The organism is Dokdonia sp. Asnod1-B02, assembly GCF_045063955.1.
Taxonomy (GTDB): domain Bacteria; phylum Bacteroidota; class Bacteroidia; order Flavobacteriales; family Flavobacteriaceae; genus Dokdonia.
In genome coordinates, this window is record NZ_JBEFNW010000002.1 from 3,223,986 (window position 1) to 3,281,656 (window position 57,671).

The 57,671-nt window shown below is 37.8% G+C and carries 42 protein-coding genes and 2 tRNA genes (2 of these 44 cut by a window edge); 17 read left to right on the forward strand and 27 right to left on the reverse strand.

Translation table 11 applies throughout. The annotated features are described in order from the left end of the window. The 8 genes from ACJJVU_RS14455 to porU form a co-directional block, all read right to left on the reverse strand. Nucleotides 1-546 carry the 5' portion of a SprT-like domain-containing protein gene (locus ACJJVU_RS14455; protein ID WP_405226839.1) on the reverse strand. Its footprint begins 51 nt before the window's first position, so 546 of the gene's 597 nt are visible here — the first part of the coding sequence; its start codon is at nt 544-546; its stop codon lies off the left edge, out of view. 35 nt (nt 547-581) lie between these two features. Further along, nucleotides 582-1,262, reverse strand: a complete 681-nt coding sequence (locus ACJJVU_RS14460; protein ID WP_405226842.1) for an SDR family NAD(P)-dependent oxidoreductase — start codon at nt 1,260-1,262, stop codon at nt 582-584. After that, nucleotides 1,262-2,257, reverse strand: a complete 996-nt coding sequence (locus ACJJVU_RS14465) for a M28 family peptidase (RefSeq protein ID WP_405226845.1) — start codon at nt 2,255-2,257, stop codon at nt 1,262-1,264. The genes ACJJVU_RS14460 and ACJJVU_RS14465 overlap by 1 nt, the downstream gene beginning before the upstream one ends. A 62-nt stretch (nt 2,258-2,319) precedes the next feature. Next, the gene (locus ACJJVU_RS14470) at nt 2,320-4,008 is read right to left on the reverse strand and encodes a pyruvate dehydrogenase complex dihydrolipoamide acetyltransferase (protein WP_405226847.1); all 1,689 of its coding nucleotides are present in this window, start codon (nt 4,006-4,008) and stop codon (nt 2,320-2,322) included. Between the two features lie 3 nt (nt 4,009-4,011). Beyond that, nucleotides 4,012-5,010 (reverse strand): pyruvate dehydrogenase (acetyl-transferring) E1 component subunit alpha, encoded by a 999-nt coding sequence (gene pdhA / locus ACJJVU_RS14475; RefSeq protein WP_405226850.1) that lies wholly within the window; start codon nt 5,008-5,010, stop codon nt 4,012-4,014. A 207-nt stretch (nt 5,011-5,217) separates the two neighbouring features. Next, a complete protein-coding gene (locus ACJJVU_RS14480; protein ID WP_405226853.1) occupies nt 5,218-5,700 on the reverse strand; it encodes a cytidine deaminase in 483 nt (160 codons plus the stop codon). A 31-nt stretch (nt 5,701-5,731) separates the two neighbouring features. Continuing rightward, entirely contained in the window at nt 5,732-6,925 is a 1,194-nt protein-coding gene (porV, locus tag ACJJVU_RS14485; protein ID WP_405226856.1) for a type IX secretion system outer membrane channel protein PorV, read from the reverse strand. 45 nt (nt 6,926-6,970) lie between these two features. After that, nucleotides 6,971-10,780: a type IX secretion system sortase PorU gene (gene porU, locus ACJJVU_RS14490; RefSeq protein ID WP_405226859.1), complete on the reverse strand. Its 3,810-nt coding sequence runs from the start codon at nt 10,778-10,780 to the stop codon at nt 6,971-6,973. A 213-nt stretch (nt 10,781-10,993) separates the two neighbouring features. On the opposite strand from porU, the gene gldJ reads away from it, so the two are divergent. Both gldJ and murF read left to right on the forward strand, forming a co-directional pair. Beyond that, nucleotides 10,994-12,655 (forward strand): gliding motility lipoprotein GldJ, encoded by a 1,662-nt coding sequence (gene gldJ, locus ACJJVU_RS14495; protein ID WP_298326904.1) that lies wholly within the window; start codon nt 10,994-10,996, stop codon nt 12,653-12,655. Between the two features lie 71 nt (nt 12,656-12,726). Further along, nucleotides 12,727-13,998: a UDP-N-acetylmuramoyl-tripeptide--D-alanyl-D-alanine ligase gene (gene murF, locus ACJJVU_RS14500; protein WP_405226862.1), complete on the forward strand. Its 1,272-nt coding sequence runs from the start codon at nt 12,727-12,729 to the stop codon at nt 13,996-13,998. 3 nt (nt 13,999-14,001) lie between these two features. Here the strand turns inward: murF and ACJJVU_RS14505 are convergent, their stop codons facing one another. Both ACJJVU_RS14505 and galK read right to left on the reverse strand, forming a co-directional pair. Next, on the reverse strand, nt 14,002-15,042 hold the full coding sequence (locus tag ACJJVU_RS14505) for a UDP-glucose--hexose-1-phosphate uridylyltransferase (protein WP_405226865.1): 1,041 nt from the start codon (nt 15,040-15,042) through the stop codon (nt 14,002-14,004). Beyond that, nucleotides 15,039-16,292 (reverse strand): galactokinase, encoded by a 1,254-nt coding sequence (gene galK, locus ACJJVU_RS14510; protein WP_405226868.1) that lies wholly within the window; start codon nt 16,290-16,292, stop codon nt 15,039-15,041. The genes ACJJVU_RS14505 and galK overlap by 4 nt, the downstream gene beginning before the upstream one ends. Nucleotides 16,293-16,357: 65 nt before the next feature. On the opposite strand from galK, the gene ACJJVU_RS14515 reads away from it, so the two are divergent. From ACJJVU_RS14515 to galE, 8 genes are all read left to right on the forward strand, one after another. Then, nucleotides 16,358-17,374 carry a GntR family transcriptional regulator gene (locus tag ACJJVU_RS14515; protein ID WP_405226870.1) on the forward strand — a complete coding sequence of 339 codons (1,017 nt, stop codon included), beginning with the start codon at nt 16,358-16,360 and terminating at the stop codon, nt 17,372-17,374. 190 nt (nt 17,375-17,564) lie between these two features. Then, entirely contained in the window at nt 17,565-20,633 is a 3,069-nt protein-coding gene (locus tag ACJJVU_RS14520) for a SusC/RagA family TonB-linked outer membrane protein (protein WP_405226873.1), read from the forward strand. A gap of 18 nt (nt 20,634-20,651) precedes the next feature. Next, nucleotides 20,652-22,241, forward strand: coding sequence for a RagB/SusD family nutrient uptake outer membrane protein (locus ACJJVU_RS14525; protein WP_405226876.1), 1,590 nt, complete (start codon nt 20,652-20,654; stop codon nt 22,239-22,241). Nucleotides 22,242-22,338: 97 nt separating this feature from the next. Continuing rightward, nucleotides 22,339-25,620 (forward strand): VCBS repeat-containing protein, encoded by a 3,282-nt coding sequence (locus ACJJVU_RS14530; RefSeq protein WP_405226878.1) that lies wholly within the window; start codon nt 22,339-22,341, stop codon nt 25,618-25,620. 14 nt (nt 25,621-25,634) lie between these two features. Further along, nucleotides 25,635-27,410, forward strand: coding sequence for a glycoside hydrolase family 36 protein (locus ACJJVU_RS14535; protein ID WP_405226880.1), 1,776 nt, complete (start codon nt 25,635-25,637; stop codon nt 27,408-27,410). 38 nt (nt 27,411-27,448) lie between these two features. Then, nucleotides 27,449-30,628 carry a glycerol kinase GlpK gene (glpK, locus tag ACJJVU_RS14540; protein WP_405226883.1) on the forward strand — a complete coding sequence of 1,060 codons (3,180 nt, stop codon included), beginning with the start codon at nt 27,449-27,451 and terminating at the stop codon, nt 30,626-30,628. A gap of 132 nt (nt 30,629-30,760) precedes the next feature. Further along, entirely contained in the window at nt 30,761-32,404 is a 1,644-nt protein-coding gene (locus tag ACJJVU_RS14545) for a solute:sodium symporter family transporter (RefSeq protein WP_405226886.1), read from the forward strand. A 113-nt stretch (nt 32,405-32,517) separates the two neighbouring features. Then, a complete protein-coding gene (gene galE, locus ACJJVU_RS14550) occupies nt 32,518-33,534 on the forward strand; it encodes a UDP-glucose 4-epimerase GalE (RefSeq protein ID WP_405226889.1) in 1,017 nt (338 codons plus the stop codon). Between the two features lie 114 nt (nt 33,535-33,648). Here galE and ACJJVU_RS14555 read toward each other — a convergent pair whose 3' ends face one another. After that, a complete protein-coding gene (locus ACJJVU_RS14555) occupies nt 33,649-34,335 on the reverse strand; it encodes a hypothetical protein (RefSeq protein ID WP_405226892.1) in 687 nt (228 codons plus the stop codon). Between the two features lie 521 nt (nt 34,336-34,856). On the opposite strand from ACJJVU_RS14555, the gene ACJJVU_RS14560 reads away from it, so the two are divergent. Next, the gene (locus ACJJVU_RS14560; protein ID WP_298326920.1) at nt 34,857-35,396 is read left to right on the forward strand and encodes a carboxymuconolactone decarboxylase family protein; all 540 of its coding nucleotides are present in this window, start codon (nt 34,857-34,859) and stop codon (nt 35,394-35,396) included. Nucleotides 35,397-35,443: 47 nt separating this feature from the next. Here the strand turns inward: ACJJVU_RS14560 and ACJJVU_RS14565 are convergent, their stop codons facing one another. Further along, a complete protein-coding gene (locus tag ACJJVU_RS14565; protein WP_405226895.1) occupies nt 35,444-36,283 on the reverse strand; it encodes a helix-turn-helix domain-containing protein in 840 nt (279 codons plus the stop codon). Between the two features lie 139 nt (nt 36,284-36,422). Here ACJJVU_RS14565 and ACJJVU_RS14570 point away from each other — a divergent pair, with 139 nt between their 5' ends. From ACJJVU_RS14570 to ACJJVU_RS14590, 5 genes are all read left to right on the forward strand, one after another. After that, nucleotides 36,423-36,848, forward strand: a complete 426-nt coding sequence (locus ACJJVU_RS14570; protein ID WP_405226898.1) for a hypothetical protein — start codon at nt 36,423-36,425, stop codon at nt 36,846-36,848. A gap of 131 nt (nt 36,849-36,979) precedes the next feature. Continuing rightward, entirely contained in the window at nt 36,980-37,648 is a 669-nt protein-coding gene (locus tag ACJJVU_RS14575; RefSeq protein WP_298326927.1) for a TetR/AcrR family transcriptional regulator, read from the forward strand. Nucleotides 37,649-37,701: 53 nt separating this feature from the next. Continuing rightward, on the forward strand, nt 37,702-39,363 hold the full coding sequence (locus ACJJVU_RS14580) for a peptidase domain-containing ABC transporter (protein WP_298326929.1): 1,662 nt from the start codon (nt 37,702-37,704) through the stop codon (nt 39,361-39,363). 3 nt (nt 39,364-39,366) lie between these two features. Then, a complete protein-coding gene (locus tag ACJJVU_RS14585; protein WP_405226902.1) occupies nt 39,367-40,722 on the forward strand; it encodes an HlyD family secretion protein in 1,356 nt (451 codons plus the stop codon). After that, nucleotides 40,719-42,122 (forward strand): TolC family protein, encoded by a 1,404-nt coding sequence (locus ACJJVU_RS14590; protein ID WP_405226904.1) that lies wholly within the window; start codon nt 40,719-40,721, stop codon nt 42,120-42,122. The genes ACJJVU_RS14585 and ACJJVU_RS14590 overlap by 4 nt, the downstream gene beginning before the upstream one ends. Before the next feature lie 98 nt (nt 42,123-42,220). Here ACJJVU_RS14590 and ACJJVU_RS14595 read toward each other — a convergent pair whose 3' ends face one another. From ACJJVU_RS14595 to ACJJVU_RS14655, 13 genes are all read right to left on the reverse strand, one after another. After that, complete coding sequence (locus ACJJVU_RS14595; RefSeq protein WP_405226907.1) at nt 42,221-45,901, reverse strand: M1 family aminopeptidase; 3,681 nt, start codon at nt 45,899-45,901, stop codon at nt 42,221-42,223. Between the two features lies 1 nt (nt 45,902). Then, a complete protein-coding gene (locus ACJJVU_RS14600) occupies nt 45,903-46,793 on the reverse strand; it encodes an ABC transporter ATP-binding protein (protein WP_405226910.1) in 891 nt (296 codons plus the stop codon). 130 nt (nt 46,794-46,923) lie between these two features. After that, nucleotides 46,924-47,037 carry a GIY-YIG nuclease family protein gene (locus tag ACJJVU_RS14605; protein WP_405226913.1) on the reverse strand — a complete coding sequence of 38 codons (114 nt, stop codon included), beginning with the start codon at nt 47,035-47,037 and terminating at the stop codon, nt 46,924-46,926. A gap of 115 nt (nt 47,038-47,152) precedes the next feature. Continuing rightward, nucleotides 47,153-47,398 carry a GIY-YIG nuclease family protein gene (locus tag ACJJVU_RS14610; protein WP_298326943.1) on the reverse strand — a complete coding sequence of 82 codons (246 nt, stop codon included), beginning with the start codon at nt 47,396-47,398 and terminating at the stop codon, nt 47,153-47,155. 37 nt (nt 47,399-47,435) lie between these two features. Further along, a tRNA-Val gene (locus ACJJVU_RS14615) sits at nt 47,436-47,510 on the reverse strand. Between the two features lie 37 nt (nt 47,511-47,547). Continuing rightward, nucleotides 47,548-47,622: transfer RNA gene (locus ACJJVU_RS14620), tRNA-Val, on the reverse strand. Nucleotides 47,623-47,731: 109 nt separating this feature from the next. Beyond that, nucleotides 47,732-48,949 carry a bifunctional folylpolyglutamate synthase/dihydrofolate synthase gene (locus tag ACJJVU_RS14625; protein WP_405227530.1) on the reverse strand — a complete coding sequence of 406 codons (1,218 nt, stop codon included), beginning with the start codon at nt 48,947-48,949 and terminating at the stop codon, nt 47,732-47,734. Between the two features lie 104 nt (nt 48,950-49,053). Beyond that, a complete protein-coding gene (locus tag ACJJVU_RS14630; protein WP_405226916.1) occupies nt 49,054-49,887 on the reverse strand; it encodes an energy transducer TonB in 834 nt (277 codons plus the stop codon). Nucleotides 49,888-49,952: 65 nt separating this feature from the next. Further along, on the reverse strand, nt 49,953-50,345 hold the full coding sequence (locus ACJJVU_RS14635) for a biopolymer transporter ExbD (protein ID WP_035334503.1): 393 nt from the start codon (nt 50,343-50,345) through the stop codon (nt 49,953-49,955). Nucleotide 50,346: 1 nt separating this feature from the next. Beyond that, complete coding sequence (locus ACJJVU_RS14640; RefSeq protein WP_035334504.1) at nt 50,347-51,051, reverse strand: MotA/TolQ/ExbB proton channel family protein; 705 nt, start codon at nt 51,049-51,051, stop codon at nt 50,347-50,349. A 59-nt stretch (nt 51,052-51,110) separates the two neighbouring features. After that, a complete protein-coding gene (gene nhaD / locus ACJJVU_RS14645; RefSeq protein ID WP_298329814.1) occupies nt 51,111-52,514 on the reverse strand; it encodes a sodium:proton antiporter NhaD in 1,404 nt (467 codons plus the stop codon). A 24-nt stretch (nt 52,515-52,538) separates the two neighbouring features. Continuing rightward, complete coding sequence (locus ACJJVU_RS14650; protein ID WP_298329817.1) at nt 52,539-53,771, reverse strand: Glu/Leu/Phe/Val dehydrogenase dimerization domain-containing protein; 1,233 nt, start codon at nt 53,769-53,771, stop codon at nt 52,539-52,541. 64 nt (nt 53,772-53,835) lie between these two features. Beyond that, nucleotides 53,836-54,918 (reverse strand): anhydro-N-acetylmuramic acid kinase, encoded by a 1,083-nt coding sequence (locus tag ACJJVU_RS14655; RefSeq protein ID WP_405226922.1) that lies wholly within the window; start codon nt 54,916-54,918, stop codon nt 53,836-53,838. Between the two features lie 82 nt (nt 54,919-55,000). On the opposite strand from ACJJVU_RS14655, the gene ACJJVU_RS14660 reads away from it, so the two are divergent. After that, nucleotides 55,001-56,143: an acyl-CoA dehydrogenase gene (locus ACJJVU_RS14660; RefSeq protein ID WP_013750093.1), complete on the forward strand. Its 1,143-nt coding sequence runs from the start codon at nt 55,001-55,003 to the stop codon at nt 56,141-56,143. Between the two features lie 71 nt (nt 56,144-56,214). On the opposite strand, the gene ACJJVU_RS14665 is transcribed toward ACJJVU_RS14660, so the two are convergent. Both ACJJVU_RS14665 and ACJJVU_RS14670 read right to left on the reverse strand, forming a co-directional pair. After that, entirely contained in the window at nt 56,215-57,024 is an 810-nt protein-coding gene (locus ACJJVU_RS14665; RefSeq protein WP_405226926.1) for a DNA/RNA non-specific endonuclease, read from the reverse strand. A gap of 7 nt (nt 57,025-57,031) precedes the next feature. Then, nucleotides 57,032-57,671: the 3' portion of an ABC transporter permease gene (locus ACJJVU_RS14670; protein WP_405226929.1), read on the reverse strand. 461 nt of this gene lie beyond the right edge of the window; the window shows 640 of its 1,101 coding nt (coding positions 462-1,101); its start codon lies off the right edge, out of view; it ends in the stop codon at nt 57,032-57,034.

A 57,671-nucleotide genomic window follows, 5' to 3' on the forward strand; every position in this document is an offset into this window, starting at 1 on the left:
TGTACTTACCTCTGTGCATTCATAACGTTTTACACGTTTTTTACCCTTTTTAAATATCTTCCCATTATAAATCTGAAATGTAGATCCCATGGGTAATTCAAATATATAATTTTTATCACTAGGTGGATCATAGTTCTTTAGCGCTACAGAAAGATGAGCATCTGTATCACTACTCGCTTTAGGATTTTTAAAATGCCTTGCTAGATAAGGTAATAAATCTGCTGGAAAGATTTCTGGCCTTATAAAGGGTAACATCAAATATTGAAAAGTATGTTTCCATTCTTTACCATGAGGTTTTATCGCTCTACCATACTTTTTAAAAGCAACTAAGTGCGCTATCTCATGCACTAAAGTGACTAAAAACCTGTATTGATTGAGACTTACGTTTATGGTGATTTGGTGCTGTCCATCTGCCAGTATTCTATAATCTCCGTGCCTTGTTACCCGCTCATTTACAATCTTGAGATAAACGGCATGTTCCTTTATTAATGCAAAAACTGGAGCAGCCGCTCTTTCTGGGATATATTTCTTGAGGACTTCTACCACGTCAACTATAAATCGTTTTTAAAATTACTTGCTACTTACGGCGTGCTAGCAGAAACTTGCAATACTTTCCCGTTGTAAAATTGATTTCCTGTTAACGCAAAATTAAATAGATAATCTGCCATTTGTATTGCCGTCAACGGCGCTTCATACCCAGGGAATGCTTCTTCTAGCATTTCTGTTTGTACAGCTCCTAAAGCAAGTACATTAAATGCTACTCCCTGTTCTTTATATTCTTCAGCTAGTAATTCACTCCATGTAATTACGGCTCCCTTACTTGAGCTATAAGCTGCAAGACCTGGAAACTTCATACTTCCTTGTATTCCGCCCATACTAGAGACCGTTACTACATGTGCACCAGAGGTCATGTATGGAAGTACCGTTCGTGTTAACTCGGCAACGCCAAAGACGTTTACTTTGTACACCATTTCAAAATCTGCAACGGTAGTCTCAGCAAACGGCTTATTAAGTAAAGCACCGGCATTATTTATGAGTACATCGACTCCTTCCCAGTCACTTTCTATAAAATCTACTACTTTTTGAAAGTGTGAAGCATCTGTTATATCAAATGGAAATGCAGTAAGATTCTGTAAATTTAAATCTGCACAAGAAGTATGCTTTCGCGAAAGCGCAAGTACTTGATGCCCTTCTTTTGCAAACTTCTTTGCAAGCTCAAAACCTATCCCTCTACTCGTGCCTGTAATTATGATTCTTTTCATTAGTTCATTTTAATCTCTTTGTTAGGGCTATTTGCCATTCCAGTGATTCCTGGGATTAGCTTTTTAATAACTCCTTCCATAAAATCAATATCCATTTTATCTGCCTCATCACCTACGCCATGGTAGTGATCATAGTTTGTAAAGTCAAAAGAGGAAATGGTATGCGCAGGAATATTAAAATCTAAGAAAAAAGGGTAGTTATCACTACGTTTGAAAAGATTAAATTCTTTTGCTTTAGGAAGAAATCCAATAACCTTCTCACCAGCATATTCATTAAACTTTTCTGCAAAGTTAGATTTCTCATATCCTGAAGCATATAACGAGTGATCTTTACCTACCATAGGCACTCCTACCATCTCAATACTTATCATCGCATAAAGATCAATACCAGCAGCCTTAAGTCTACTAGACAAATCTTTTGACCCTAAAAGTCCTTTTTCTTCGGCAGAGTATAGTGTAAATATAATAGTACGTTTATTAGTCTTTGCTTTAGTAAAATGATCTGTAAGTGCAAGTACTGTAGTTGTTCCAGCAGCATTGTCATTTGCTCCATTTGCGATGGTATCATCACCATCAGCTTTTGCGGTGCCAATATGATCATAATGTGCACCTATGATAATAACCTCATCTTTGAGCTTAGGATCATTTCCCTCAATCACACCTACAATGTTAAATGCCTCCACACCATTAACATCAAATGGGTCACGGTAATTTTCAAAATATGGCTTGATTCCAGCATCTTTAAAGCGTGCTTCTATAAACTGAGCAGCCATCTCAATTCCTTTACTTCCCGTATCACGACCTTGAAGCTCATCTGAAGCTAGAAACTCCATCGTACTCTTTACAGACTTCATTTCTTTGATGTCTGGCATCACCATCGTTACTTGGCTCGCTGGTGCAGTACTCACATTTTCACCCTTTACACCTACTAAAGGAGCGGGTGACCCACAGCCCACTAAGACAAGGGCTCCTACTAATACTAAGATATTTTTCATAAAGCTAAAGATAAAAAAACCCACGCAGTTGCGTGGGTTTATCATTCTATATTTATTATTGACTACGCCAGCATTAATACTGGGTTTTCAATGTACGTTTTAAGCGTTTGTAAAAACTGTGCTCCAGTTGCACCATCTACTGTGCGGTGATCACAAGCAAGCGTAAGCTTCATAGTGTGTCCTACAGCAAGCTTTCCATCTTTTACCACAGGCTTCTCTACAATTGCTCCTACCGATAGGATAGCAGAGTTAGGCTGATTGATAATAGATGTGAAATCTGTGATTCCAAACATTCCTAGATTTGAAATTGTAAAGGTAGAACCTTCCATTTCTGGAATAGTAAGTTTTTTATCACGAGCCTTCCCTGCTAATACTTTAACCTCAGCATTAATTTGCTGTAATGACTTTTCATTTGCAAATTCTACTACAGGAACAACAAGACCATCAGGTACTGCAACTGCCACACCAATATGTACATGGTGATTGAGACGCATTTTATCATCAAACCACTGAGAGTTTACTTGAGGATGCTGTTTTAAAGCGATAGAGGTTGCTTTAATAATCATATCATTAAAAGAAACTTTTGTATCTGGTAATACATTAAACTGCTTACGGAAACTCATCATATTCTCCATATTGAACTCAACGTTCAAGTAGTAATGAGGCGCTGTAAACTTAGATTTACCAAGTCCGCGAGCGATTGCTTTACGCATTTGAGAGTTATCAATATCCTCAAAGCTTTCTTCTCCTGTTGCAACAAATTGCTGTACTCCAGCTCCAGAAAATTGACTAGCGCTAGGCGTGAAGTTTTCTACATCACTCTTTACGATACGTCCATTTTCTCCAGATCCTTTTACTTGAGAAAGATTGATTCCTTTCTCGTCTGCAATTTTCTTTGCTAGTGGAGACACAAATATGCGTCCTCCATTAGTATTTGCTGCAGGTTTTGATGATCCAGAAGCAGAGTTTGTATTATTCTCTTTCTTAGGCGCTGCCTTTGGAGCATCTGCCTTTTTATCAGCTTTTGGAGCTTCTTTCTTTTCTTCCTTCTTTGGAGCTTCTTTTTTAGTAGCTCCGCCGCTTTTTACCACACCAGAAACATCTGTTCCTTCTGGACCTATGATTGCTAGAAGTTCATCAACATTTGCTGTCTCACCTTCATTAATACCTATATGTAATAATGTACCAGACTGGAATGATTCAAACTCCATAGTCGCCTTGTCGGTTTCTATTTCAGCAAGGATATCTCCTTCTTCTACTTTATCACCTACAGCCTTTAACCAGGTAGCAACCGTTCCTTCCTCCATCGTATCAGACAGGCGCGGCATGTTAACTACAATTACTCCTTCTGGAATATCTGATTCACTATCGGCAGATTCTTCTTCGTCAGAAGATGCTTCACTAGTTTCATCTTGAGAAGTATTCTCTTCTTTCTCATCAGAAGATGATGCTTCGTCTTCTCCACTTTTCGCGGAAGCGTCACCACCATTTAATAATCCAGAAATATCTTCTCCTTCTTCACCTATGATAGCTAAAAGCACATCAACTTTTGCGGTTTGACCTTCTTCAATCCCGATGTACAATAACACACCTTCGTTAAAAGATTCAAACTCCATGGTTGCCTTATCTGTTTCGATTTCGGCAAGGATATCTCCTTCTTCTATCTTGTCACCTACTTTTTTAAGCCAAGTAGCGACTGTTCCTTCTTCCATCGTGTCGCTTAGACGCGGCATGTTTATTACTTCTGCCATAACTTAAAGTCTATGAGGTATAAATGGGTAATCTTCTTGATCGTACACTATATCGTACATCACGTTTACATCTGGGAATGGACTTTCTTCAGCAAATTTTTCACATTCTGCCACACGAGCTTTCACTCGCTTATCCATCACCTTAATCTCTTCCTCGGTTGCATACTCTTTTTCAAGAAGTATTTCCTTAACCTGAGTAATAGGATCTATTTTTTGATACTCTGCAACCTCATCTTTAGTACGATAGTGCTGAGCGTCCGACATAGAGTGACCTCTATATCTATATGTTTTAAGTTCTAAAAATGTAGGTCCATCACCACGGCGAGCACGCTCTATTGCTTCATCCATAGCTTCTGCTACAGCAACTGGGTTCATAGCATCTACAGGACCACATGGCATTTCATACCCTAGTCCTAGCTTCCAGATATCTTCATGGTTTGCAGAACGACCTACAGATGTTCCCATCGCATACCCGTTATTTTCAACACAAAATACTACTGGAAGTTTCCAGAGCATTGCCATGTTAAACGTTTCATGTAAAGATCCTTGACGAGCTGCACCATCTCCAAAATAACAAAGTGTTACCGCTCCAGTTTTATTATACTTATCCCCAAAAGCCATTCCAGCTCCTAAAGGTATCTGTCCTCCTACAATCCCGTGACCTCCATAAAATCCTTTCTCACGAGAAAAAATATGCATAGAACCTCCTAGACCTTGTGAAGTACCAGTTGCTTTACCAAACAACTCTGCCATCACGCGTTTTGGGTCTACACCCATACCAATAGGTTGCACGTGGTTACGGTATGCCGTAATCATTTTATCCTTAGATAAATCCATTGCATGCAATGAACCGGCAAGGATTGCTTCTTGACCATTATAAAGGTGAAGAAATCCGCGGACTTTCTGCTGTATATATACTTGAGCTAGCTTATCTTCAAACTTGCGCCAGAAGAGCATTTCCTCGTACCAATTAAGGTATGTTTCTTTGGTTATCTTTTTCATTTAAAAGCGTATAAATGCCGCTCATTTTTGAGCGAGTAACAAAAATAACCAATTAAGAAGATATGGTAAAATTGAATGCAAGGAAAAGTTACGCAAACGCTATCGTAAATTTATAGTAGCACTTTTTAGCTTTCGCGAAAGCGTACTTTACACAAAAACAACAGCTTACTTAAGTCAATCACAAAGCCTAGCAACGTCCAACAGAAACTACAAATATTTTGAAGTAAACAATAGTGGAAGTATATTTTCTAAAGATTCACTCTTTAAAACCTCTCCTCGCTCACCCATAAAATAGAGCGAGATAGGTGATTTTTGCTTTATTTCATACTCTGCAATAGCCTGACGACAGATACCGCATGGAGGAATAGGCACCGTGGTTTCCTTATCTTTTGCTCTCGCCGTGATTGCCATTGAGACCATCACAGCGTCTGGATATTGTGAAGATGCATAAAAAATAGCCGTTCTCTCAGCACACAAACCACCAGGATAGCAGGCATTCTCTTGATTATTACCAGTAACTACAACTCCATTATCTAGAAGCAATGCAGCTCCTACTAAAAAGTCTGAATAAGGTGCATATGCCTTTTCTCTTGCTTCAAAGGCAGCATCCATTAATGATGAAATCGCTTCTGGAAGTGCATCTTTTGAAGGGTACACATCTAGAAACGATTCAATTTTTATTTTTTTCATAAGCTTTTTTCGCTTTCGCAAATATCATGTTTTAATACTCGTCGTACTCATCTCCAAAATGAAAGGTAAGTCCAAATCGGAGTGTACTTTCTAGAGGACTAATAACAGAACCAGTTGAGAAAAGATAAGAAAGATCTACATCTATCGCATTAAACTCAAAACCTGCTCCTAATGTTGCAAATTTACGAGCTCCTTTAATATCACTTTCGTTAAAATAACCAGCTCTCAACGCAAAAACATCATTATAAGTATATTCTGTAGCAAGTGACCATGTAACTTCCTTAAGTTCTTCACTAAATCCATCTGGCGCATCACCAAAAGATTGAAAGATTCCCGAGAAGAAGTTTACATCATCATCTTGACCTGCTAAGATCACGACGTCATCATCTTGAGTGATTTCTCCGTCACCATTAGTATCTGCTCGACCACGAATAGGAGGTGTAGGAACAAGTAATTTATTAAATTCAAGACCTACAAAAATCTTATTATAGCTATCTAGTATAAAGTCAAATCCACCACCAAGCTTTAAGTTGGTTGGAATAAAATTTTCTTGCCCAGCATCATCATACTTGATTTTAGGCCCTATGTTTGAAATATTAAAACCTGCTCTCCACCTACCATCAAAATTACCATATACCTGCTCTTCAGACTGATAATATCCTGAGATATCTACTCCAAAAGAACTTGCAGGACTTGCATCTGCAAATTGATCTAACTGTTGTATACGTAAGTTACTTTGTAAGAAACGCCCAGACACCGCCATAGAGAATTGATCATCAAGCTTAAGTGCATACGTTGCATCAATTGCAAATTCGTTAGGCTTTACATCGAGACCTGGATCTTGGGCATCGTTTCGTGTATTAATAGTACCAAGACTAAAATATCTTATACTAGCAGCAAAAGCACTACGTTCATCAATGCGATTTGCATATACTGCTTGAAGTATCCCTATATCATTCACTAAGTTACCTAAGTAAGGCGTATAATTAATACCTACGTTATGTTGATTAGGGAGGAATGCTAGTTTTGCAGGATTCCATTGAACTCCATACGCATCTGGACTAGTAGCAACTCCTTGCTCACCCATACCAGCAGCACGAGCATCTGCAGCTATGACTAAAAATGGCACTGCCGTTGTAATAGTATTAGGTTGATCTTGCGCTTGAACGCTAGTAGCAAACACGCTACAAAAAACTACTCCTAATAGTGTAAAAACTTTATTCATATGTTGAGGCATTTAAAACAAATATAGACTTTTCTATGATTATGATTAGAGGATTACGAGCTTCTCTATTTTCTCCACCCGCTTGTTAGTTAACGTAGATTTAACAGTTATCTTATACACATATACTCCTTTTCCGATAGCTTGACCAAAATCATCAAGACCATCCCATGTAATTGTACGTGACAAGAACCCTTCTGTTACGACCGTCTGATTAATGGTTTTCACCACTTTACCACTTACCGTAAAAATTTGAACCTGCACATCAAGAGGCTCAAAAGGACGATTATGATTGAACCAAAATTCTGTATAGTTAACAAATGGATTAGGATAATTAAGGACATTTTCGAGCTCTAATTCTTCATCTCCCAGTACTACAAACTGCAGCTCTGCCGTAGATGAATTATTATATACATCCCATGCCTTGAATGACAAGGTATGTGGTCCAGGCTCTAAGTTTCTAATCTTACGAGCAGCAGTACCCTTCATAAAATCATCCACCTCTGTCTCATAAAAGTCATTCATTATAATAGGATTCGTCTCGTCACCATCTATTATTGCCACAATATCATGACCTATACCACTAGCGGTATTAATCCCGTTTTCATCTTCTAGTTTTGCAAGTATAATAGGAGAGTCGTTTGTAATACCTCCATTTACAAAGTTTTCATCATTCATAAATAAATTAATCCTAGGGCCTAGGTTATCTTCTGGGGCATTCTCGTTAAGACCTCCTATAATTATAGTTTCATCTACACCTGTCTGATCTTCTAATACTCCTAATCGTTCTGAATAAAAATTAAGCCGACCATTACCTAGTGGTATTGCCGTATCACGAGGCATTCTAAATGTAAATTCAAAATTACCATTCGTTACAGATGCCTGCCCTCTATAAAGAATAGCACCTAGCGTTGTAAAGTCCATAATTGCGAGCTCTCCACCTATAACTACACCATCATTACCCAGCGTCTGTCTATCTATACGTTTATCATATAAAGTAACTGCTAGTGTGCCATTATAATCCGTAAGCATTTGACCTCCCTGTGAGGTAACCCGACCATTTACCTTAACTAGGTCAAGCGCCTTTAACACAGGAAGCTCAGTCCCTACTGGCACATCATTAATTGCAGATAGCTGTATGTCTGGCTTAGGGAAAGCAAGTTTCATGGCAGGATCACCTACAAAGAAAATCACCCTACGTAACGGATCTGATATTCCATTTTTTGAGGCTCTAATATTCTCGGCTACACTTTTCACTTCATTTGTACCAAAGGAAAATAGCTGCTCGACTAGTGAGTTATTAAAATTAACCCCGAGAGTTACTGTGATTTCTCGCGTCGTGGTAACTAGACCTACTGCTCCACCATCGGCATTCCAAAACAATGCTTCTCCTCCCGTAGGACGTTCAGGATTGTCAAACTTCCCAAACTCACACGTAACAGTTACCACAAGCGGCAAACGTGCGCCATTATCTAGGTTATTAATTTCGTTTTGTGTCACTATAGCTTCGGCTGCGAGAAGTTCTTCACCTCCATGACCTAGATATGTCACTACAAGCGAACCTACCTCAACTGCATTTTCAATGGCTTCGTTTACCTGAGGATATCTATCTCCCCCAGCAGATGATTGCTGTTGAAATGCATCACTATGTATCTTTATAACATTTACAAAAGGCTTCTCTACACTTATTTGATCACCAAGATTATCTAAAGTTCCTTGCAACTGAGCAAATTCAAAGACCTCATCTACATCATCTGACACTAACACAAAATTATTTCGCCAGCGACCATAAGACTCACGAGCATCATAATTAATGATTTTATCAACTACCGTAGCGGCAAGACTAGGCGAATCGACAATAATTCTTCCTACAGCTAGATCTAACTTATCTGACGCAATCATTGTTCCTTCAGATGGATCTAATGAACCGTAGAAATCATCACTCATAAAGGAACGCACCAGGCTAAAACTATCAAAAGTTTGATAGGTAGGCATCACATTATTATTCCCTGAAATACGATTTTTATAGTCCACCGAGGTGTCGCCAAAAAGGCATACATATTTTAATCTCCCAGCGTCTGAGGATGCATTATCATAAACATATTTTATAAAGTTTCTAATCGCACCTATATCTGCTTTACCACCTCCAAATTCATTATAAATTTGCTCAAGTGTAACTGTCTTTACATTAAGTCCTCTAAAATTTCTATTATGTTGCGCTAGTCTTTCAGCTTGAGAAAGCAACAAATCACCTGTAATCATCAAGTAATCTACATCTTCAAAATCACCACTATTGTTTTGAAAAATAGTCCCTTTCAAATTTTGATTAGCTAACTGCGTATTTCCGCTTTCGCGAAAAGGTGTCAAGTAATCAGATGGGGTAACAGCTACAAATATTCTTTCTGTACCTAACAAACTTTTGAAAGAGACATTCTGTTCCCCATCTAGCTCCAAAGTTCTTATCGCTGTTTGATCGGTTACATCCCAGATTTGAGTATAACCTTGCATATTACTTAATGAATACGCACCTACTCCTAACTGCATACCTGCATCTGGATTACTAAAGGTAAATTGATTCCCAGTGCCACTTAACTGTGAGTCTACATCGAGACTTATAAAATCAAGGTATCCCACACTAGATGGATTACCGCTATTATTATATACAAGCGTTACAACCATTTCACTACCTGACACAGGCACCTCAATATCAAGAGAACCACCTCTGGCTAGGACAATATCACTTATCGCAAGAATGTTAATAGATCCCACAGAAGTACCATTAATAAGCACATCAAAAGATGTTACACTTTCTGATGTAGCTGCAACTTCTACTCTTAAGGTAGCTGTTTGTCCCGGGACTGCATTTTCAAAATTAAAATCAAAAGACTGTTCATTCTCAAAACTAAAACGCTCACCAAACCAGCGTCTACCTATTTTTACTAAGCTATTTTCATCCTCCTCATGAAATTGATAGTCCTTATATGTATCATATGTGATAACCGCAGCTCCAGATGGCTCTACATACGGACTCACACGCTGCCCATTTACACCAGCAACTGTTACATAGTAATACGATCTGTCCTCGTATGGATTAATATGAGTATCTAATTCTTCATGATATTTTCTTGTACTCTCGCCATAAAAGAGAATCCTATCATCATTATCAAAAGTCCCATCACCACCTCCTAGTACTTGAATAGGAATTTCCCTAAGATCAAAATTCTCGTTATCGCTATTACGCAAAGGCAAAGGAGAACCTCCATAACCATACACTTTTATCTGCTCTGGATTAATTCCATTTACATCGACCCCTAGACTCTGCAAAAAACTTCTATTAATAGCGTGTATTCCAGATTCCTCAACGTAGAATTTATAGTAGTCTCCAGTAGCCAATAATGAATTGCTTATTACAAGAGGCGCTCGTTGTAGTTGTTGCGCTTTCGCGAAAGCGAACATCACATCACCAGAGATAACCTTCATCACCTGACCGTTCTTTGTTATGAAAGGTGAAATTTCTAATACACTATAATATGTGTTACGTGCTTTAGATGTATGGAATTGATAGCTAACCTCTGAGGATAATTGCTTTTTATCAATAGCGTTGAGCCACGACTGAGGAACAGTCTCTAATTTTACATTTACAAATTTTGAAGATTGGGGATCAATTGCACTTCTAGCATCCCACTGCATACTATAAATGTACTCACCTTGTTCACTCACCACAAGATTCATTACTTCTAGCGTACTACCTTTCTGGGTGATTTTTAAAGCACCTTCCCAGTTTATAACCATTTGCTCTGACTGTGCAGATGTGCAAATCCCTATAAATATTAAAAATAGTGAGAGTAACGTTTTCATTAGTAGGATAACGAAAGCCTGTACGGCTTATTATTAACTGATAGTTGTAGTGTAGTTTTTTTTACTTAAGACAATAATAAAGAATAAATAGCGCCGTTACTAATGAGTTAACCATAACCAACGAATTTTTTTTGGGCTCGACATCGTAAATTGCTTGCACTTTAACGAGTTATTACTATCTTGCAATCCCAAATACATTGAACATAATTACCTATGAAACTACACTTTGCATTAAAAATGCTGGCACTTGCCGTGATTTCGATTACAGTCGCAAGTTGTAGCAAATCAAACGATTACAAAGACAGTTCTAGAGGAACTGGCTGGAAAGTCGATGGTAAAAACGGAGGTTTTAAGCTTAAAACAGACTATGAAGAACAGGCCACTGGACCTGGTCTTGTGTTTGTAGAAGGAGGTACTTTTACTATGGGTAAAGTACAAGATGATGTAATGCACGACTGGAATAACTCTCCAAACCAGCAACACGTTCAATCTTTTTACATAGATGAAACTGAGGTTACTAATGGTATGTATCTAGAATACCTAGATTACTTAAAGAAAGTATTCCCTCCAGAAGAAGAAAATTACCGTAACATTTACAAAGGTGCACTACCTGATACGTTAGTATGGAGAAATCGTCTTGGTTTTAATGAAACTATGACAGAAAACTACCTTCGTCACCCAGCATATGCAAACTACCCTGTAGTAGGTGTAAGCTGGATACAAGCTGTAGAATATGCAAACTGGAGATCAAACAGAGTAAATGAACTTATTCTAGAAGAACAAGGTTATACAGCAAGAGGTGCTCGTTTTGATGTAGATGCTGGTTCTACTTTTGATACAGAAACTTATTTAAATGCCCCTACACTTACGTATGGTGGAAGTGATAGTCTTGCAAGAGGTGGTCGTTCTAGTGAGCGTCGTATGAAGCAAAATGATAGTACAAATATTTTTATACAACGTACAGACGGAATACTTCTTCCTAAGTACAGACTCCCTACAGAGGCAGAGTGGGAATATGCAGCTCTTGGTCTTACAGAATTAAGAAGCTACAATGTATACCGTGGTCGTAAGAAATATCCTTGGGATGGTTCTTACACAAGATCTTCAGATCGTCGTACACGTGGAGATCATTTAGCAAATTTTAAACAAGCAGATGGAGATTACGGTGGTATCGCTGGATGGTCTGATGATAATGCAGATATTACTGCAGAAGTAAAGAGCTATGAGCCTAACGACTTTGGCGTTTACGACATGGCTGGAAACGTTTCTGAGTGGGTTGCAGATGTTTATCGTCCTATTGTTGATGATGAGTTTAACGACTTTAACTACTACAGAGGAAACGTATATACAAAGAACGCTATAGGAGAAGATGGTAAAGTAAAAATCGTTACTGTAGATTCTATCGTATATGACACACTAGCAAATGGAAGCATTATCGCTAGAGACTTACCAGGAGAGATCCTTCAAGTACCTGTAGACGAAGATGAGACTTATTTAAGAACACAATTCTCTACAAGTGACAACCGTAACTTTAGAGATGGAGATAGAAGATCTACAAGATATTTTGAATCTTTTAATGAAGATGTAGATAATCCAGATTCTGGAAAAAACATGTACAACGCTCCTCAACATAAAGTAGAGAGAGACAGCGCAGGGAAAATGGACCGTCGTTATGATGAGTCTAACAATAGAACATCTTTAGTAAATGACGAAGTACGTGTTTACAAAGGAGGTTCTTGGAGAGATAGAGCATACTGGTTAGATCCAGCACAAAGAAGATTCCTTCCACAAGGAATGGCGTCAGACGATATTGGTTTCCGTTGCGCTATGTCAAGAGTGGGCTCAAAATCTAAAAAAGGAAAAAGAGCTAGATAACATTCTCTTTTTACAGTATTTTTAAAAGCCCTCTTACGAGGGCTTTTTTCATATTAAAATTTACTATCATTATGACCATTGCAGAGCTACACTTCCATTTTTTAAACAGTAACGGAGTTTGTACTGACACAAGATCTTTACAAAAAAATCAGATTTATATCTCTTTAAAAGGAGATAATTTTAATGGTAATAAGTTTGCAAAACAAGCATTACTAGATGGCGCTAGGCTCGCAGTGATTGATGAAAAAGAATATGAAGATGATTATACGGTGCTGGTAGATGACGCTCTTAAAACATTGCAACAACTAGCAAACTACCACCGCAATTATCTTAACCTACCTATAATAGGTCTTACTGGAAGCAATGGAAAAACCACTACAAAAGAGCTTATAAACGCAGTCCTTTCTGAAAAGTATGTAACTGTAGCTACTAGAGGGAACCTCAACAACCACATTGGAGTACCACTTACCCTCTTATCTATGGATACGACTACAGAGATAGGTATTGTAGAAATGGGTGCAAATCATCAAGGCGAAATTGCAATGCTATGTGAGATTGCCCAACCTAACTTTGGGTATATCACAAACTTTGGAAAGGCACACCTTGAAGGTTTTGGAGGGTTTGAAGGTGTTATAAAAGGAAAAAGTGAACTTTATAATTACCTTAGAGTTAATAAGGAAATGGCCTTTATAAACGACACAGACAAGCTCCAAGCGGAAAAAGCTACTGGCATTACTTTACAAACATTTGGCTCTACAGAAAGTAACTACCCTATCAGCTTAATAGATGGGTCTGAGAATCTCAAACTATCGTTTAAGGAAACCACTATCAATAGCCAACTCATAGGCATCTATAACTATACAAATATTGCTGTTGCCATTGCGATAGGCACTTATTTTGACCTGTCTGTTGATCAGGTTAAGTCAGGAATTGAAAAATACATACCTGCAAATAATCGCTCTCAAATCATAAAGAAAGATTCTTATAGCATAATTCTAGACGCATATAATGCAAACCCTACGAGCATGGCAGCAGCCCTAGAAAATTTAAAGGCTACAAACACTAAGACCATTGCGTTCATAGGTAATATGTTTGAAGTAGGTGTCACCTCAAAAGCAGAACATCAAGCGATGTTAGATTTAGCGCATCACTTTAGTATTGACCAAGTGTATGCAATAGGTCCAGACTTCGGCACTTTGGCACCTCATGTGAACCAAGAGGTTTATGGAGATTATAATGCTTTCGCGAAAGCGTATTCAAACCAAATTCCAACCGGCGCAACCGTACTTATAAAGGGTTCTAGAGGAATGAAAATGGAGCGAATACTAGATTTGCTTACATAGATATTATAACGCTAAAGTGTAGTGAACAGAAGGCTGCTCTTTTATAGTGGAAGCTGCTTTCTCTGCTGAAATATCTCGTTGAGGATTTGCAAACAACTCGTACCCCACCATAAATTTCTTAACCGTAGCAGACCTCAACAATGGAGGATAGAACGACATATGCATGTGCCATTCCGGATGTTCCTCACCGTCTGTAGGAGCTTGGTGAATACCACTAGAGTATGGAAAAGAGGTTTTAAAAATATTATCATATTTAATAGTCAGTACTTTTATTGCTTCTGCATAGGCGGCTACTTCTTCACTTGAAAGCGCAGTAATACTACCCACTACTCGCTTAGGAATTATCATAGTCTCATATGGCCAAATGGCCCAATATGGAACTAGCGCTACAAAATGATCATTCTCAAAAATGATACGCTCATCTTCCATAAGCTCTTGCGTGAGGTAATCTCCTAACAAGGAAGTTCCTTTTTTATCGTAATATTCTTTTTGGTTTTTCGTTTTTCTTGCCACCTCTTCTGGAATAGACTTTTGCGCCCATATTTGCCCATGTGGATGTGGGTTACTACACCCCATAATAGCGCCTTTGTTTTCAAAAATCTGGACGTGATTAATATCTTGTACAGCACCAAGATCACGGTATTCATCTTGCCAGAGCTCTATTACCTTAACGATATCCTTATTTTCCATTAAGGGAAGCGTTAATGAGTGGTTGGGCGAAAAACACACAACACGACAAACACCACTTTCTGGCTCTGCCATCAATAACTTATCTGATACCGCAGTCGTTTCTTCGTTAGGAAATATCGCAGCAAAATCATTTGTAAATGCATAAGGATTAGTATACGCAGGATTTACCTCACCACTCATCCTTTTATTTGTAGGACAAAGGTAACAGCTTGCATCATAGACATCCGTTGGAAATCTCGCAGGTTCTTCTACTTTACCTTGCCAAGGTCGTTTTGTACGGTGTGGTGAAACAAGAATCCAATCTCCCGTTAAAATATTAAATCTCCTGTGCGGAAAATCCATTTCTGTGCTCATAATCTATCTATTAAAGTTCCCTCACTTGCTGTTGTAACAAATGCATTTAGTGTTATTCCGAATCTTTTCTTATAAATGGGGCTCACTTTCTTAATGTAATCACCCACTTTATCTTTGTGAATGAGATTAATAGTACATCCACCAAAACCTCCACCCATCATTCTAGAACCTATAACCTCTGGATAATTCTTAGAAAAATCTACCAAGAAGTCTAACTCATTACAGCTTACCCCATACTTATGACGCAACCCCTCATGTGAGGCATACATCAATTCTCCAAAGCGGACTAAACTTCCTTCCTCAAGAGCTCCCGCTGCATTAAGAACCCTATCATTCTCTTCAATAACATAAGACGCTCTTTCATATAAAACCTGTGAAATATCATCCCGACTCTCGTTTAAAAGAGCTATTGTAACATCTCTCAAAGAATCTACTTCTGGATGGTGATTCCTTACGTGATCCACAACAGTCTCACATTCTTTACGTCGCGTATTATATTCACTATCTGCTAGGCTATGAGTTACATTCGTATTTAAAAGTACAATTTCATAAGGATCAAAACTTGCATTGATATATCGATGCTGTTGTGTTTTACAGTCTAATAAAATTACTTGATCTGCCCTACTCATTATAGAAGCATATTGATCCATAATACCACACTTAGTACCCACAAATAAGTGCTCTGCTTTTTGTGAAAGAAAAACGAGTTCCTCCTTTGTAATACCAAGATCAAATAACTCATTTAATCCAGAAGCTAGACCACATTCTAAAGCTGCAGATGAGGATATCCCTGACCCTTCCGGAAGCTCACTTTCTATTAAACAGTCAAAACCCTCTAATTTATCTGATATTTTTTGAATCTCAAAAACAACTCCAAGTATGTAATTTTCCCAAGAGACCTTACTAGGAAACACTTGGTCTAAATCAAATTCTAAAAAGGCATTATAATTAGTACTCAAAACATTACACACGTTTGGAGAGTTATTTCTTTTAAAAGAAAAGGTGATTTTTTTATCTATAGCAGTTGGCAAAACAAAACCTTGATTGTAATCAGTATGCTCTCCAATAAAATTAATTCGACCAGGAGAATACACTTTCAGTTCAGGCTTAAAATGCTCTATAAAGGTACGGTGACTCTTTTTCATAGATAAGGTGATATTATTAAGGTTACGCTTTCGCGAAAGCAAAACTATGCTACTCTGTGCTACGTCAAATATAAAAATCAAAATCACATAAAACACTACAACCACTAAAAAAAGCTTTTAAAGAAGACAAAGCGTGTTCTTATTTTTACATTTTAGTACATTAGTCGTGTATGAAACCACTCTTTGAAAAAATACAAGACCTCAAGAATATTGTATCTATCTCAAAACACGAACAGATTGTTTTTGGGATTATTAATGCTATTGATGCTGGAATTTTAAAGGTAGATGACAAACTTCCATCCATTAATGAGATGGTTGCAGAGATAGGCTACGCTAGAAAAACTATAGTAAAAGCTTACACAGAGCTTAAAGAACGAGGTCTAGTCGAATCTAAAAATTTAAAAGGGTACTACATAATTAGTGTAGAAACTAATGTTACTCTAAAGGTAGCACTTATCCTTTTTGCCTTTCATAGTTTTCAAGAAGACTTTTATAATACTGTGCGCAAAGAGCTGGGTAAACGCTTTCAGATAGATGTATTTTTTCATCATAATAATCTTGAGCTCTTTAAAACTCTTATGAATAATATATCTCGAAAATATGGAGCATATATTGTTGCACCTATACAGGATCCAGAGGTTCAAACCATGTTAAAAACAATACCTTCAGATAAATTAATAGTGGTAGACAGGCAATTAAAAATGCCAAAAGATTACTCATATGCAACTCAAGAATTTGAACAAATAACATATGAGCATCTTGTTGATCTAGCACCGAGTATTAAAAAATATGATCGCTTTATTCTTTTTTATAAAGCAAATACAGATCTCCCTGCCGGAATACTAAAGGCTTTCCAGAGGTTTACAAATGACTTTAACATCAATGGAGAAGTAGTTACCGATTACAAATCAAAAATTCTAAAAAAGAAAACTGCCTTCTTTACAATAAGCGATTCTAATCTTTGGCAGATTTTAAAAGATGCCAGAAAATTAGAATATAGAATAGGAAGAGACATAGGCATTCTTGCCCATGACGATAATATTGTAAAGGAAATCGCATTCGGAGGAATCACAACAATTTCAACAGATTTTGAGTTAATGGCTAAACGAGCCGCTCTATTTGTAAAAGAAGGAACAGCTATCCAAGAAGTTATCCCTACATACCTGAGAGAACGTAATTCCTTATAAAGACACTTTACAGCCAATTATCAATTCGATAATTATATAGCCACTTAATAACGACATATTCATTTTATATGTAAAATTATTTTCATATTGAGAAAATTATTCTATTTTTGAAAAGTAGCATAGTGTATCATAGTACTATTTATTGCCATTGCTATCAAATCAATATTAATCTAATTTTAAAACTAATCGTATGAATCGAATATTACTTAAACCGCTCTTGCTGTTATTCCTGATTCTAACCAGCGTAGGCATCTGGGCGCAAACTACCGTCTCTGGAACAGTTACTGAGGCATTAGGTCCTTTACCTGGAGTAAACATTCTAGAGAAAGGAACCACTAATGGGACCACTACAGACTTCGATGGAAATTATTCAATTAATGTTGCAGATGACGCGGTTATCGTATTCTCCTACACAGGCTTTGTAAAACAAGAGGTTCCTGTAAATGGAAAATCTTCTATTAATATCAAACTTGAGGCAGATGCTGGAGCACTAGACGAAGTTGTCATTGTAGGTTTTGGCTCTCAATCTAAAAGAGATATAACAGGTGCGATATCACAAATTAAAACAAAAGACATCGCTCAGGTAGTAACCGCAAATCCTACAGCTGCCTTACAAGGAAAGCTTGCTGGGGTACAAGTAGAAACAGCTGGTGGTGCGCCTGGAAGCCCTGCAAACGTTTTTGTGCGTGGTGTTAGTTCGCTCACAAACTCTTTTCCTTTATATGTAGTAGATGGCGCCATTTCAGAAAATATAAACTTTCTTAATCCTAAAGATATTGTAAACCTTCAAGTATTAAAAGACGCGACTTCTGCCGCTATTTACGGTTCACGTGCGGCAAATGGAGTTATTATCGTTACCACAAATAGAGGAAAGAACAACTCTGCTCCTACTGTAAATATTGACTTAAGAAGCGGAATTAATACTCAATCGAAAGAGCTAGACTTACTAAATGGCCCGGAATACATTAACTTTTTAAATCAACGTCGTATTAATGATGGTCTTGAGGGAAACATTGTAGACCCAGGAATTGATACAGATTTTCAAGATCTATCTATTAATTCTGGAGAAATTCAAGATTATGGATTTAATGTATCTGGCGGTGGTGAGAACTCTCGTTACTTCTTTAGCGCAAACTATTATGATGAAGAAGGCTTACTAATAAGTGAGAATTTTAATCGTAAAAATGTACGTCTAAATAGTGAATTTGATTTAGGCAAAATAAAGATTCAAGAATCCTTTGGCTTTTCTGAAAGTCGTTTTACTCGTAATAACGCTTTTGGTAACCAAGGAGGAACAGTACCTATCATTCGCCCTTTCGCCCCTGAAAATGAAGGAGGTTTTGAAGCAATTAGTGATCCTTCTTTTGGTATAGGAGGCACTAATAAGTTTGCAAATGCCCAGCTAGTAAAAGATGCAAATACGCAACGTAACTTTCTAGGGAATATTAATATCTCATACGAGATTATAGAAGGTCTTACTGCTAAAGTTAATTTTGGAACAGAATACACAAGTTTTTACACAAACACGTTCCAACCTACTTTTTTCCAGAGTAACATAGATAGTGAAACCAATGCAAATCCACTTAATGACCTTACTGAGGTAAGAGGCGAGCGTTATGCTACAAACGTAGAACCTACTATAAACTTTAAAAAGTCTGTAGGTGAACATAATTTTGATATCCTACTAGGTGGAGCACGCCAAGATATTACTCAAAACAGCATAGCTATATATGCAGAAGGATTACCTAGTAATAATATTACAAACGTAGCTCAATTTGCCTCAAATATTATAAATACTGGTGGAGGTCGTTTTGATAATAAATTGTTCTCAACCTTTGGGCGTTTAAATTATAATTACGCAAAGAAGTATTTATTTACTGCCATTGTGCGTAGGGATAAGACATCACTTTTTGCAGATGGTTTCAACACAGGTACTTTCCCTTCATTCTCTGCAGGATGGGTTATAAGTGATGAAGACTTTTTTAATAAAGATGGACTCTTTAATAGTTTAAAAGCTCGTGCAGGTTATGGTGAGTTAGGTTCTCAAAATGTTGACCCATATTCAAATCAATCTGTTGTAGGATCATCTTCACCTTTTACTGTAGGTGGAGCTGGAGGACAAATTCCAGGATTTGCAATTACAAGCTTAGTAGACCCAACCCTTAGTTTTGAAACGTCAAAGACAATTAACTTTGGAGTAGATGCGAGGTTACTTGACAATGATTTACGAGTAAGTTTTGATTACTTCAATAGAGATAATGATGATGTAATTCAAGCAGTAGCAATTCCTGACTCTAATGGATCTGTTACTCCTGTATTCCAGAACGCTTCATCTATTAATAACAAAGGTTTTGAATTTGAAGCAGAGTACAATTATGATAAGGGTGGAGATTTTACTTTTAATGTGGGATTTAATGTTTCTGCCATAAGAAATGAGCTTACAAGTTCCCCCAACCCGATTGTAGGTCCTTCATATAATGAAGAAGGTTTAAGAGCAAACAGATTTGAGGTAGGACAGCCTTTAGGTTTCTTCTTTGGCTTTAAAACAGATGGGATTTACAATGATCAAGCAGAGATTGACAATGATCCATTCTTAGCAAATGATCCTGCTAGACGTGCGCTATTATTACCTGGTGATTTTAGAAGAGTAGATATCAATCGTGATGGTATCATCAATGATGAAGATCAAACATCTTTAGGAGATCCTACACCAGATTTCTCATACGGTATAAATCTTTCAGCAAATTATAAGAATTGGGACTTTGGTGCATTCTTTAACGGTGTTCAAGGAAACGAAATCTATAACGTAACTAAGTTCTTTGGATATTTCTTCTTAGATGACAACAAATTAGGCATTGTAAGAGACGCCTACACCCCACAGAATACGGACACAAATCTCCCTCGTGTTTCTACACAAGATGCAGCAGGTAACCAGTTACCGTCAGATTTCTTTGTAGAAGATGGTTCCTTCTTACGTCTTAAAACATTAGAGGTAGGGTATAATCTTACAGATTTTGTAGGTAAGGAATGGGTAACAAATGTGAGAGTCTTTGCAAACGTGCAAAATCTATTTACAATTACTAATTATTCTGGATACGATCCAGAGGTAGGATCAAACAACAGTGGGTTAGGTACTAACCGTGGTTTCTTTGGCTTCTCACCTAGTACTAACTCAGATTCTGTTTTTGATAGAGGGCTTGATGTGAGATCACAACCTAGACCTCGTACATTCATTATGGGAATCCAGATGTCATTTTAATTTAAATAAAAGAATAATATGAAAACAATAAAACAGTTACTACCGTTTGTAGTCGTGCTCCTTTCTGTAGCCATGTTGTACAGTTGTGATGAGGAGGATTTAGTTATTTCAAATCCTAATAACGTTGCAGAACCAGAATTTTTTCAATCTGAAGCAGATTTTAGACTTGCCGTAAATGGAATGTATCATCCTGTAACAGCAGTGCTTTTCTGGGGGCGGGTGATTCACACAGGTGCTATGTTGAGATCTGATGCATATAACGTGATTCCTTTTCAGCAAAACACTACAATGTCTACCTTAGAAGGACAACCTGGGATTTCTCGTTGGGCTGTAGACTTATATCCACAACTATATCAATCTATTTCTCGTGCTAACAAGATTATAGAAGAAGATGCAGAGAATGGTGTACTCTCTGGAGATGTTCAAAATGAAATCTTAGGACAGGCTTATTTTCAACGTGCATTTTGCAACTGGTATTTGGTTAATTTATTTGAGACAGCTCCTTTGGTGTTAAGTACACCAGACTCATCAAATCCAGAAGAGTTTTTTCCTCCAAATGCAACTAAAGAGCAGTTTAATGAAGCTATCATTGCAGATCTCACTGAGGCAGCAACGAGATTACCACAAGAATGGGGAGCGAGTGACGTAGGTAGACCTACAAAAGGAGCAGCCCTTGCTCTTAGAGGTAAAACATATTTATATATGCAAGAATGGACTAATGCAGTTACAGACCTTAATCAAGTAGCATCACTAGGCTATTCACTACTTCCAACAGAGGCATATGCAGATAATTTTAGTTCTGATCCAACTGCCGAAAATAATCAAGAATCAGTTTATGAACTTCAGTATGTAGCACAAGATAATTTTGTATGGGGAGCAGATGCTCCACTTACAGGAACACAATCTAACTGGCACATTGATTACACTCCACCACACATTAGTTTAGATCAAGGACATGTAATCAACACACATATCAGGGATGTATTTACAGATAATGATGATACCGTGAGACGTAACGCGACGATGGTATATGATTTTCCTGGAGCAACAGGATATGGTGGAGCTCCTTTTACAACAGACTTTGCACCTAGTATAGAAACAGCAAACTCCTTAGGAATTGAGCCTATTTTTGGTGTAAAATACTCAGGTATAGAGTCTGGATTATCTAGTGCAGACATCCCTGGATTTGGACATACACTAGGAACAAACTGGAGAATCATACGTTACTCAGATGTACTATTAATGCTTGCCGAAGCAATTAATGAAAGTGCTGGTCCTAGCGATGCAGTAGGTTTTGTAAACCAAGTTAGACTTAGAGCAGATATAGAAGCACTTCCTGAGGATATCTCAGAAGGAGATCTTAGACAGGCAATAATAGATGAGCGCATTATGGAACTTACAGGAGAAGGACATCGTTTCTTTGATATTGTACGTTGGGGTATTGCAGAGGAGATTATGGGACAAGGCTCTACCGTTGCAGGTGGTAATCACCCTAAATCGCTTGCTGGACCTAGTGCCTTCTTTACACCTGGACAAGATGAGAGACTATGGATTCCTTTATCAGAATTACAAGCAAACCCTAATCTTTCTCAGAACTCAGGGTACTAATCTTAATTAAAAATTTATTTGTTTTTAGTTTGTTCAAGCAGGTCTTTCATAAGGGGCCTGCTTGATGCTAAAACAAGATTTTCAAACACACTATCTCTTGAAAAAAATAATCGGTTTTGTACTTATCCTTTTTCTTTGTGCTTGTACAAAGGAGAACATCGGGCACCACCATTTTACTTCGTTAGCTCCATCTACAACGGGTGTCACATTTAACAATACAATAACCGAAAATGACAGCATAAACATTCTTGATTTTCAGTACATCTATAACGGCGGTGGCGTAGGAATAGGTGATTTTAATAATGACGGAAAATCAGATATAATTTTTACAGGCAATCAAGTATCAAGCAGCCTTTATCTCAATAAGGGAAATATGCAATTTACAGATGTAACCACACAAGCAAAAATCACAACAAACTCATGGGTTACTGGAGTAAGTATTGTAGATATCAACTCAGATGGATGGGATGATATATATCTTAATGTAGGTGGAGCAAATTGTAAAGACAATTGTAAAAATCTACTTTTCATAAATCAAAAAAACAATCAAAAAAACAATCCTACTTTTAAAGAGGAGGCTCAAAAATATGGGCTTGCAGATGGCAAATATAGCCAGCAAACTGCCTTTCTAGATTATGATCTAGACGGTGACCTCGATGCCTTTATTATAAGAAACGGAAATAGCACCTTTAGTCGTAACACACCATATCCTAAGAGTAAATTCCCCAATCATCTTAAAGATCTATTATTAGAAAACCAAGGTAATGATAGTCTTGGTCATCCCTATTTTAAAGATGTCTCACTTGCTAAAGGCATCACCGAGAAAGGGTTTAGTTTAGGCATAGCCATTACCGATGTTAATGGAGACGACCTCCCAGACATTTATGTGACTAATGATTTTATAACTAATGATGTATTATACTTAAATCAGGGTAAGGAACAGAAGTACGCTTTCGCGAAAGCAAAAAAAGAAATCCCATCCTCCACCTTTAATGCCATGGGTGTTGATATAGCAGATCTTAATAACGACAACTTACCAGACATTACCGTAGTAGATATGTTACCGAACGATTATGAGCGCCAAAAGAAGATGATAGGCTTTAATAATTATGATAAATTTCTACTAGCACAACGCAATGACTACACGCCACAATATGTGAGTAACACCTTGCAATTACATAATGGCATGGATAACAAAGAGATGCTTCCATTCTCCGAAATAGGACATCAAGCAGGTATTTCTAGTACAGACTGGAGTTGGGCACCACTCGCTGCAGATCTTGATAATGATGGAAATAAAGACTTATACATCTCAAATGGATACGTTAAGGATATAACAGATCTAGATTTTATTAATTACTCAGGAAGTAATAACTCCTTTGGCACTCCTGAGGCAAAACAACAAAAACTACGAGGCTTTGTAGATGAACTACCTGGCATATCATTACCTAATTACATATTTAAAAACGATGGCACTGCTACATTTATAGATGTATCATCTGCATGGGTTCTTCCAGAAGACTCTTTTTCAAACGGCGTTGCATATGCAGATCTTGATCAAGATGGAGACCTGGATCTTGTGATTAACAACATAAATAAGCCAGCATTTATATTTCAGAATAATACGTTATTAGATAGTACAAATTACCTAAGAATAAAGCTTAAAGGAGCGCCAGATAACAAACATGCCATAGGATCTCAAGTAACGCTATGGAAACATGGAAAAACCCAGTCGCAATATCAATGTGTTGTAAAAGGATATTTATCTTCTGTAGAACCTATAATTCATTTTGGATTACAACAAAACACAGTAGACTCTCTAGAGGTTAAATGGCCAGATGGCAGTATTTCTACCCAAAAGAACATAGCTTCAAATCAAGTAATCACTATAAATAAATCAAGTAATTCTCAAGACAGCGCTCCACTTGAGAGAATAAACACTTCATTAGTGGCAGAAGACATTCTTGATCATGTGGTTTATGAAAATCAAGCAAATGATTTTAGAAGTCAGTCACTCCTACCCCACCAGTTTAATGCGACTAGCGGTATCATTGCTACCGCAAATACAGACCAAAAACCAGGAGATGAAATCTTTATAAGCGGGAATTCAAAAACACCTAGTGTACTATTATCAGAAAATAATGACGGGAACTTTGTTATTATACAAGAATTTAATCAAGATTCAGATATAAGTGCAGCCTTCTTTTTTGATATGGATGGTGATGGTGACAAGGATCTCTACATAGGTAAAGGAGGTACAGATGCCGCAAATCTACAAGATGAAATATTAATTAATGAACAAGGAACGTTTACTAAAAGTAAAAATGCTCTACCTGAGTTTATAACAAATAGCACAAGCGTAACTCCTTTAGATTTTGATAATGATGGAGATGTAGATCTTTTTATTACCGGTGGTGTGCTAGCAGGTAGATACCCGTTGAGTACCGCCAACTATCTTCTTGAAAATAAAGGGCAATCATTTACAATCAAGCAACAACTAGATCGTAAAGGAATCACGCAAGACGCAGCTCTTTCTAAAGACAGTAAGAAATTATATGTAGTAGGAGAATGGCAAGAAATCACAACGTACAGAATCACCGCACAAGGTTTACAACTCGCAGAGAATAAATTTATCTCAGAAGACAACACACCTATTGAAACCACTGGCTGGTGGAATACCATCACTATTGCAGATATGGATTATGACGGTGATGATGATTTAATTATAGGTAACCAAGGTATTAATGGATTTATAAAGCCTAGTTATGATAACCCTATATATGTCTACAATGGAGATTTTGATAATAACGGAAGTATCGATCCAGTTTTAGCTCAATATTTCGGAGATAAAGGAACACCAGTTTTAAAACCCATTCATACTAGAGATGATATCATGATGCAACTCGTAGTATTAAAAAAGCGCTACGGCACCTATCATGATTTTGCGCAAGTAGACTTTACAACCTTGTTAAACATCAAAGAATTAGATAAAGAAACGTTACACGCCACCACTTTTGAAAGCGCCTATGCAGAAAATATAGGTGATAATACATTTATCTTACATCCATTACCACCTCAAGCACAACGGTCTACTATTAATGATTTTCTTATTACAGATATTGATGGTGATGGTTATAAAGATATACTTGCCGTACAAAACAATCTCACCTCCGAAGCCAACTATGGTAACTATGATGCTGGTATAGGAATACAACTTAAAGGAACACCTGAAGGGCCAAAATATATCCCAAACAATAAGAGCGGATTTGTTGTACCAGGTCAATCAAACAGCATACAACATTTTAAAAACAAAAAAGGAGAACTTCTCATTGTTGCTAGCCAGCTAAACAATGAAGTAAAAGTCTTTTCTAAAAATTAAAACAGGACGAACGAATGACGGAACTGACAGAAAGAGTAACACAAAAGCATAGATTTGAAATCAGTACAGATACTACAGATTTTAATACTAAAATTACACTGCACACTCAAGAAAACGATGTGTATATCTATAAACTAAGCTTTACAAGTAAATGCGACTTTATGCCTGCGCCAGTAACTGTGCGATGGACTACGCCTGGACTTAACACAAAAGGAGTATGGAAACCCACAACAGACTTTAATAAACGTATCATGGCAGACTGGGAGCTGGATCATATGGAATCTCGTATTTCTGTAGATGCACCAGTTATTGGAGTTTTTGGTCATGATGATCAAAACGTATTTACATTTGCTTGTTCTGACGCTATAAATACTACCCAACTTAACACGCTTTATCGAGAGGAAAATAACTTGATGTATTCACACATTACTTTTTTTCCAGAACGTCACCATCTCATTGCTCATTACGAAACATTTATACGTATAGATGAGAGAGCTCACCATTTTTCTAAGTCACTAAAGGATGTTTCTACTTGGTGGGCGAGTTTTGATCATTTAAAACCTTCTCATACTCCAGAATTAGCAAAGGTGCCTGTATATTCTACTTGGTATAATTTTCACCAAGATCTTGATACTACCATTCTTTTAGAAGAATGTATCAAAGCAAAAGACATAGGTTGTGAGCTTATCATTCTTGATGATGGCTGGCAAACTAACGATAATAATCGAGGCTATGACTACACTGGAGACTGGCGCCCGGAGAGAATACCTGCAATGGCAGATTTTGTAAAAGAGGTGCATGCAACTGGTATGAAAATCGCGCTGTGGTATTCAGTTCCTTTCTGTGGGAAACATAGTGAAGCATATAAACGTTTTAAAGGCAAGTTTCTAACTGAAGAGCATCGCTGGGCACCAGTATTTGACCCTAGATATCCAGAAGTTAGAGCATATCTAATCGATCTTTATAAAAATGCATTAATTGACTGGAACCTAGATGGCTTTAAATTAGACTTTATAGATGAGTTCAAAACCTATAAAAATACAGAGCTCACTATGGAGAACGGTCGTGACTTCTCTTCTGTAAATGAAGCTGTAGATCGTCTTATGACAGATGTAATTAACACATTACAAACTATTAAACCAGATTGCGTCATTGAGTTTCGTCAAAAATATGTAGGTCCAGCCATGCGCAAGTATGGTAATATGTTTAGAGCTTTTGACTGTCCAGGTGACGCGGTAATGAATCGTATACGCATAGCAGACCTACGTATGATGTCTGGTACCACAGCTACACATGCAGATATGTTCACCTATCATCCTGATGAGGCACTAGAACAAAAGTCGCTACAACTTATTAATAGCTTATTTGGAGTACCTCAACTATCTATCAAACTTTTTGAGGCAACACTAGAAGAGACTAATATGCTCCGTTTTTATACTCAATATTGGAATGAAAATAAACGCACGCTTCTTGAAGGAAATATCACGCCCTACAATCCCCTTAGTAACTACCCTATTATTAAAGCAGTTTCGAGCGAACTTACAGTTATAGGGGTTTATGACAAACAGGTAGTTCCTTTTAAAGAAGATACTATCAAAGTTGACATTATCAATGGTTGTCTAAATGACGGTGTTGTATTAGAAAGTCATGAGGAATATGGAGATTATACATGCCTTATAAAAGATGTTCAAGGAGTAACCGTGAGCCAGTCTGTCATTCAAATAAAAAAAGGACTCAATCAGATTCTAGTTCCTGCTTGTGGAATCATCCGTTTAAAAAGAGTAAAATAAGTAACTTTAGAAATCATCTTCGAAGAGCGCATAGAACTATGGAAAAGAAATATATTATTGCATTTGATCAAGGCACAACGAGTACTAGAGCTATCATATTTGACCATCAAGGCACCATAAAAAACATTGCCCAAAAGGAACTTAAGCAACATTACCCGCAACACGGTTGGGTAGAACACGATCCTATAGAGATTTTTGAAGCACAGCAAGCTACCTTCAAAGAGGTTATCGAAACATCTGATATATCTATAGACGAGATTGCTGCGATAGGTATTACTAACCAGAGAGAGACTACCGTAGTCTGGGATAAACATACTGGAAAACCTGTCTACAATGCTATTGTATGGCTGGATAAGCGCACTAAAGAGATTTGTGAACAATTAAAATCTCAAGATCTAGAAGAGTATGTGAATAAGAATACGGGACTCATTATAGACTCCTACTTCTCTGGAACTAAGGTCAAGTGGATCTTAGATAATGTAGATAACGCTTTCGCGAAAGCGCAACAAGGCGACTTACTCTTTGGAACTATAGACACTTGGCTTATTTGGAAATTCACCAATGGTGCTGTACACGCAACAGACCACTCTAATGCCAGCCGAACATTACTTTACAACATTATAGACTTAAAATGGGATGAAAAGATGCTAGAAGCATTAAACATTCCAGCGTCAATGCTACCTAAGGTTCAACATAGCGCCTCAGATTTTGGAAACATCGTACTAGACGGCCACAGCATTCCTATTTGTGGAGTTGCTGGAGATCAACAAGCTTCGCTTTTTGGTCAAGGAGGTTACAAATCTGGAATAGCTAAAAACACCTACGGTACCGGTTGCTTCCTACTTATGAATACTGGAAAAAAACCTGTTACCTCAAAAAATGGACTGCTTACCACTTTATGTGCTAGCTTACCTGGTGGCAAAGTTAAATATGCTCTAGAAGGTTCCATATTTGCGGGAGGCGCATCTGTACAATGGTTACGGGATAAACTTGACCTCATAGATCATGCAAGAGACACAGAAGATATCTGTATGAATACAGCAGCTACAGATGATTTATACGTAGTTCCTGCTTTTGCAGGATTAGGAGCACCTTACTGGGACATGGATGCAAAAGGAGCTATTTATGGATTAACACTAGACTCAGGCAAAGAAGATATTATCAAAGCTACGGTAGATGCGATTGCCTATCAAACACGAGATGTTCTCGATGCAATGATTGAAGATTCTGGCAAGCAAATGAAAGCGCTACGAGTAGATGGCGGGGCCACTGCAAATAATTACCTCATGCAATTTCAATCAGACATTCTTAATATAGCTGTAGATCGTCCAGAGATGCTAGAAGTTACTGCACTAGGAGCTGCATTTTTAGCTGGAATTCAAGTTGGTATTTGGAACAAAAAAGATATTTCTAAGATACGTCAAGTAGATTCCATTTTTGAACCAACGATCACTGAATATGAGCGCAACAAGAAATATACCGGCTGGAAAAATGCCGTAGCACGCACAAAGAGCACTACAAACCAGATGCTCACCACACAAGAAGAAACACCATTGCGCTTCTCTGTGCTAGACAGGCAGCGCCAGATAAACCGTGCACAAAAAGAAAAATTTGATCTTATTGTTATAGGAGGTGGAGTTACTGGAGCAGGGATTGCACTTGATGCGTCTTCTCGTGGTATGAATGTATGTCTTATAGAAAAGAATGATTTTGCTTCTGGAACAAGTAATAAATCTACAAAGCTTATTCACGGTGGACTGCGTTACCTTAAGCAAATGGAAATAGGACTTGTTCAAGAATCAGGTAGTGAAAGAGCCATAGTACACACCCTAGCTCCTCACCTTGTTGTACCAGAAAAAATGCTACTTCCACTTATAGAAGGTGGTACCTACGGAAAAATGATGACGGCAATAGGCTTAAAAGTCTATGACTTTCTTGCCAACGTAGAAGGCGATGATAAACGTAAAATGCTTAGCGCAGAAGAAACCGCTTCTAGAGAACCTTTACTTAACAAAAATCAACTAGTGGGTGGTGGTTATTATGCAGAGTATCGCACAGATGATGCACGACTTACTGTAGAGTTATTAAAGAAAGCTGCCAGCTACGGCGCTACTATTATTAACTACTGCGAGATGAAAACCTTTAAGTACGATGAGCAAGGAAAGATAAAAAGCTTACAATGTTATGATCACAATACACAAAGGAGCTTCAAATTAAAATCAGAGCACTACATATCTGCTGCAGGACCTTGGGTTGATCTTTTAAGGAAGAAAGACCACTCTATGAATAACAAGTATTTACATCTTACAAAAGGGGTTCATATTGTATTTTCTAGAGAGCGTTTTCCATTAACTCAATCTATTTATTTTGATGTGCCGGATGGTCGTATGATTTTTGCCATCCCTCGCGGTAGATCGACCTACGTAGGAACGACAGACACGAACTATAGCGGAAACCTCAACCGAGTTGTAGCTACTCAAGATGATGCAACCTATTTACTTGATGCGACTAATAATATGTTCCCAAGTGTAAATCTTACGATAGACGATATAGAGTCTAACTGGGCTGGACTAAGACCTCTTATACATGAAGATGGAAAAGACCCTTCCGAATTGAGTCGTAAAGATGAGATTTTTGTATCTGACACAGGGTTGATCTCTATTGCTGGCGGCAAACTTACTGGATATCGTAAAATGGCACAGCGAGTTATAGATCGCGTTCTTAAAGATGTGCCAGAGAAGAAGAAAGCACACCTCGTAAAATCATACACAGAAAAAATACCGCTTACCTCTGAGCCTTTAAAAAACACGGTAGAAGTAGATATTTACCAACAAGAGATTAAAAAGCGTCTTGAACATATAGGTATTGTAAATGAATATCAAAGTTGGTACCTAGCAACTACGTATGGGAAGCAAAGCAATACCATCATTGATAAGATGAGTTATTTCTTAAATGAAAATCCAGAGGAGCGCTTAATACGTGCAGAAGTTTGGTACAGCATCCATCATGAGATGACAAACAGCCTAGCTGACTTTTTTGTGCGACGTACAGGTAGATTATATTTTGATATATACTCTGTGCATCAATACCGTGACCTCGTTCAAGAGGATATGATACGATATTTAGGTTGGGATGAAAAGAGAGTATTGCAGGAAAATGAATATCTCCATATTCTCTTAAAGGATGCTAGTGAATATTATGAGGAAGAATTTGAGTAACACAAACTCTAAAAAAATATTTCATACTAAGACACTAGCGAAAACGATATCGTAAAAAGGTTCGTAATAGAACTCATAATATTATATTAAAAAGTCATATTTTACACGCTATACTAATAAATACCTAATTACATGGGACTCATTTCATTTCTTGGATTTACATTACTTGTAGCGGGATACGCTTGGTGGAAAACACGTGGTACTGATGAAAAAAGTGCAGACGGTTACTACCTAGGTGGTAGAAGTCTAGGCGCACTCACAATTGCAGGATCATTATTACTTACAAACCTCTCTGCAGAGCAAATTGTTGGACTTAACGGTCAAGCTTTCTCAGAAGGAATACTTGTAATGGCATGGGAAACACTCGCAGCAATTGCAATGGTAATTACAGCAGTTTATTTTCTACCTAAATATATGCACAAAGGAATCACCACGATTCCAGAATTTATAGAAGAACGCTTTGATGAAAACACAAAAGCTATTCTCTCTGTATTATTTCTTATCGCTTTTAGTATCGTATTACTGCCTACTATCCTCTACTCTGGATCGCTCGCCTTCAGCACTATGTTTGACTTACCTACTTTACTAGGTATGTCTGAGGGAGCAATAATCTGGCTTTGTGTGTGGACAATAGGTGTTATAGGAATTATATATGCGATTTTTGGAGGTCTCAAGGCAGTAGCCGTATCAGACTTAGTAAATGCCGTTGGTCTCTTAATAGGAGGATTACTAATCCCATATTTTGGTCTCAAAATGATAGGTGATGGTAGTGTAGGAGATGGTCTGAACGAGTTATGGACAGAAAATCAAGATAAATTTGATGTAACTGGAGATGTAACATCATCTATTCCTGTGGGGACTATTTTTACAGGTATGATGATTGCGCAGATGTATTACTGGGGAACAAATCAAGCTATTTTGCAACGTGTATTTGGAGCAAAAAGCCTTAAAGAAGGGCAAAAAGGGATGATGCTAGCAGCCTTTGTAAAGTTTTTAATACCAGTGATTGTAGTATTACCAGGTATCATAGCTTGGCACCTGTTTGAAGGGGATTTAAGCTCTGCAGATAAAGCTTATCCAGAACTTGTAAAAGAGGTGCTACCTCCAGCGCTTGTTGGTTTTTTTGCGGCTGTTTTATTTGGAGCTGTACTTAGTTCTTTTAATAGTTTATTAAATAGTAGTGCAACGCTATTTGGGTTTGATCTGTATAAAAAATTCTTTAACCGCGATGCTTCAGAGCATAAAGCGGTAAAGGCTGGAAAGCTTTTTGGAGTTGTTGTTGCTATTATCGCAATGATAATTGCCCCGTTTATTGCAAATGCACCTGCAGGGTTATTTGATTACATCCAGCAAGCCTTAGGAAGTCTTAGTGTTCCTATTCTTGCAGTAGTACTTGTAGGTATTGTAACAAAAAAAGTGCCCGCAATCGGTGCGAAAATTGTTTTAATAGCTGGTGTAATTATGTACGTATGTACCATATTTATGAGACCTAGCTATCAAGCAACTGCCCTTGCAGAGGCAGATGCAAATGGCATAACAGATGCTGCACAACTCGCAATCATAAAAGCGGAGGCATTCCCTCATTTTTTACATATTATGGGAATTCTATTTGTGGTGAATGTGATTATCATGCTCATAGTAGGCGCTATAAAACCTAAAACAGATATTTACGTACCTAAGCAAACAGAAGCGATAGATACTACTCCGTGGAAATATGCATACATCGTAGGCGCACTAATCGTATTACTAGTATTAAGTACCTACCTCATTTTTTAAATATGGTAAATATCCGCTTTCGCGAAAATGGAAAGTGGCATCATTAAGTACTTAGTGTTAATAGAGGACTGACAAAATCAATTACTTTAGCAGATATCTAAATAGGTTATAGAATGAAAATTTTAGTAACAGGAGGTCTAGGTTTTATAGGGTCACACACAGTTGTTGAACTTCAACAAATTGGACACGACGTGGTCATTATTGATAATTGCTCAAACTCATCTATAGAGGTGTTGAAGGGTATCTCAAATATTACGGGGAAGACTCCTCTTTTTGAAGAATTTGATCTTCGTGATAAGTCAAAAGTGCAAGACTTTTTTAATCGTCATAATGATATCGTGGGTGTCATACATTTTGCGGCATCAAAAGCGGTGGGTGAAAGCGTAAAGGAACCTTTATTATACTATGAAAATAATCTTGTCACCTTAATTTACATCCTTCAAGAATTACAAAAAAAGGAGAAAGCTTCCTTTATTTTCAGCTCTTCTTGCACTGTATACGGGCAGGCAGATGAGTTACCTATCACAGAAAATGCAGCTGTTAAACCAGCGACATCTCCCTATGGAAACACGAAACAAGTAGGCGAAGAAATTATACGTGACACTTGCAGTATACAACCACAGCTTAATGCTATCTCCTTAAGATACTTTAATCCCATAGGAGCGCATCCTACTGCAGAGATAGGTGAATTACCACTAGGAGTACCTGCAAATCTGGTTCCTTTTATTACACAAACGGGAATAGGGCTAAGGGAGGAGCTTTCTGTTTTTGGTAATGACTACCCTACTCCAGATGGTACTGCTGTACGTGACTACATACATGTGGTAGATCTTGCAAAGGCACATGTAATTGCGCTAGAACGGCTCATTAAAGAGAACAACACGTCTAATTATGAAGTTTTTAATGTGGGAACAGGCACAGGTAGCTCTGTATTAGAAGTGATCAACTCTTATGAAAAAGTAGCCGAAAAATCACTTAAATATAAGATTGTAGATAAACGAGAAGGTGATGTCACAGCTGCTTATGCAGATACAGACAAAGCAAATAATGAACTAGGCTGGAAAGCAGAAAGCTCACTAGATGAGGCCATGGCTTCTGCCTGGAAATGGGAGCAAAAAATTAGATCCTGATAAGGATGATGTAATAATAAAAAAGCTCTCAGGAACACTGAGAGCTTTTTTTTGTATGTGCAGCTTTTAATAAGCACCTCTTAAAAAATTCCTGTTTGAGATAGCAAGTACTATTTATTCTTGTTCAAAGTCAATAGTTGCCTCAAAATCCTCTACATATTTAATATCTTCAAACCATCGGTTTGAACTTAGTACATCAAATGTAATAGCCGTTTCTTCTTGTGACACTTTCTTAAGTTGCCAGATAATATTTGCCGCATCAGTTAAGCCTCCGTGTGCTAACTCATCTTTAAAAAGTCTTTTGAGAAGTGTGTTTTCTGGCATTCCTTGAGCTAGTATTCGTATAACTTGCTCTTCTGTATCTTCCTTAAATACATCAAGCATCATACTACTCTTGACACTAAAAGTAACATTAAAATGTATCGCTTTAGGGTGTGGAAACTTTCCGTTGTAGGCTTTATATAAAATTTGCCCTGCATTAAAAAATGTTTCATGCATAGACAGGTCTGAGTATTCTTCCCATGGATGCTCATTGAGCATCTCATGTGATAGGTTCTCTCTTTGCCCCTTATTGAGCTGGTCTTTAAAAAGGTATTCTAGTACGATTTCGGCAGCATCGTTGGTTTCATTATCAGATAGGGAAAGAAGCGCCATTTCTTCAAGCTCTGCATCCGTCATACCTGCAGTATCGCCATAATCCATAATTTCTAAAAGCTTCTTATAGTCATTCACACTCCAAGCGCCTGGAAGCTTTTCGATAGTTTTTACGTGATCTGGTGATACTTTAAAATTAATTTTCATAGTACATTATTTATTACTTGAAGGTATGCAAAAGCTAGTCTCGTTATAGTTAATAATTATATAATTATTGCACCACGATAAATTACCAAGTAATGCAATGGCAGTAGTCTCTAGTCCCGATTGCAATGTAAATCCCGCAGCTGTCTGGCACGGCCAGGCGCGAGGAATTGCAATGTAAAGCGGGATACTACAATGCAAATACAAAATATCCAATCGCTCCTAAGTAAACTCTTTTAATATAAGGAAGGGAATAATATACCATAAGCGAGGAAGTATACACAATAAGGTTGCTTGTAACTGCTCGTCTATTGTTGTGTACCAAAAGAGTAACAACATTATGAAAACAAAAGCCAACTCCATTTTTAATCTCATTGAGATTTTTAGAAATACTACAAATCGCGTCTCAAAGCAACTTTTTAAAACTAATTGCGAGACCAACTTTAACGATGACTATTACTGCGACGCAGAAAAAATATAAATACATCACACTAATAATATTCTAATTATAAAAATTTAAAATTATGAGCACATTTAACGTACCAACAAGAGCAGAAGTAAGCGAGACTAACCAAGGAATTTTTGATAATCTTAAAAAAGCAGTGGGCTTTGTACCAAACTTATATGCAACATATGCACACTCAAACAATGCTCTTAAAAACTATCTAGACTTTGCAAATGCGCCAAGTTCCCTTAAGGCTAAGGAAAAAGAGGTTGTAAATCTAGCTGTGAGTGAGGTTAACGGCTGTGAGTATTGCCTTTCTGCACACACTGCTATTGCAGGCATGAATGGTTATACACCAGAGCAAATATTAGAGTTGAGAGCTGGAAAAGCTTCTTTTGACACCAAGCTAGATGCACTAGCTAAGCTATCACAAAACATCACAGAAAATCGTGGTAACACGAGTGAAGAGGTTTTAGAAAACTTTTTTAACGCTGGATGGACAAAGGAAAATCTTATAGATACCATCTCATTAGTAGGAGATAAAACTATCTCAAACTACATTAATAATACTACAAAGATTCCTGTAGATTTCCCTGCAGTAACCTTATTGAGCAAGTAAATAGTAGTGATACTAGTTAGATTGATTGTTTTGTTTAAAAGCTCACTTTATAGTGGGCTTTTTGCCTTTTTAAAGGTTCCTGGCGGGACTCCCGTGTGCTTTTTAAAGAATTTTGAAAAGTGCCCAGCATCGTTAAACCCAATATCATTAGACACTTCTTCTACATTTTTATCTGAGTAAAGAAGCAAACGTTTTGCTTCTAAAATGATTCGATCATTAATCACTTTTAGTGGTGATGCATCACCCATGTTTTTAAAATGATTTGATAGCGTTTTAGGCGATTTAAAGAGCAGCTCTGCATAATCTGAGACCTTGTGCAAGGTTCTAAAATGTTGCTCTACAAGAATATGATATTGCCTCACTAAATCAAACTGATTGCTAGGCATCTCTGGTTCTGGCAATTGGCTTTTTATATGCCTACTAGAGGTTATCAATAACCTTTTGAGTAATACACGTAACATCTCCCCTTGTATATGATCTCGTGTCTCAAACTCTTCTTGAATCATTAAAAACATGGCATCATAACTTTTGAGTTCCTTATCACTCAACGTTATTACTGGCGGTTGTGATGATCCATAAAAGAGAAAACCGTTACAAGAAACCTCCTCATCATGCTCTCTTATGCAGTAAAATTCTCTATTAAAAACTAGCGCTAGTAGTCCATCACTCTGTGTAATCTCTAATACATTGAGTGGCGTGCAAAAGATAAGCTGCCCTTTTTCTAAACGAAGCGTGTATCCATCAATTACAATATCCCTAGAAGCGTCTTTTGCCCACAGCACTTTATACATTCCTTTGTCTGAAAGCATTTGCTGCGACGGCGCGCAATTAAAGTCAGTAAGCACTAGTTTGCTATCCTCTTTTATAGATGTATATGTGAGCTTCATAAATATAAATTAAGACAATGTACAAAATGTACAAGAGGCTAGGAAGTATGTCCATACTATAACAGGCAACCTTACGATAACTTTGTACAATCTTTAATCACAGTAGTACTAACAGACTATGCTATAAATAAAATTTACTATGAAAACACTATACATCACACTCCTATCCATATTAATTACTGGCCAAACGTTTTCACAAGATTACATCGCTAGTAATGGAAACAGGCTAACATCTTCTTCTAGATCATCGACCTCTTTATCTTCATTTACCATAGAAGTAATAGATGACGAAAGCTTTAGTTACACACAGTTTTTAAATAAAAGCAAAGAATCAAAATCAGTTTATAAAGTGGATGGGAAGCAAATCTCTAAAAAAGAATTGGTCAAAATTTTTAGAAAAGCAAGCAGGAAGTCTAACGAGCAGCAGGAATTCAATATGTATTTAGCTACTAATTACTCAAGCATTTATAGCCAACTCACACCAATGGAACTTAATGCTTTGTACAGTAAATTCAGTGAGAAGACGATAGCAAGATATTTATCAACCTTGCCTAGCATTCTTTAAAGTTTAGCTTTCGCGAAAGCGTTATTTCATAAAATCAAAAGCCCTTCTCAGGGCTTTTTTTGATAGTTATATTTTCATAATAAATAGTTAAACTTTTTATTATAATAGTATTACTATCATATCTTTGATGCATGGAAGAATTGCATGTACAAATTACTATTGATCCAGCGTTGTATACGCGTAATCCCGAGACTACAGAACTGGGCAGGAATATCGTGAGCAAGAGTATAGAAATGATTGATGAGCTGGGCTTTGAGAAATTTACATTTAAGAAACTAGGTGTAGCAATTAACTCAAATGAAAGTTCGATTTACAGATACTTTGATAGTAAACACACTTTACTAGTCTACCTTACAAGCTGGTACTGGAGCTGGGTAGAGTATAAACTTGTATTCTCTACTACAAACGTTTCTAACCCTGAGATAAAACTTGAAAGTGCACTAGCGCTTATCACTAAGGATGCTACTCAAGATAGCGCAATTTCTTATGTAAATGAAATGTTGCTACATCGTATTATTATCTCAGAATCGTCAAAAGCATACCACACAAAGGATGTAGACAAGGAAAACGCAAAGGGGTATTATAAAACCTATAAACGTGTGGTACAACGCATAAGTGATATTGTTCTTGAGATTAACCCAGCGTATGCATTTCCTCACATGCTTATCTCTACTGTGATAGAAGGAGCACACCATCAACGTTATTTCTCAAAACATCTTCCTGCGCTTACTAACGTAGAAGAAGGATTGAATACAATAGAAAAGTTTTATACAGACATGGTTTTTAAAGCCATCAACTAAGATATTATTTAAACAAAAATCTCTGTTATGGAGATGAAAAACACCGTTTTTCAATGAAAGAAATGACACCTTGGCAACGATTTGTAAATATGCTCGAACTAGATAGACGAGATATTAAGCAAATTTTATTTTACGCAATTTTTGCTGGACTCGTAGCGCTTACATTACCACTAGGTATCCAAGCTATTATTAACCTCATTCAAGGCGCTCAAGTGAGTACTTCTTGGATTGTACTCGTTATTCTAGTAACCTTAGGAGTAGCTTTTCAAGGAATCTTGCAATTAATGCAAGTACGCATCCTTGAAAACATACAACAGAAGATTTTCACTCGTTCTTCTTTTGAGTTTGCCTATCGCTTTCCTAAATTAAAAATGAGCGAACTAGACAATTACTACCCACCAGAGCTGGCAAATCGTTTTTTTGATACGCTTACCGTGCAAAAAGGATTATCAAAAATCTTATTAGATTTTCCTGCGGCTATACTGCAGATACTCTTTGGGTTAATACTACTTTCTTTTTACCACCCATTCTTCATCATTTATGGTTTTCTACTTGTAATACTCGTGTACTTAGTATTCAAGTTTACAGCAAAGAAGGGGCTCGAAACTAGTCTTGCAGAGTCTAAGAGTAAGTATAAAGTTGCACACTGGCTACAAGAAATAGCAAGATCACTTATAAGCTTTAAGCTTTCTGGTCGTACTTCACTTGCTATGAATCGCAACAATAAGCTCACACAATCATACCTAGAGGCGCGTGAAAGTCACTTTAGAGTATTGATGATACAGTTTATACAGATGATAGGTTTTAAGGTACTCGTTACGGCAGGGCTTTTAGTCATAGGTGGTTTACTAGTTCTCAACCAGCAAATGAATATAGGACAGTTTGTAGCAGCAGAGATTATTATCTTATTAGTTATAAGCTCTGTAGAGAAGCTGATTTCTGGATTAGAAAGTTTTTATGATGTACTTACTTCTCTTGAAAAAATAGGACAAGTAGTTGATAAAAAACTGGAACCACAAGACGGCTCAGATCCTTTTGAGATTAACGATACTATCGATATCCAGATGGATAAAGTAAGCTATAGCACTCAGGAAACTGGCGCTATTCTTAATGAGATTGACTTAAATGTAAAAGATAATGATCGCATATTAATAACAGGATTATCTGGATCTGGTAAGACTACGTTATTAAAGTTACTCTCTGGAGTTATACAGCCATCTTCTGGAGGTATCTATGTAAACAACTTCTCTTTCAAAGGAATGCGACCTAATGCTTATAGATCAAAAATAGGCCAGGTACTACCAGAGCAAAACCCTTTTGAAGGGACTATTCTTGAAAATATAAGTTTTGGTAATCCAGATGTTTCTACAACTCGTGTAAATGAGGTGATCAAAATAGTAGGACTGCAAGAATTTGTGCGCACGCAGCCTAATGGTTTGCAAACTAAACTATTTCCAGAGGGACAGAAAATACCACACACTATCTCTAAACGAATACTGCTAGCTAGAGCTTTTGTACACAACCCAAGGATATTATTACTTAAGGATGCTCTAGAACACTTTGAAGGAAAACAAGCTAGAGAGATCATGACATATCTAGCAAGTCCTGAGAGACCATGGGCGCTTATAGTGGCAAGTAATAATAAAGACTGGCAAGAGATGTGTAATCAACATATAGTGCTAGATAAAGGTAACATCATTTCAAAAAACAAATAAGCGATGCTTAACATATCTAATAATCAGCTTAATAAAACCGTAGATGTAGAAGGGTATTCTGCATTTGCAAAGGCGTATAAAGCACGTCACTATAAATACTTCAATAGATTTTTGCTAGCATTTGCTATCATAGGTGTTATTGTACTTTTCTTACCATGGACGCAAAACGTGAATGGCAAAGGATATGTGACCACTTTAACACCAGATCAAAGACCGCAAACTATACAATCTCCTATTCCTGGACGTGTAGAACAATGGTACGTGCTGGAAGGAGACTATGTAGCAAAAGGAGATACTATTTTACGCATTTCTGAAATCAAAAATGAGTATCAAGATCCTCTCCTTGCTGAACGCACGAGACAGCAACGCGATGCAAAGAGTAATGCGGTAGGTTCTTATAAATCTAAAGTAATAGCGCTAGAAAATCAGCTAGGAGCTTTGCAGCGCGAACGTGGATTAAAACTACAACAAGCAGAGAACAAATTAAAGCAAGCTCGTTTTAAGGTGCAAAGTGATAGTATTGATCTTGTTGCTGCGACAACTAATCGTGATATTGCCTTAAAACAATATGAACGTACTGCTACACTAGAGGCAGAAGGTTTAAAATCTACAGCAGATGTAGAGGATAAACGCTTAAAACTACAAGAGACAGAGGCAAAACTAATCTCTCAAAACAACAAGCTACTCGCAAGTCAAAATAATGTACTCAACGCATCTATAGATATAACTAGAACAAGTGCCACCTATGCCGAGAAGATAAGCAAAGCACAAAGTGACAAGTTTAGCGCATCTAGTGCGCAATATGACACAGAAGCTCAAGTGAGCAAACTAGCAAATGCAAGCACCAACTACGAGATGCGTAGCGCGCTGCAGTATATCACGGCTCCTCAAAATGGATTCATAAATAAAGCGATTAAAGCAGGGCTAGGAGAAACGTTTAAAGAAGGAGAGCAACTAGTAGGAATCATGCCAGCCGACTATGACCTAGCTGTGGAGACTTTTGTGAGACCTATAGACTTACCACTCATACACGCTGGAGAAAAAATACGCGTCCAGTTTGACGGATGGCCGGCAATAGTTTTTAGTGGATGGCCAGACGCCTCTTTCGGAACCTATGGAGGAACCGTAGTTGCTGTAGAAACATTCATTAGTACTAATGGAAAATTTAGAGTGCTTATCGCGCCAGATAAAGAAGCAGAAGCATGGCCAAAAAATGTACGTGTAGGCTCTGGAGCACAAACAATCGCCTTACTACAAGATGTTCCTATCTGGTACGAGTTATGGAGACAACTCAACGGATTTCCACCAGATTACTATTTACCAGAAGGCACATTAACTCCTAGAAAAGAGAAAAAATGAGGTTACTTATAAAATATACAGTACTTGTGTTGTGTTACGCTTTCGCGAAAGCGGGACTAGCTCAAACACCTGTACTTTCTCCGCAAACTATTTCTTTTGAGGAATACTTAGGGTATGTAAAGCAACATCATCCATTAATCAAGCAAGCCGAATTAGTGTTAAGCACAGGAGAAGCAAATCTACTTAAAGCAAGAGGAGGTTTTGATCCAAAAATTGAGGTAGACTATGACCGTAAAAAATTTAAAGACACCGAATATTTTGATCAGCTTAACGCTACTTTTAAAATCCCTACTTGGTACGGAATTGAGTTAAAAGGAAGCTTTGAGGAAAACACAGGTGAGTTTCTCAACCCTAACCTTACCGTTCCCGAAGATGGATTATATAGCGCCGGAGTTTCCTTTGCACTGGCACAAGGGCTTCTTATTAATGAACGTATGGCTACCTTGAAGAAAGCACGCTTTTTTGAACAGCAAACCATCGCAGATCGTGACTTACTCGTAAACAACTTAATTTATGAGGCGAGCTTGGCTTATTTTAACTGGGTAGAAACAGAAAATGAGAAAGTCATTTATGATACATTTTTGAAGAATGCTACCACCAGACTAGATGCCGTAACAAGAAGCGTAGCCGAAGGTGATAAAGCAGCCATAGACATCACAGAGGCCAGAATTACTGCTCAGACAAGAAGACTTGATCTAGAAGCTGCCTCACTCAATGCGCAAAAAGCACGACTCGTTGCTAGTAATTTTTTATGGATAGATGGTATTCCTCTAGAAATACAAGAAACAGTGTATCCAGAAAATCCAGAGCTTTCAGTGCTAGACGCTTCATTATTATTAACAGGGATTACAGATACCTCGGTTTTTTTAAACAATCACCCTAAGCTTAAAAGTCTAGACGCAAAAATAGATGGTCTAGAAGTAGATCGCTTTTTAAAGAAAAATAAGTTGCTTCCTAAGGTAAACTTGCAATACAATTTTTTATCACCAGATGCAGATCGCTTAGATGGTTTTAATACGGCAAATTACAAGGCTTTTGTAGATGTAAGTTTTCCTATTTTCTTGCGTAAGGAACGTGGAGATTTAAATCTTGCTAAGCTTAAAGTACAAGACGCCGAGTTTGAACGCACAGCCACTTCTCTAGCTATCAAAAATAAACTTGACGCCACAGAGGCAGAGATCACTTCGCTTTTAGAGCAAAACAACCTCATCACTGAGATTGTGGTAGATTATGAAGCCCTTGTAAAAGCAGAGGAGCGTAAATTCTTTCTAGGAGAAAGTTCACTATTCCTCATTAACTCTCGCGAACAAAAATTAATAGATGCAAGACTTAAGGCAAATGCACTTTCTGTAAAGGAGCTTACAGCAAAGGCTAAGTTGTATAATGCGGCAGGGCTATAAATCCATCATGACATTGCGATAGCAACTTATTACTAAGCATAAAAAAACCGTAATTCTATAGAAGAATTACGGTTTTTACTTTTAAAAATCACCACAAGTTATTCTTTCTTGTCGCTTCCGCTTTCTTTTACTTTCTTACGGTTATCACTACCACGACGGTCTATCAATTTATTGAAAGGATCTATTCCTGCTTCTACTGGTTTCTCATCAACTATAACATCAAAACTATTATTGATGTCGCTCACTTTCACTTTCTTTAAATAGAGCACATTCTCTGCTCCTGTTTCCTCATCCTCTTCGCCAAAAACTCCTAGCTCAATATAATCTGCTAGTGGTAAGGATGCAATGGCATCCTCCTCACCTTCTGGAGTAAATGAAAGACTATCGCCTGCGATGGACTTATATTCTTTTTTACCTTTCTTTTTAGAACGATACTTACTTATAATCGCATCTATATGTACAGCATAACTACCATCTGGTAATTCTGTATAAGTGGCATCTTCTACTTTGTTATCATAAAGCGTGATGGTCTCAAACATATCTGTAACTAGATATTTAAGCGAGTCTGGTGTTACCGCTTTTATATCTGCCACAAACTCTGTGGCTACGGGATACGGACGTCCTTTAAATTGATATTTTTCTGCAAAGCGTTTTGCTACACCGTTAAAGACATTTTCTCCTAAGTAGTCACTCATAGCATATAAGACTAATGACCCCTTCTGGTAATGAATATACTGTTGGTTTTCATTGTACATTAAAGGTTGCTCTTTGATCTGCTCGCCAGTTCTACCCGTAAGATATCCATCCATAGCGTCTTTTAAGAAACGACGCATCTGGTTTTTACCATAGGTTTTCTCAAGCACCTTGAGCGAACTATACTCAGACATACTTTCTGAGAGCAGTGTTGCTCCTTTAGCTTGTGCTCCTATCACTTGGTGTGCCCACCACTGGTGTGCTAGCTCATGCGCAGTAATTGCCAGCGGATAATCTACTGCATCTTGATCCCCATCATCTACATCTGCTACAAAACCTACCCCTTCGCTAAAAGGGATTGTATTTGCAAAGGCCTGTGCAAAGCTTCCATAAGCTTTAGGGAACTCTATGATACGGACTTGTTTATGCTGGTAAGGTGTATAATTCTCATTATAATAAGCCAGGCCCTTTTTCATACCATTCATCATACGATCAAGGTTATAAGTGTGACCAGGATTGTAATAAATTTCAAGATTAATTCCTTGATATTCTTCTCGCATCACTTCATACTCTGCACTTAAGAAAGAATAGAAGTTGAGCATTTTTGAATCCATTTTATAGTGGAAATACTTTCTTCCATCCTCTTCCCACTCTTTAATGAGATAACCAGGCGCAATCGCTATTTGCTCTGGAGAAGTACTCAATGTAGCCTCAAAGTCTATCCAGTCACTATAACCACCTATATAACTACGATCTCTTGCTCCTGGAGCATCTGGATCTGGTAAGCGATCCTTAGGTGCTAGCTCATACTTTTCACGTAGTTGTGTGTTTCTCAATTCAAAATTATCATTGTAACCTATAGAAGGAAACATACCATAATTTACAAAGGTTCCATTGGTAGAAATAGGCGACTTATCATCTAGAAATTTATTCTCCTCATTATGCATGGTGAACTTAAACACTAAAGTGTCTCCAGGCTGCATAGGCTTACTAAAAGCATACATCTTATAGTTATAATCTTCGTTATCATAAACCACTTCTGCATCTCTGTCTAGCATGATTTCTGTAGGGTAATCTGTGAGATTCACATGTAATGTATCTATAGCAACACTATCCTTATTAATCATGGTAAATGTTGCTCCTGCTTTAAAGTCTCTAGTTTTTGGATACATATCCATAAACGTATTTACAGCTACGAGTCTAGGTTGTGGTATTCCCGCATACTTTCCTAAATCTCTTTCGGCTTGCACGCGTAGTTCTTCACGTTCCTTTCCTGTAAGTAATTCATTCTCCACGTTATTTACATACCAAGAGTAGCTACCTATACTTAAAAATATCACTAGAGAAACTACTGCCGTTGCTATGATCGGTGTAGATAATCTCGCTTTCGCGAAAGCGATACGACCTTTTACATTTGTCCCCATACCGCGTCTGTAGAATAAAATAGCTGCCATTAAAAGAATAATACCAAATGAGATCCAATAGACCCTAAACGTATAGAAACGGGGTAATACAGAACCGTAACCATCAAAATCTGATGGACTAGGTGTACCTCCCGAATTAAAATCATAGATAGCCTGCTCTACTCCAATTGCATTTTGCAATAATGGAATCGCAACAGCAAGCACTAATAAAGTTACAAGGCCTAGCCATTTATTTTTAATCAATGTATGCACAAGAAGCGCCATCAAAATCCACGGAATATACTTCCAGATATTGATGAAAAAAGCTTGAAATGCATAAAGATCTATCTGGTAATCATAAAATCCTTTGGCCGTTTGAAATGCTAGACCACAAAGAATAAGCACTACTTGCAGAAAGCCTGTCATGAGAAATAGCGATAACCCTTTTGACACTAGAAACACCCAGTCCTTTGTAGGCGTTACATCGACTATCTGGTTAAGATGAGCTGCTCTGGAGCGATCCATCAAGAATCCAGCATACAGGTGAATAAGTAAAAATGAAAATAACATCACATATGCAGAAGGCTCTGCAAGCATGGTCCATGTTTTTGGTAGTATAGCCGTGTTAAAAATGAGCTGAGAAAAACTCATCATTACAATGGTAAGTACTATTGCTAAGAACGTGATAATTATGAATGGCCAGCCAGTAATGATATATTTAGTGTCACTTTTAACCAATAGCCACAATGTTTTTAACTGCCCAACGAGAGAGAAATCTGTAGATACTGCTGGCATTTCAATGTTTCTTACTTCACTAAAGTTTTTCTTAGTTGCTCTTACCGCCTTTTTCTTAAAAAGACGAATGGTCATTGCATGTTGGGAAAAATTAAAGCGTGCTATAACCCCAAATAAGATTGCAAATGAAATCCCCGCCCATAATAAACGGTTGTACAGTAATGCTCCCACCATAGGTATAGAACGAGTATTTTGCTCAACAGGAGTCCAGTACTCTGTTGCATCTGCCAGTGGCAGTACTGCTAGAGGATCTAGCAACGAGTACCAGAATTTATTATCTGCACTGTCTGACATACTGGTAACTATGAGTTCTAAAATAATCATAGTTAGTATCGCCATAAAACCAATGTTTATGTTACGTGTAAACACCACAATAGCAAAAACTATAGCACTATAAAAAAGTACATTAGGAAAAATGATGAACGCAAATGGCTGCACGTAATTCCACAGTCCAAATGGCCCCAAAAGTTCTTCGTTTGCTCCTGGCAGTATAGAACCAATAAGAAGTCCCAATAGAGTAGCAATAGCAATAAGTAAATTAATCGTTATAGCTGCCGAAAACTTAGCAAGCAAGTATTGCACCTTTGTAAGCGGATAAGAGTACAAAACATTATGCATGTTATTTTTAAAATCTCTATCTATGGTGCCTCCAGTAATGGACGGGATTAACAAATAAGCTAGTAAAGACAGTTCGGACATCATCACCGTAATTGACAATGGACTAGTTAAATATGTGTTACTAGTAACAGTGGCATTATCACTACCAAATACACCCAGCTCAGATGCCATTAGGATGGCACCTAGCAAAAACATAATTGCTGCAAAAATGTAAAAAAGCGGTTTCTTAAACCACGTTCTTATTTCGTGTAGATATATTGTGTTGAACATATTACTGTACGTTTTCAGGTTGGTTCTGATTTAACGTAGTAAAGTATACGTCCTCTAGGGTTGCAACAGCAGGCTCAAAACCTTCTCCTGGTGTGGTTGTGCTATACACTCTCACATCTAGATCATTGTCATCATTAAAGCTTGAGGAAATCACATTATATTGCTTTTGTAGCTCATCTATTTTATCTCTAGAAGCACTTATCTTCCAGATATGCCCAGATAGACTTTGTACAAGCTCTTTTGGTGTGCTTTGCGATAAGATTCTTCCTCCATTAAGGATTGCCATATCAGTACATAGTTCCTTAACATCATCTACAATATGCGTAGAGAAAATAACAATGTGATTAGTCCCTATCTCACGTAATACATTTAAAAACCGATGTCTCTCTGCTGGATCCAAACCAGCAGTAGGCTCATCTACAATAATAAGTTTAGGATTATTAAGTAAGAGTTGTGCGATACCAAAACGTTGTTTCATCCCTCCTGAATAACCTGCAACATGCTTATCGCGCACGTCACTAAGGTTAGTAACCTCAAGTGCTTTATCAACAATTGCGTTACGTTCTGCTTTATTTGTAATTCCCTTCAAACTTGCAAAATAATGCAAGAGGTCGCTTGCGCTCATTTTTGGGTACACCCCAAATTCTTGTGGTAAATAGCCCAAGGTTTTTCTAAACTCAATTTTATTGTTAAGAATATCAAGTCCATTAAACTCTATGCTTCCTGTATCTGGTTCTTGAAGCGTGGCAATGGTTCTCATAAGAGATGATTTTCCTGCACCGTTAGGCCCCAAAAGTCCAAACATTCCTGCCTTAATATCTATAGTTACATCATCTAAGGCTTTTACACCATTGCTATATGTTTTTGAAACATTCTTTAAACTGAGAATCATACCTGTTGCTTTTTAGTTGTAGCATAGGTATGACATATATAGAGTTTGTTACAAGTAATTATATAAATAAAGAAGAAATAGCTAAAGACAGCCTATTTGAGTGCACATTGCTTTGAGAAAATCTCGCTCTTTAATTTAATTTTATAGAAGAATATTTCCCGAGACGTTCTTCTACGTTATTTGTTAAACCAATGTAATATCGATTGAGACTAGAAGAAAATAATATGTAGATGTAGAAACTCATACAAACCAAAAAAGGCTCCCATTTCTGGAAGCCTTTGTGGGCGCAGAGGGATTCGAACCCCCGACTCTCCCGATGTAAAATCGGGATGCTCTGAGTATATTTTACAAAACTATCGCTATGCTTTAAAAAGCTTCTCTATCATAATGCGGCTCTTCCATTTCTTTATTTGCATCTCGCGCTGCACCGCCTCACTCCTAGTCTCAAAAGACTCTGTATACTTAACTTCCCAATCCTTTGCTTTTGAAGTAAAACCTTTATTACTCGACAAATGCTTTTTGAGGCGTTCTTCTACATCATTAGTCGAACCAATATAATATCGATTGAGGCTAGAAGAAAATAATATGTAGATGTAGAAACTCATACAAACGAAAAAAGGCTTCCATTTCTGGAAGCCTTTGTGGGCGCAGAGGGATTCGAACCCCCGACCCCTTGGGTGTAAACCAAGTGCTCTGAACCAACTGAGCTATGCGCCCGACTATTTTTTTATACAAGAGTGTCGCTTCTTGTTTGTGGGCGCAGAGGGATTCGAACCCCCGACCCCTTGGGTGTAAACCAAGTGCTCTGAACCAACTGAGCTATGCGCCCCGATATTTTATAATCAGGTGACAATAAAATCTTGACTACTGCCTTTCTCTTATTGCGGGTGCAAATATAGAATTAAAGTTTAATAGTTTGAAATCTTTTTGAAGAAAAATTAAATTATTTCTGCCACCACAAAAGTACTACCACCTATAAATATAAGATCGCTTGCGCCAGCTGTCTTTTTTGCAGCACTAAATGCTTCTTTTACACTAGGATACGCTTTCCCATTCAATCGGTGAGTCTCTGCCGTTTTTCTTAGCAATTGTACCTCCATTCCTCTCGGCACATCAGGTTTACAAAAATAATAAGTTGCATAACTTGGAAAAAGAGGTAAAATGCTCGATAAATCTTTATCAGATACGACACCTAATACAATATGTAATTTTTTATATTTCTCCTTACTTAGCTGTTCCATGACATAAGTCAGCCCCTCTTTATTGTGCCCTGTATCACAAATCACCTTTGGTAATTCTTGTAATATTTGCCATCGACCTAGAAGTCCTGTATTCTTAACTACATTTTTAAGTCCTTTTGCAATGTGCTGTATTCCTACATGGAAATCTGCACCTTGCAATACTGAAAATGCTACTTGAACGGTTCTAATATTATGTTTTTGATACGAACCTATCAAATCCGATTGCATTGACATCAAATCAAAATCGTAGGCTTTGTATAGTGTTGCGTTACGCTTTCGCGAAAGCGTACTAAAAACATCTTCTGTCTCCTCATGATACTCTCCTATCACTACGGGAACACCTTCTTTTATAATCCCTGCTTTTTCGGTAGCGATAAGTGGCAATGTGTCGCCCAGAAATTGAGTATGATCAATACCTATGTTTGTAATAACAGACAACACAGGCGTTATAATATTTGTTGCATCTAGCCTACCTCCTAAGCCAACTTCAATAATAGCAATATCTACTTTTTTTGTTGCGAAATAAGAAAAAGCCATTCCTACCGTCATTTCAAAAAATGACAATTGGTGCTCCTCAAAAAAGGCTTTGTGCTTTTTTACAAACCCCATGACAAATTGCTTACTTGCCATCTCTCCGTTAATCTTAATGCGCTCTCTAAAGTCTTTGAGATGTGGAGACGTATATAAACCTACAGTGTATCCAGCTTCTTGCAACACAGACGCCATCATATGACTTGTAGAGCCCTTACCATTAGTTCCCGCCACATGAACAGCTTTAAACTGAGTGTGTGGATTGCCGAGGTATTCTGATAATAATTTAATATTATCCAAATCTGCCTTATAAGCAGCTGCTCCTTTGCGTTGATACATTGGTAATTGAGCAAATAGCCAATCTAAAGTTTCTTGGTAAGTGATAGTGCGTCGCTTTTAAGTGTATGTAAAGATAGGTAGATATTACCTAGATAATTGACGTGAAAAACTGAGAGCATTATATATCGCTCCATTAATGAGAAAACCTATTAGTCTGAGAGACTAAAACGATATACTATTTTTCCTATTTGTTTAGACGGTGCGCCAGAGTCTGCATTGAACTTTGTTGCTAGCGCTGCGGCTTTTGCTGGCTCAAGAAGACAGCGTGTATTATTAGTAGTTCCACGTACTCCAGGAGTTGCCTTAATTACTTTTCCATTACGATCTACCTCGATACTTACAACTACAGTACCTGCTTCGTTGCACTCTTGCTGGCGCTTAGGCTTCCCAAGTGCTTTACGTCCTCCTAGTTGGTAATTACCATCTCCATCAAGGCCTTTTCCAGTTCCGTAGTAACTTGAGGCGTTAGGGTCTCCATTAGGATCACCTTTATCTCCCGCTTTGTCATCATCACCTTCTCCTGCTTGTGAAGCTCCGTCGCTTTTTGGCCCGTTAATTAATGCATCTAAAGCACTCGTAGTAGATATATCTGGTTTTGGATCTGGCTTTGCCTCCTCTACTGGTTTTTCAATAGGCTTTTCTTTTGGCTTTTCAACCTTAGGCGTAGGCTTTTCTTTTGGCTTTTCTTCAATAACGGGAGCATCTTCAATATCTTGAGTTACTACCTCATCCTTTATTTCCGGCTCTTGCACTGTAGGCTTAGGCTGTGGAGCCGTATTCTTAGGCGCAGAAGCCACCGGTTTTGTAGGTTGTACATTACCAGACCCTACCTCAGACGTACCAAAGTTTACAGCGATTCCTCCTTCTTCAGGTGGATCGAGGTATTTCATCCCCACTACAAACATGAGCAATAGTATGATAGCCATCACAATAGTGCTTATGGTAAAGGATTTACGTTTATGTATGGTATCTAAGAATGCCAAGTGATGAATAGAAAAATTAAAAATTAAGCTTTCGCGAAAGCGTATAAAAAAGAAATATCAACTAATTAATTAGGACGTACCGCAAGGACAATTTTGTATTTATTGCGGTTTGCAATATCCATTATCTTAACTGCATTCTCGATAGGAACTCCCTCCTCTGCTCGTAAAATAATGGTAGGATCTTCTACTCCTACAAGTTGGCTTGTGATAAACCCTTCTATACTATTCTCAGTTACACGTTCTTTATTTACGTAGTAATCTAAGTCTTTAGTAATACTTACGGAGAGATTCTGTTTGTTACTGGTTTTCCCTTTTGCTTTAGGCAAAATTAGGTCTAGAGCATCTGGCGTAATGGCAGGTGAGGTTAAGAGAAAGAATACAAGTAATAGAAAGACAATATCTGTCATACTACTCATACTAAACTCTGGACTCACTTTATTTCTTCCGCGCAGGTTCATATTAGCTTGGCTCGTTTAGAAGATCTAAGAAATCTACAGCATTTGCCTCCATAGAATGCACTACTTTATCTGTGCGTACTACTAGGTGGTTATAACCCATATAAGCAATAATACCTACGATAAGACCGGCTACAGTAGTAGTCATTGCCGTATAGATACCTTCGGCTAGTGTTCCCATTTCTGCTTGTCCTGAACTTGTTGCTAGAGTATGAAAAGCAAGTACCATCCCGATTACGGTTCCTAAAAACCCAATCATAGGTGCAGCTCCTGCTATGGTAGCAAGTACACTTACATTGCGTTCTAGCTTATACACCTCAAGCTTACCTTGGTTTTCAATTGCTGTATTGATATCCTCTAGCGGACTCCCGATACGTGAGATTCCTTTTGCCGTAAGTCTTGAAACTGGAGAATTTGCCTGAGCGCAATATATTTTTGCTCCTTCTATATTCCCAGATTGTACATTATCGCGTATTTGATTCATAAAGTTGCTATCAACTTTTGAAGCTGCTTTGATTGCAAATAAGCGTTCAAAATAAATATAAATAGCAACAAATAGCAGTACAAAAAGTACTGCTATTATGATGATTCCTGCTGTACCACCTGTGATAAGCAAGTCTATAATTGATAAAGTCTGCTCTACAGGCTCATCTGTTGTAAGAACGTCTGCTGCATCCTGAGCGCCGTCTTGTAATAAGATATTAATCATAAATTAGGTCGTTGTGACTTTAATATGAAACGATGGTTATGGTATTAAATTGTATGAGCTTAAGATCCCATTGTTCCTCCCGTAAGAAGAACAAAAGCAATTGCACCTGCAGCAAATCCAATAAATGCTAACCATGTTATTTTCTTAAGGTACCAGATAAAATCGATACGCTCCATTCCCATTGCTGCAACACCAGCTGCAGATCCTATGATAAGCATACTTCCACCGGTTCCTGCAGAATATGCTATAAAGTGCCATAATAAACTATCAGTAGGCGCTTCATACATACCCATTGATGCAGCTACTAAAGGAACATTATCAATAATTGCAGATAATATACCAAGGAGTACTACAACAACATCTTGATTAGGTACTGCTCCGTTTAAGATTTCGGCTACGTAACGTAAAGTTCCCACTGGATCTCCAGATTCTGATACTCCATATACTAAACTCTCTAGTCCAGCAACAGCCATTAAGATTCCTAAGAAAAATAGGATGCTTGAAATCTCGATACGAGATAATGCTTTGTGAGCACTATATAAATGCTTACGCTCTTTTGTAAAATCTTCTTCTGGGTGAATATATTCTGATACTAACCATACTACTCCAAGTGCAAGCATCATTCCCATGTAAGGAGGAAGGTGTGTTATAGTCTTAAAAATAGGCACAGATACAATCATACCTAGACCTAAGAATAGCATGGTCTTACTACTAAGTAGTCTACCTGCTTCTTCGTCTTCTGTGGTGTCTACAATAATCTCCCCTTTAAATGCTGGTAAATAAGAAGCAATTATAAATGGAAGTACAAAACAAATCACAGAAGGAACAATTACAAACTTCACAAGTCCCATTGCAGTTACGTTATCTGCAATCCAAAGCATTGTCGTTGTAACATCTCCAATAGGTGACCATGCTCCACCGGCATTTGCTGCAATTACCACCATTGCTGCAAACCATAAACGTTGCTCTCTATTTACAATAAGCTTACGTAATAAAGTAATAAGTACAATAGTAGCTGTAAGGTTGTCAATAATGGCAGAAAGTATGAAAGCGAGTATACCTATGATCCATAATAATTTTTTCTTGCTCTTAGTACGCACAGCACCTTTAAGCACTTCAAAACCACGGTGTAAATCTATAATCTCCACAATAGTCATCGCTCCAATAAGGAAGATAAGTATCTCTGCAGTTTTACCTAAGTGGTGTAACAGTGTGTTATCAAAACCATGCTCTGCTTCATGCAGTGCATCTCCTGTGAGCGCGGTGCCATTAGGGAAAATGCTATATGCATTTTCATACGTATCAATTACGTCAAACCAGCCTAAATGGAAACCTACCGCTAGGAAAGCCCATATAAGCGATGCCATAATTAAAGCAGGTACCGTTTTGTCTAATTTAAGAGGATGTTCAAGGGTTATAGAAAGATACCCAATGATAAAAATGAGAATAATTACTGATTCCATAAGTTGTCTGGTTAATTGTAAGTATTAAAGTAATTCTTTTAGTGCAATCTCAAAAGCAGTTTTGCTTATATTTTGCTTACTACTGTTGTTGTTATACGTATTTTCAATAGCGTTTCTAATGGTTTGAGATGTATCGTTAAAGATTGCATCATCTGTCATTTGTACACGACGCTCCATAAAGTATGCAAATACACGAGCCATACCACAGTTTGAAATAAAATCTGGTATCAAACTCACTTTTGCATCTGTATGCTCCATTATAGGTCCAAAGAAAATTTCTTTATCTGCAAACGGCACGTTTGCACCACAAGAGATAACCTCAAGTCCAGTGCCTATCATGCTATTGATTTGATCTTCTGTAATAAGTCTAGACGCCGCACATGGAGCAAAAATCTCAGTCTCAAGATTCCATATTTGCTCATTCATATCTGCAAATGGAATTAATCCTTCTGCATTTGCGTTGAGTGTATTTCCAGTTTTATTGAGGTACATATCACGTATTTCTTCAAAAGAGAAACCGTCTTTGTTAATAAAGCCTCCTACTATATCAATGATTCCTACCACCTTTGCTCCCATTTGAGCAAGGTAATAAGCTGCTGCTGCTCCTACATTTCCAAAACCTTGTACAACGGCTCTTTTTCCTTTTACATCACCACCATAAATATCATAATAATGACGCACGGCTTCTGCAACTCCATATCCAGTAATCATATCTGCAACCGTATACTTACGTGTTACGTCTGGAGAATACACTGGATTTTCAATCACTTTTATCACACCTTGACGTAATTGCCCGATGCGGTTAATTTTATCTGCCTCTGTAGGCTGGAAGTGACCTGTAAAGACTCCTTCTTGAGGATGCCATACTCCACTTTCTTCGGTAATTGGGATTACTTCATGTATTTCATCTACATTAAGATCGCCTCCTGTACCGTAATAACTTTTTAGTAATGGTGACACTGCTTTATACCAGCGCTCTAAAACTCCTTTCTTACGTGGATCTTTAGGATCAAAATTGATTCCAGATTTTGCTCCACCTATAGCAGGTCCCGAGACGGTAAACTTCACTTCCATTGTTTTGGCAAGTGACAATACTTCATTCATATCCAGACCCGTACGCATACGTGTTCCTCCACCCGCAGCACCGCCACGTAGTGAATTGATAACAACCCAGCCTTCTGCTTCTGTTTCTGGGTCATTCCAATGGAAAACTATTTCTGGTAATTTATCTTCGTAACGCTGTAAAAGAGCTCTCATACTTTCTATTTGGTAAGCCCAAATATACAATTTAGAAACACCTTGTAGAAGAAGTGTTAATAATTTAAGATTGATATAACATTCCGCTTGCGTGATCCTGCCTTGCACCCGTCACACTTGCTAGACAGTTCGGGAGGTTTTCAAGTTTTAACACTCCTAATAATGCAAAAATAAGCGCTTCTTTAAATTCAACCAACTTACCATCTGGCACTATGAGTTTTACGCTTTCGCGAAAGCGGACACGGTCCAATAAATAAGTGTTATAAGCACCTCCACCAGTAACGAGTACAGTAGCGCCTTCTTTAAACTGCGCCGCAAGCTGAATAGCAATATGCTCGGTAAACGTAGCTAGCACATCTACCGGAGAAAGTTGAACAGCCTCAATAAGTGGAAAAATATGCGCGTGTACCCATTCTATCCCAAGAGATTTTGGAGCTGGTAGCGCATAAAATGGAAGTTTATTGAGTTTTTCTAGAAGAGGTTGATTTATTTTTCCTGCTTTCGCGAATGCGCCACCATCATCATACTCTTTACCTAATTCTTGTGCATATTTATTGAGCACTACGTTTACAGGAGATATATCATACGCAATTCTCACACCATTTTCATTTTTAGAAACATTTGCAAAACCACCAAGATTTAGGCAATAATCATAATTACCAAATAATAGTTGGTCGCCAATAGGCACCAATGGCGCTCCCTGACCACCCATTTCTACATCTTGTACTCTAAAATCACAAACCACGCGACGGTTAATTAAAGAGGTAATTTCTGGCAGGTTTCCTATTTGCAAAGTAACTCCCTGATCTGGCTGATGGAGCACCGTATGACCGTGAGAACAGACAACATCGATATCCGTAAGGCCATTAGTGGTAATAAAATTCGTAATCACTTGCGCTAGGTGGGCGGTATAATCTACATTAAGAGCATCTAGCTCTTCTCTACTAAGCAAATGAGCCGTAGAAAGTATTTCTTTCCACTTTTTAGGATAGGGAATAGTTTCTGCAACGATGATATTACTGGTAAATGATGGATATATCGAGTCATCTTTTGATGGAGAAACACCAATTTTTCCATAGGCGCAGTCAATACCATCTAAGCTTGTGCCGCTCATCACTCCTATAACGTTATAGTTTTTTTGTCCCATTGGTCTAAATCTATTGAGAAAAAGGCAAGAAACAAGTATCTTTGTATAGATTTTTTAGATAATTCTTAATAATTCAAACACGATGGATTTTAGCTTAACAGAAGAACATATAATGATACGCGATGCGGCTCGCGATTTTGCCCGTACAGAATTACTTCCTGGCGTTATTGAACGTGATAACATCCAGCAGTTTCCTGATGAACTTGTTAAAAAAATGGGTGACTTAGGTTTTATGGGTATTATGACAGATCCTAAATATGGTGGAGCTGGTATGGATGCTACTTCGTACGTACTTGTTATGGAGGAATTATCTAAAATTGACGCCTCTGCCTCTGTTATAGTTTCTGTAAACAACTCTTTAGTTTGTTACGGTCTTGAAGCTTACGGAAGTGAAGAGCAAAAACAAAAATACTTAACTAAACTTGCTACTGGTGAGATGGTGGGTGCTTTTTGCCTTTCTGAGCCAGAAGCTGGATCTGATGCAACATCACAAGCTACCACTGCAATAGACAAAGGAGATCACTACGTGATTAACGGAACAAAAAACTGGATTACAAATGGCGGTCGTTCTGATGTATATTTAGTTATTGCACAAACCGACAGAGAAAAAGGTCACCGAGGAATCAATGCTTTTATCGTAGAGAAAGGCATGGAAGGTTTTGAAGTAGGACCTAAAGAAGACAAATTAGGAATACGCGGTAGTGACACGCATACACTACAGTTTAACGACGTGAAAGTTCCTAAAGAAAATAGAATAGGAGAAGATGGTTTTGGATTCAAATTTGCGATGAAAACTCTTTCTGGTGGACGTATCGGTATTGCTGCACAAGCATTAGGTATTGCATCTGGAGCTTATGAGCTTGCTCTTAAATACTCTAAGGAACGTAAAGCCTTTGGCACAGAAATCTGCAATCACCAAGCAATCGCTTTTAAACTAGCAGATATGTACGTGGAGATTGAAGCGGCACGTCACCTAGTGATGAAAGCTGCTTGGGATAAAGATCAAGGAAACAACTACGATATGTCTAGCGCAATGGCTAAGCTTTATGCTTCAAAAGTTGCGATGGAACAATCTGTAGAAGCTGTGCAAATACACGGTGGTAACGGATTTGTAAAAGAATACCACGTAGAGCGCCTTATGCGTGATGCTAAGATCACTCAGATTTACGAGGGAACAAGTGAGATCCAAAAAATCGTAATCTCAAGAGGTGTTATCAAAGGATAAAATCTTTGAATATAGATTAACAAAAAAATGCGGCAATTGCCGCATTTTTTATTTTATATAATTTCACTTAACTATCTAAGCTTCCATCCGCTGGTGCTTGTACTCGCTTCAAGCCTATCCTCTACTCCATCCTCAAGCTCAGGAAAGAAATTAATACCTGTGAGTTGCTCAATCTGATCTACAGAGGTTACAAATGTTTTTAATGACTTCTTTGATGCCGAGTGGTTCATTAAGAAAGCAATCATTTTTACATCACCTCCAGATTGATCATAGACGATTTTATAAAATGACTCTGGAACAGTCACTCCTTCTGTTCCTATAGCACCCATTTTATCTTTGAGAACACCTCCAGTTACCACATAGACACCGTCATACTTTTTTGCCCAATAGCGTACCTGCTGCTCTAATTCGTTCCATATACCCGCATTAAAATCATGTCGCTGCGGACTAATATTACTTGTCAAAAACGTCTCGTCATAAGCCGCCTTGCTAAACTCTCTATCTCCAGCTGGGCAAAGATGCCCTCTATCATAGCCAGATTTCTTATAATTACGCCAGTGAGCAGACTTTGTCCCTACCTTAGGGTCGACTTCAAAGTATGGGCGTTTAAAATCGGCATTAACGATGTGTTCTTTTTTAAGCTCATAAGCCACCCACTCTGCTTGTTCATCTTTCTCGCTATAACTAAGGGAGTAATAATTATGATGTACAATCTGACCCGTAGTTGACGTAGGCAAAAAGTAAGTGTTAGTAGTAGATTTAGGCTGCTTTCCTTCCTCCACAACTGGCGCATCAATAGCTTGATGAGCGTAATTTTCAAATATGTACCACCCCAGTGTAAACAATAGCACTAGTAATGGATAGGTGTATTTTCTTTTCATGTATAAATTAACTTTTCACATCTAGCGCATCTCTCAGCGCATTCCCCACGAGCATAAAAGCCATAACGAGTAGCATGATTGCTACACCAGGAATGAGCGCAAGATAAGGTTTCCCAAGAATGATGTAGCTATAGTGGTCTTTAATCATCGCTCCCCAGCTAGGCGTAGGCGGTTGCGCGCCTATCCCCAGGAAGCTTAATCCGCTTTCTATTAAGATGGCTCCCGCAAAATTTGCTGCAGATATTACAATAAGTGGCGCAATTACATTAGGTAATATATGTTTGATGATGATTCGTCCGTCTGTAAAACCTAGCGCTCTTGCTGCGGTTACATATTGCATTTGTTTTACTCCCATCACCTGGCCTCGCACTACCCGAGCGACCTCAACCCACATGGTTAAACCTACAGCAATAAACACCTGCCAGTATCCTTTTCCTAGAGCTAGTGTTATAGCAATTACAAGTAATAATGTAGGGATAGACCAAGTCACATTAATCACCCACATGATTGCAGCGTCAATTTTCCCTCCAAAATACCCCGCAATCGACCCCATAAGTAAGCCTATGATAAGCGAAATAAATACAGCAACAAATCCTATAGAGAAGGAAATGCGCGCACCTATAAGCATACGACTTAGTAAGTCCCGA

Coding starts and splice junctions, on each gene's coding strand:
- ACJJVU_RS14585 (WP_405226902.1), top strand. CDS start 39,367: ATGCTTAACATATCTAATAATCAGCTTAATAAAACCGTAGATGTAGAA.
- ACJJVU_RS14560 (WP_298326920.1), top strand. CDS start 34,857: ATGAGCACATTTAACGTACCAACAAGAGCAGAAGTAAGCGAGACTAAC.
- gldJ (WP_298326904.1), top strand. CDS start 10,994: ATGAAACTACACTTTGCATTAAAAATGCTGGCACTTGCCGTGATTTCG.
- ACJJVU_RS14640 (WP_035334504.1), bottom strand. CDS start 51,051: ATGATTAATATCTTATTACAAGACGGCGCTCAGGATGCAGCAGACGTT.
- ACJJVU_RS14470 (WP_405226847.1), bottom strand. CDS start 4,008: ATGGCAGAAGTAATAAACATGCCGCGTCTAAGCGACACGATGGAAGAA.
- ACJJVU_RS14465 (WP_405226845.1), bottom strand. CDS start 2,257: ATGAAAAATATCTTAGTATTAGTAGGAGCCCTTGTCTTAGTGGGCTGT.
- galE (WP_405226889.1), top strand. CDS start 32,518: ATGAAAATTTTAGTAACAGGAGGTCTAGGTTTTATAGGGTCACACACA.
- porV (WP_405226856.1), bottom strand. CDS start 6,925: ATGAATAAAGTTTTTACACTATTAGGAGTAGTTTTTTGTAGCGTGTTT.
- ACJJVU_RS14665 (WP_405226926.1), bottom strand. CDS start 57,024: ATGAAAAGAAAATACACCTATCCATTACTAGTGCTATTGTTTACACTG.
- ACJJVU_RS14605 (WP_405226913.1), bottom strand. CDS start 47,037: ATGAGTTTCTACATCTACATATTATTTTCTTCTAGTCTCAATCGATAT.
- ACJJVU_RS14565 (WP_405226895.1), bottom strand. CDS start 36,283: ATGAAGCTCACATATACATCTATAAAAGAGGATAGCAAACTAGTGCTT.
- ACJJVU_RS14570 (WP_405226898.1), top strand. CDS start 36,423: ATGAAAACACTATACATCACACTCCTATCCATATTAATTACTGGCCAA.
- ACJJVU_RS14660 (WP_013750093.1), top strand. CDS start 55,001: ATGGATTTTAGCTTAACAGAAGAACATATAATGATACGCGATGCGGCT.
- ACJJVU_RS14590 (WP_405226904.1), top strand. CDS start 40,719: ATGAGGTTACTTATAAAATATACAGTACTTGTGTTGTGTTACGCTTTC.
- ACJJVU_RS14610 (WP_298326943.1), bottom strand. CDS start 47,398: ATGAGTTTCTACATCTACATATTATTTTCTTCTAGCCTCAATCGATAT.
- ACJJVU_RS14460 (WP_405226842.1), bottom strand. CDS start 1,262: ATGAAAAGAATCATAATTACAGGCACGAGTAGAGGGATAGGTTTTGAG.
- porU (WP_405226859.1), bottom strand. CDS start 10,780: ATGAAAACGTTACTCTCACTATTTTTAATATTTATAGGGATTTGCACA.
- ACJJVU_RS14535 (WP_405226880.1), top strand. CDS start 25,635: ATGACGGAACTGACAGAAAGAGTAACACAAAAGCATAGATTTGAAATC.
- nhaD (WP_298329814.1), bottom strand. CDS start 52,514: ATGGAATCAGTAATTATTCTCATTTTTATCATTGGGTATCTTTCTATA.
- ACJJVU_RS14650 (WP_298329817.1), bottom strand. CDS start 53,771: ATGAGAGCTCTTTTACAGCGTTACGAAGATAAATTACCAGAAATAGTT.
- ACJJVU_RS14515 (WP_405226870.1), top strand. CDS start 16,358: ATGAAACCACTCTTTGAAAAAATACAAGACCTCAAGAATATTGTATCT.
- ACJJVU_RS14555 (WP_405226892.1), bottom strand. CDS start 34,335: ATGAAAATTAATTTTAAAGTATCACCAGATCACGTAAAAACTATCGAA.
- ACJJVU_RS14525 (WP_405226876.1), top strand. CDS start 20,652: ATGAAAACAATAAAACAGTTACTACCGTTTGTAGTCGTGCTCCTTTCT.
- ACJJVU_RS14595 (WP_405226907.1), bottom strand. CDS start 45,901: ATGTTCAACACAATATATCTACACGAAATAAGAACGTGGTTTAAGAAA.
- ACJJVU_RS14520 (WP_405226873.1), top strand. CDS start 17,565: ATGAATCGAATATTACTTAAACCGCTCTTGCTGTTATTCCTGATTCTA.
- ACJJVU_RS14505 (WP_405226865.1), bottom strand. CDS start 15,042: ATGAGCACAGAAATGGATTTTCCGCACAGGAGATTTAATATTTTAACG.
- ACJJVU_RS14600 (WP_405226910.1), bottom strand. CDS start 46,793: ATGATTCTCAGTTTAAAGAATGTTTCAAAAACATATAGCAATGGTGTA.
- murF (WP_405226862.1), top strand. CDS start 12,727: ATGACCATTGCAGAGCTACACTTCCATTTTTTAAACAGTAACGGAGTT.
- ACJJVU_RS14480 (WP_405226853.1), bottom strand. CDS start 5,700: ATGAAAAAAATAAAAATTGAATCGTTTCTAGATGTGTACCCTTCAAAA.
- ACJJVU_RS14580 (WP_298326929.1), top strand. CDS start 37,702: ATGAAAGAAATGACACCTTGGCAACGATTTGTAAATATGCTCGAACTA.
- ACJJVU_RS14545 (WP_405226886.1), top strand. CDS start 30,761: ATGGGACTCATTTCATTTCTTGGATTTACATTACTTGTAGCGGGATAC.
- glpK (WP_405226883.1), top strand. CDS start 27,449: ATGGAAAAGAAATATATTATTGCATTTGATCAAGGCACAACGAGTACT.
- ACJJVU_RS14655 (WP_405226922.1), bottom strand. CDS start 54,918: ATGGGACAAAAAAACTATAACGTTATAGGAGTGATGAGCGGCACAAGC.
- pdhA (WP_405226850.1), bottom strand. CDS start 5,010: ATGAAAAAGATAACCAAAGAAACATACCTTAATTGGTACGAGGAAATG.
- ACJJVU_RS14575 (WP_298326927.1), top strand. CDS start 36,980: ATGGAAGAATTGCATGTACAAATTACTATTGATCCAGCGTTGTATACG.
- ACJJVU_RS14635 (WP_035334503.1), bottom strand. CDS start 50,345: ATGAACCTGCGCGGAAGAAATAAAGTGAGTCCAGAGTTTAGTATGAGT.